At 72.4% G+C, this 50,451-nt stretch carries 47 protein-coding genes and 3 pseudogenes (1 of these 50 cut by a window edge); 33 read left to right on the top strand and 17 right to left on the bottom strand.

The genetic code is table 11. The annotated features are described in order from the left end of the window. The 5 genes and pseudogenes from ACFPM7_RS15950 to ACFPM7_RS15930 all read left to right on the top strand — a co-directional run. Positions 1–328: pseudogene (locus ACFPM7_RS15950) on the top strand (hypothetical protein); the annotation flags it as partial. A gap of 231 nt (positions 329–559) precedes the next feature. Then, complete coding sequence (locus ACFPM7_RS15945; protein ID WP_378248407.1) at positions 560–1,759, top strand: APC family permease; 1,200 nt, start codon at positions 560–562, stop codon at positions 1,757–1,759. Positions 1,760–2,533: 774 nt separating this feature from the next. Further along, the gene (locus ACFPM7_RS15940; protein ID WP_378248392.1) at positions 2,534–11,011 is read left to right on the top strand and encodes a SpvB/TcaC N-terminal domain-containing protein; all 8,478 of its coding nucleotides are present in this window, start codon (positions 2,534–2,536) and stop codon (positions 11,009–11,011) included. 65 nt (positions 11,012–11,076) lie between these two features. Next, positions 11,077–11,553, top strand: coding sequence for a hypothetical protein (locus tag ACFPM7_RS15935; RefSeq protein WP_378248391.1), 477 nt, complete (start codon positions 11,077–11,079; stop codon positions 11,551–11,553). Between the two features lie 1,663 nt (positions 11,554–13,216). Then, positions 13,217–13,801: a copper chaperone PCu(A)C domain-containing protein gene (locus ACFPM7_RS15930; protein WP_378248390.1), complete on the top strand. Its 585-nt coding sequence runs from the start codon at positions 13,217–13,219 to the stop codon at positions 13,799–13,801. A gap of 94 nt (positions 13,802–13,895) precedes the next feature. Here the strand turns inward: ACFPM7_RS15930 and ACFPM7_RS15925 are convergent, their stop codons facing one another. The 5 genes from ACFPM7_RS15925 to ACFPM7_RS15905 form a co-directional block, all read right to left on the bottom strand. Beyond that, positions 13,896–15,365 (bottom strand): glycoside hydrolase family 130 protein, encoded by a 1,470-nt coding sequence (locus tag ACFPM7_RS15925; protein WP_378248389.1) that lies wholly within the window; start codon positions 15,363–15,365, stop codon positions 13,896–13,898. Beyond that, positions 15,362–16,372 (bottom strand): hypothetical protein, encoded by a 1,011-nt coding sequence (locus tag ACFPM7_RS15920; protein ID WP_378248388.1) that lies wholly within the window; start codon positions 16,370–16,372, stop codon positions 15,362–15,364. Before ACFPM7_RS15920 ends, ACFPM7_RS15925 begins: the two co-directional genes overlap by 4 nt. Then, positions 16,369–17,505 carry a glycosyltransferase gene (locus ACFPM7_RS15915; RefSeq protein WP_378248387.1) on the bottom strand — a complete coding sequence of 379 codons (1,137 nt, stop codon included), beginning with the start codon at positions 17,503–17,505 and terminating at the stop codon, positions 16,369–16,371. The genes ACFPM7_RS15920 and ACFPM7_RS15915 overlap by 4 nt, the downstream gene beginning before the upstream one ends. Positions 17,506–17,602: 97 nt before the next feature. Continuing rightward, positions 17,603–18,181 (bottom strand): GNAT family N-acetyltransferase, encoded by a 579-nt coding sequence (locus tag ACFPM7_RS15910; protein ID WP_378248386.1) that lies wholly within the window; start codon positions 18,179–18,181, stop codon positions 17,603–17,605. A gap of 82 nt (positions 18,182–18,263) precedes the next feature. Beyond that, positions 18,264–18,710: a DUF5994 family protein gene (locus tag ACFPM7_RS15905; RefSeq protein ID WP_378248385.1), complete on the bottom strand. Its 447-nt coding sequence runs from the start codon at positions 18,708–18,710 to the stop codon at positions 18,264–18,266. A gap of 332 nt (positions 18,711–19,042) precedes the next feature. On the opposite strand from ACFPM7_RS15905, the gene ACFPM7_RS15900 reads away from it, so the two are divergent. Beyond that, complete coding sequence (locus ACFPM7_RS15900; RefSeq protein WP_378248384.1) at positions 19,043–19,387, top strand: RGCVC family protein; 345 nt, start codon at positions 19,043–19,045, stop codon at positions 19,385–19,387. Positions 19,388–19,398: 11 nt separating this feature from the next. Here ACFPM7_RS15900 and ACFPM7_RS15895 read toward each other — a convergent pair whose 3' ends face one another. The 7 genes from ACFPM7_RS15895 to ACFPM7_RS15865 form a co-directional block, all read right to left on the bottom strand. After that, positions 19,399–20,754, bottom strand: coding sequence for a GAF domain-containing protein (locus ACFPM7_RS15895; RefSeq protein ID WP_378248383.1), 1,356 nt, complete (start codon positions 20,752–20,754; stop codon positions 19,399–19,401). A gap of 121 nt (positions 20,755–20,875) precedes the next feature. Then, positions 20,876–21,445: an alkaline shock response membrane anchor protein AmaP gene (locus ACFPM7_RS15890; protein ID WP_378248382.1), complete on the bottom strand. Its 570-nt coding sequence runs from the start codon at positions 21,443–21,445 to the stop codon at positions 20,876–20,878. Between the two features lie 5 nt (positions 21,446–21,450). Then, positions 21,451–21,984, bottom strand: coding sequence for a DUF6286 domain-containing protein (locus ACFPM7_RS15885; RefSeq protein ID WP_378248381.1), 534 nt, complete (start codon positions 21,982–21,984; stop codon positions 21,451–21,453). Then, positions 21,981–22,295, bottom strand: coding sequence for an Asp23/Gls24 family envelope stress response protein (locus ACFPM7_RS15880; RefSeq protein WP_378248380.1), 315 nt, complete (start codon positions 22,293–22,295; stop codon positions 21,981–21,983). Before ACFPM7_RS15880 ends, ACFPM7_RS15885 begins: the two co-directional genes overlap by 4 nt. After that, complete coding sequence (locus ACFPM7_RS15875; protein ID WP_378248379.1) at positions 22,292–22,486, bottom strand: hypothetical protein; 195 nt, start codon at positions 22,484–22,486, stop codon at positions 22,292–22,294. Before ACFPM7_RS15875 ends, ACFPM7_RS15880 begins: the two co-directional genes overlap by 4 nt. Continuing rightward, entirely contained in the window at positions 22,483–22,848 is a 366-nt protein-coding gene (locus ACFPM7_RS15870; protein WP_378248378.1) for a hypothetical protein, read from the bottom strand. Before ACFPM7_RS15870 ends, ACFPM7_RS15875 begins: the two co-directional genes overlap by 4 nt. Beyond that, complete coding sequence (locus tag ACFPM7_RS15865) at positions 22,845–23,345, bottom strand: Asp23/Gls24 family envelope stress response protein (RefSeq protein ID WP_378248406.1); 501 nt, start codon at positions 23,343–23,345, stop codon at positions 22,845–22,847. The genes ACFPM7_RS15870 and ACFPM7_RS15865 overlap by 4 nt, the downstream gene beginning before the upstream one ends. A gap of 364 nt (positions 23,346–23,709) precedes the next feature. Between ACFPM7_RS15865 and ACFPM7_RS15860 the strand changes: the two genes are divergently transcribed. The 7 genes and pseudogenes from ACFPM7_RS15860 to ACFPM7_RS15830 all read left to right on the top strand — a co-directional run bounded on the left by ACFPM7_RS15860 (position 23,710) and on the right by ACFPM7_RS15830 (position 28,474). Next, complete coding sequence (locus ACFPM7_RS15860) at positions 23,710–24,429, top strand: GAF domain-containing protein (RefSeq protein WP_378248377.1); 720 nt, start codon at positions 23,710–23,712, stop codon at positions 24,427–24,429. Positions 24,430–24,494: 65 nt separating this feature from the next. Next, a complete protein-coding gene (locus ACFPM7_RS15855) occupies positions 24,495–25,259 on the top strand; it encodes a GAF and ANTAR domain-containing protein (protein WP_378248376.1) in 765 nt (254 codons plus the stop codon). 105 nt (positions 25,260–25,364) lie between these two features. After that, positions 25,365–26,386 (top strand): annotated as a pseudogene (locus tag ACFPM7_RS15850) (fatty acid desaturase family protein). 145 nt (positions 26,387–26,531) lie between these two features. Beyond that, on the top strand, positions 26,532–26,930 hold the full coding sequence (locus tag ACFPM7_RS15845) for a hypothetical protein (RefSeq protein ID WP_378248375.1): 399 nt from the start codon (positions 26,532–26,534) through the stop codon (positions 26,928–26,930). Beyond that, positions 26,921–27,010: pseudogene (locus ACFPM7_RS15840) on the top strand (hypothetical protein); the annotation flags it as partial. The gene ACFPM7_RS15845 and the pseudogene ACFPM7_RS15840, both read left to right, overlap by 10 nt. Positions 27,011–27,281: 271 nt before the next feature. Then, the gene (locus ACFPM7_RS15835) at positions 27,282–27,863 is read left to right on the top strand and encodes a PP2C family protein-serine/threonine phosphatase (RefSeq protein ID WP_378248374.1); all 582 of its coding nucleotides are present in this window, start codon (positions 27,282–27,284) and stop codon (positions 27,861–27,863) included. Between the two features lie 137 nt (positions 27,864–28,000). After that, positions 28,001–28,474 carry an ATP-binding protein gene (locus ACFPM7_RS15830; protein ID WP_378248405.1) on the top strand — a complete coding sequence of 158 codons (474 nt, stop codon included), beginning with the start codon at positions 28,001–28,003 and terminating at the stop codon, positions 28,472–28,474. Here the strand turns inward: ACFPM7_RS15830 and ACFPM7_RS15825 are convergent. Next, complete coding sequence (locus tag ACFPM7_RS15825) at positions 28,449–29,411, bottom strand: helix-turn-helix domain-containing protein (protein WP_378248373.1); 963 nt, start codon at positions 29,409–29,411, stop codon at positions 28,449–28,451. The genes ACFPM7_RS15830 and ACFPM7_RS15825 overlap by 26 nt on opposite strands. Positions 29,412–29,555: 144 nt before the next feature. Between ACFPM7_RS15825 and ACFPM7_RS15820 the strand changes: the two genes are divergently transcribed. From ACFPM7_RS15820 to ACFPM7_RS15795, 6 genes are read left to right on the top strand one after another with little or no spacing between them, the layout of a single operon-like run. Continuing rightward, positions 29,556–30,062 (top strand): RNA polymerase sigma factor, encoded by a 507-nt coding sequence (locus tag ACFPM7_RS15820; RefSeq protein ID WP_378248404.1) that lies wholly within the window; start codon positions 29,556–29,558, stop codon positions 30,060–30,062. Further along, positions 30,059–30,355 (top strand): zf-HC2 domain-containing protein, encoded by a 297-nt coding sequence (locus ACFPM7_RS15815; RefSeq protein WP_378248372.1) that lies wholly within the window; start codon positions 30,059–30,061, stop codon positions 30,353–30,355. The genes ACFPM7_RS15820 and ACFPM7_RS15815 overlap by 4 nt, the downstream gene beginning before the upstream one ends. Next, positions 30,355–30,894 carry a hypothetical protein gene (locus ACFPM7_RS15810; RefSeq protein WP_378248371.1) on the top strand — a complete coding sequence of 180 codons (540 nt, stop codon included), beginning with the start codon at positions 30,355–30,357 and terminating at the stop codon, positions 30,892–30,894. Before ACFPM7_RS15815 ends, ACFPM7_RS15810 begins: the two co-directional genes overlap by 1 nt. 18 nt (positions 30,895–30,912) lie before the next feature. Then, positions 30,913–31,698, top strand: a complete 786-nt coding sequence (locus ACFPM7_RS15805) for an ABC transporter ATP-binding protein (RefSeq protein ID WP_378248370.1) — start codon at positions 30,913–30,915, stop codon at positions 31,696–31,698. Next, entirely contained in the window at positions 31,695–33,026 is a 1,332-nt protein-coding gene (locus ACFPM7_RS15800) for a hypothetical protein (RefSeq protein ID WP_378248369.1), read from the top strand. The genes ACFPM7_RS15805 and ACFPM7_RS15800 overlap by 4 nt, the downstream gene beginning before the upstream one ends. Further along, positions 33,026–33,586 (top strand): hypothetical protein, encoded by a 561-nt coding sequence (locus ACFPM7_RS15795; protein ID WP_378248368.1) that lies wholly within the window; start codon positions 33,026–33,028, stop codon positions 33,584–33,586. The genes ACFPM7_RS15800 and ACFPM7_RS15795 overlap by 1 nt, the downstream gene beginning before the upstream one ends. A gap of 14 nt (positions 33,587–33,600) precedes the next feature. Here ACFPM7_RS15795 and ACFPM7_RS15790 read toward each other — a convergent pair whose 3' ends face one another. Further along, positions 33,601–34,425, bottom strand: a complete 825-nt coding sequence (locus ACFPM7_RS15790) for an STAS domain-containing protein (RefSeq protein ID WP_378248367.1) — start codon at positions 34,423–34,425, stop codon at positions 33,601–33,603. Between the two features lie 422 nt (positions 34,426–34,847). Between ACFPM7_RS15790 and ACFPM7_RS15785 the strand changes: the two genes are divergently transcribed. Continuing rightward, complete coding sequence (locus ACFPM7_RS15785) at positions 34,848–35,351, top strand: STAS domain-containing protein (protein WP_378248366.1); 504 nt, start codon at positions 34,848–34,850, stop codon at positions 35,349–35,351. A 23-nt stretch (positions 35,352–35,374) separates the two neighbouring features. On the opposite strand, the gene ACFPM7_RS15780 is transcribed toward ACFPM7_RS15785, so the two are convergent. Continuing rightward, positions 35,375–35,758 carry an STAS domain-containing protein gene (locus ACFPM7_RS15780; RefSeq protein WP_378248365.1) on the bottom strand — a complete coding sequence of 128 codons (384 nt, stop codon included), beginning with the start codon at positions 35,756–35,758 and terminating at the stop codon, positions 35,375–35,377. Positions 35,759–36,161: 403 nt separating this feature from the next. Here ACFPM7_RS15780 and tkt point away from each other — a divergent pair, with 403 nt between their 5' ends. The 12 genes from tkt (at position 36,162) to ACFPM7_RS15720 (ending at position 47,208) form a co-directional block, all read left to right on the top strand. After that, positions 36,162–38,306, top strand: a complete 2,145-nt coding sequence (gene tkt, locus ACFPM7_RS15775; protein WP_378248403.1) for a transketolase — start codon at positions 36,162–36,164, stop codon at positions 38,304–38,306. 39 nt (positions 38,307–38,345) lie between these two features. Beyond that, positions 38,346–38,531, top strand: a complete 186-nt coding sequence (locus ACFPM7_RS15770) for a hypothetical protein (RefSeq protein ID WP_378248364.1) — start codon at positions 38,346–38,348, stop codon at positions 38,529–38,531. A gap of 95 nt (positions 38,532–38,626) precedes the next feature. Further along, positions 38,627–39,193 (top strand): hypothetical protein, encoded by a 567-nt coding sequence (locus ACFPM7_RS15765; RefSeq protein ID WP_378248363.1) that lies wholly within the window; start codon positions 38,627–38,629, stop codon positions 39,191–39,193. Positions 39,194–39,236: 43 nt separating this feature from the next. Further along, entirely contained in the window at positions 39,237–40,019 is a 783-nt protein-coding gene (locus ACFPM7_RS15760) for a hypothetical protein (protein WP_378248362.1), read from the top strand. Between the two features lie 143 nt (positions 40,020–40,162). After that, positions 40,163–42,454, top strand: coding sequence for a hydrogen gas-evolving membrane-bound hydrogenase subunit E (mbhE, locus tag ACFPM7_RS15755; protein WP_378248361.1), 2,292 nt, complete (start codon positions 40,163–40,165; stop codon positions 42,452–42,454). Beyond that, positions 42,451–42,936 (top strand): MnhB domain-containing protein, encoded by a 486-nt coding sequence (locus tag ACFPM7_RS15750; RefSeq protein ID WP_378248360.1) that lies wholly within the window; start codon positions 42,451–42,453, stop codon positions 42,934–42,936. The genes mbhE and ACFPM7_RS15750 overlap by 4 nt, the downstream gene beginning before the upstream one ends. Beyond that, positions 42,933–43,463: a sodium:proton antiporter gene (locus tag ACFPM7_RS15745; RefSeq protein WP_378248359.1), complete on the top strand. Its 531-nt coding sequence runs from the start codon at positions 42,933–42,935 to the stop codon at positions 43,461–43,463. Before ACFPM7_RS15750 ends, ACFPM7_RS15745 begins: the two co-directional genes overlap by 4 nt. Continuing rightward, positions 43,460–44,842 (top strand): complex I subunit 5 family protein, encoded by a 1,383-nt coding sequence (locus tag ACFPM7_RS15740; protein WP_378248358.1) that lies wholly within the window; start codon positions 43,460–43,462, stop codon positions 44,840–44,842. The genes ACFPM7_RS15745 and ACFPM7_RS15740 overlap by 4 nt, the downstream gene beginning before the upstream one ends. Positions 44,843–44,858: 16 nt before the next feature. Further along, entirely contained in the window at positions 44,859–45,344 is a 486-nt protein-coding gene (locus ACFPM7_RS15735; protein WP_378248357.1) for a Na+/H+ antiporter subunit E, read from the top strand. A 5-nt stretch (positions 45,345–45,349) separates the two neighbouring features. Continuing rightward, positions 45,350–45,619: an MrpF/PhaF family protein gene (locus ACFPM7_RS15730; RefSeq protein ID WP_378248356.1), complete on the top strand. Its 270-nt coding sequence runs from the start codon at positions 45,350–45,352 to the stop codon at positions 45,617–45,619. After that, entirely contained in the window at positions 45,616–45,948 is a 333-nt protein-coding gene (locus ACFPM7_RS15725; protein WP_378248355.1) for a cation:proton antiporter, read from the top strand. The genes ACFPM7_RS15730 and ACFPM7_RS15725 overlap by 4 nt, the downstream gene beginning before the upstream one ends. Positions 45,949–46,077: 129 nt before the next feature. Further along, a complete protein-coding gene (locus ACFPM7_RS15720) occupies positions 46,078–47,208 on the top strand; it encodes a recombinase family protein (protein WP_378248354.1) in 1,131 nt (376 codons plus the stop codon). Positions 47,209–47,745: 537 nt separating this feature from the next. Here the strand turns inward: ACFPM7_RS15720 and ACFPM7_RS15715 are convergent. Then, positions 47,746–48,051: a hypothetical protein gene (locus ACFPM7_RS15715; RefSeq protein WP_378248353.1), complete on the bottom strand. Its 306-nt coding sequence runs from the start codon at positions 48,049–48,051 to the stop codon at positions 47,746–47,748. 140 nt (positions 48,052–48,191) lie between these two features. Here ACFPM7_RS15715 and merA point away from each other — a divergent pair, with 140 nt between their 5' ends. Further along, positions 48,192–49,598: a mercury(II) reductase gene (gene merA, locus ACFPM7_RS15710; RefSeq protein ID WP_378248352.1), complete on the top strand. Its 1,407-nt coding sequence runs from the start codon at positions 48,192–48,194 to the stop codon at positions 49,596–49,598. A 10-nt stretch (positions 49,599–49,608) separates the two neighbouring features. Here the strand turns inward: merA and ACFPM7_RS15705 are convergent, their stop codons facing one another. Continuing rightward, positions 49,609–50,451 carry the 3' portion of a Gfo/Idh/MocA family protein gene (locus ACFPM7_RS15705; RefSeq protein ID WP_378248351.1) on the bottom strand. The gene runs 135 nt beyond the window's last position, so only the last 843 of its 978 coding nucleotides appear in the window; its start codon lies beyond the right edge, outside the window; its stop codon occupies positions 49,609–49,611.

Here is a 50,451-nt window from a genome sequence, read left to right as displayed (position 1 = left end):
CCTCGCCGCCCGCACCGCCATCCCGCCGACACTGCACGAGGCGATCGCGCTCGAAGGCGGCTCCCCGTGGTTCGCGATGACCCGCGTGACCCTGCCCCTGATGACCCCGATCATCCTGGTCCTCGCGCAGTACCTCGGCCTTCACCTGATGCAGTTGCGCGACGATGTCCGGTTCCTGCCTGACCTCAAGGTGGAGCGCGCGAGCCTGCTCGCAGGTGTTCGTCGCCGCGACGTCGTGGTCGTGTTCGACTACCGGCGCTACGAACGCAGAGTGCGAACCTGGAGGCCGTGCCCGGCCATGTCGTGGATCCCGGCAGAAGTGCGGTGAGCTCACGCGCGAGCGCACCGCACGCCCTGATGAGCCCGAAGTCGGACAACGAAGATGCTGTGCGCCGGGTGTGCGGTAACGCACCCTCGGTTGCCCCCCTGCCAGGGGGCCTGGAGGATAGTTTCGGCTCAACGACAACGATCGAGCACTGGAACGGGGTCCGCAGTGGACGAGGCTCGGCTGGTGCGCAAGCTCGGTCGTGGCGACGCGGTGGTGATCGGGCTCAGCTCTATGGTCGGGGCGGGTGTCTTCGCCGTGTTCGGTCCCGCCGCCCGCGCCGCGGGCGCTGGTCTGCTGGTCGGGCTGGTGATCGCGGCCGTCATCGCCTACTGCAACGCCATCGCCTCGGCGAGCCTGGCCGCGGTCTACCCGACCTCGGGTGGCACTTACATCTACGGCCGCGAGCGGTTGGGTCCGTGGTGGGGGTTCGTCGCGGGGTGGGCGTTCGTCGTCGGGAAGACGGCGTCCTGCGCTGCGATGGCGCTCACCTTCGCCACCTACGCGGTGCCCGGGCCGGAGTGGCTGCGTCGGGCGGTGGCCGTCGCCGCGGTGATCGGGCTGGCCGCGGTGAACTACCGCGGGGTAACCAGGACAGCGGCGCTCGCCAAGGTCCTGGTCACCGCGAGTCTCGTCGCCTTGGCCGTGCTGGTCGTCGCCATCACCGTCACCGGCGCCACCACCGCGGACAATCTCCGGTGGGACGGGCACGATGGTGTCTACGGTGTCTTGCAGGCCGCTGGCCTGTTGTTCTTCGCTTTCGCCGGTTATGCGCGGGTGGCCACTTTGGGGGAGGAGGTCCGCGACCCGCGCAGGACCATCCCCCGCGCGATCCTCATCGCGCTGTCGATCACTGTCGTCGTCTACATCGCGGTCGGTGTCACCGCGCTACTGGCAGCGGGACCGCAGGACCTCGCCGCGGCGACCGCGCCGCTGGTCGCTGCGGCGGAGGCCGCCGGGGTCGGTGGTCTCGCCCCGGTCGTCGGGGTCGGCGCGGCGCTTGCCTCTCTCGGGGCGCTGCTGGCGCTGCTCACCGGTGTCGGGCGCACCTGCTTGGCCATGTCGCGTCATCGGGACCTGCCGGCTTGGCTCTCGGCCGTGCACCCGCGGTACGACGTGCCTCACCGGGCTGAGGTGGCGCTCGCCGTTGTCATCTGCGCCGCAGTCGCGGTCGGCGACCTGCGCGAGGTGATCGGGTTCTCGTCTTTCGGCGTCCTGCTGTACTACGCGATCGCCAACGCCGCCGCTTTCACCCTGCCATCCCCCGGCAAGAGGGGAGTGCGGGCCCTCAGCGTTCTCGGTCTGCTCGGCTGCCTGACCCTGGCAGCCACACTTCCCTGGCAATCCGCCCTGACCGGCGTCGCCGTGGTCGCGGCGGGCATTACCGGTCGACTCATCATTCTCAGGCGTCGAGGCACGGCAATGCGGCGGTGACCTGGATTGCTGGTGGCCTCTGGCGGGCGGCCACGGACACCTGCCGGCTTCCATCTCGACGATGAGGGCCCCCACCTGTCGTCGAGTGGTCAGCCGAGGTAGCGGATGCCGGGGTAGACCTAGCTGCCTTCGTTCACGAACTCGACAACTCGACGCCGGGGGGGCGGTAGTAGTCCTTGCCCCGACCACTGCTGACAAGCAAGCGGACGTGCTTCCGGCGCGTGTGTCAGAGCTGAGAACAGCTGACCATGTGCGCCCCGGCTCTCAGCAGTGGCTCGGACGGCCAGAAGGGAGTCCTCGAAGCTCCAGCAAGTAGATCAGGTGTTGCCACGTGGTGGCACTCGTGCGGCGCGACCGTTGCCAAGGCGGCCGACGAGGGGCAGCCAGGGCGTTGGTGCGGTCCTCCCTGCTGGCCTCGTCCAGTGGCGCCGCAACGAGCCCGTCCGGGTCGGATCGCGGACCTCGACCCTGCTTGATCCGTCACGGCGCGGCGCCCGGCGTAGGTCGGCCTATCCATAGACCGATCACCTGATCGGTGGCCGCCCGTTCGGTCCTGTCGCGACGGACCAATGTGAGCTGTCCGCTCCTTCGCCGCAGGTGACAACCCTGGGAACGGCATGGTCAGTCAGGAGGTGGCAGCAGCGTTCGGGCGGTGTCGGGTTCGGCGTGACGACTCTCGGTGGTTGTGTGCGCCTGCGGGTTGGGCCGATGGGTCGGTAACCGGCGGGCTCCGGGGTGCGATTGACGGTCTGGAGCCGACCACGAGGAGCGCCGATGTTCGCCTGGGTCCCACTTCGACGTTCGCCCGGGCGGGCCCGGCGCAGCGCGCTCGTCCTCGGGTTGATCTTCCTGCTGATCGCGACCGGGGTGACGACGCCGGGGATCGGGCTGGTGTCCGGGGCGGCGTCCGGCGGGTCCGGGGTGGAGGTGCCGGAGTACCCGGAGGGCCAGCTCTTCGACCCGAACCGGATCAAGGACCTCAAGGCGGGGGAGCCCGGGGCGGGGGTGGCGCTGATCGAGGCGCCCGCGGCGAACAACCAGGGGCAGGCCCGGTTGGGCTATCCGATCGAGGTGCCGCCCGGGCGGGCGGGTCTGCAGCCCGCGGTGGCGTTGGCCTACAACTCCGGGTCCGCGGGCAGCTGGACCGGTGTCGGCTGGGAACTGGCCGCGCCGATGATCTCGCTCGACACCCGGTGGGGTGTGCCGCGCTACGACCCGGCCCTGGAGACCGAGACCTACCTGCTCGACGGCGAGCAGCTGACGCCCGTCGCGCATCGCGGCGTGCCCAAACCGCGGGCGGCGGAGAAGGTGTTTCATACCCGCGTCGAGGGCAAGTTCCGCCGCATCGTCCGCCACGGCGACGCGCCCGCCAACTACTGGTGGGAGATCACCGAGAAGAACGGCACCCGACACGTCTACGGCCGCGACGACGCTTCGACGCTGGCTGACGTCGAGGGCAACCGGGCTGTGTGGGCGCTGGCCGAGACCCGCGACACCAATGACAACTTCATCCGGTACCAGCACGCCAAGGTCTCCGACCCGGGTGTGCCCGGCGGCGCCGTGCCGGGAGTCAACCTCTATCCCGACCGCATCACCTACACCGGCAACGGCACCACCGAGGGCCGGTACTCGGTCACCTTCCAGACCGACCGCGAGCGCGGCGAGTCCCGCAGGCCCGACGTGGCCATCGATGCGCGCTACGGCTTCAAGAAGGTCACCGCCGACCTGCTGCGCCGGGTCGAGGTCCGCCTCGACGACCAGCTGGTTCGCGCCTACGAGCTGGAGTACCGGATCGGCGCGTTCTCCAAGACACTGCTGGCGTCGGTGTCGCAGATCGGCGCGGACAACGCCCGCTTCACCACTCACACCTTCGACTACTTCGACGACATCCGAGACGAAGCGGGCGGCTACGACGCCTTCGGCACCACCACGGGCTGGAACATCCCGGACGACGGCCTCAGCCAGGGCCTGCGCGGCTACGGCGACGCCAGCGCGCTCGCCTCGACCACCTCGACCGGTGTGGGCGGGCACCTGTACGTCGGCTACAACCCGACCTCGCCCAGCAAGTCCAACTCCGCCGGTGTGAAGGTCGGCTACAACGCGGGTTCTGCGGACGGCCTGCTCGCCCTCGCCGATGTCAACGGCGACAACCTGCCGGACAAGGTTTTCCGCTCCGGCGGGGGCGTCTACTACCGCCCCAACCTGTCCGGCCCCGGCGGGCAGCCGCGCTTCGGCGACACCCCTGTGCGGCTGCCGTCGTTGCCCGCGATCTCCAGCGAGCGCACCCGTTCCACCACCGTCGGCGTGGAGTCCTACTTCGGTGTGGCCGCCCAGTTGGACTACGTTTCCACCACGACCACGTCCGACCGCTACCTCGCCGACGTCAACGGCGACGGCATCACCGACCTGGTGAACAACGGCGGTGTGCTGTTCGGTCGCCTCGACGCCCAGGGCAACCCGGTCTACACCGCCAACAGCGCCGAGACCCCCGCGCCGATCGGCTCCGGCGCGGTGTCCGGCCCCATCGTCGGCGACCAGACCGCGGAGTTCGAGCGGCAGGTGGACCAGTTCCCGCTGCTCGACGGCATCCGCAGGTGGATCGCGCCGCACGCGGGCACCGTCCGGGTCGGCGGCCGGGTCGCGCTCGTCGAGGACGCGAGCCCCGAGCGGGCGGCCTACACCAAGGCCGACGGCGTCCGCGTGGCGATCCAGCACGAGGGCGACGAGCTGTGGTCGCAGCGGATCGGACCCGACGACCACATCGAGTTCGCCCCGAGCGGGGTCGACTCGATCGCCGTCCAGCGCGGTGACGCCCTGTACTTCCGGGTGCAGTCCGTGCTCGACGGCAGGTACGACCAGGTCGCCTGGGACCCGGAGGTCACCTACACCGGCCTGCCCGCGACCCAGGACGTCAACGGCCTGGACAACCACCGCTACCTGGCCTCGCGCGACTTCACCCTGGCGGGCCGCCCGTCGGTGGTCGTCGCCCCGCTGACCGGCACCCTGCGCCTGACCGGTGACGTGGTCAAGACCGGCCCCACCACTGACGACGTCACCGTCGTCGTCAGCCGCAACGGCACCGACGCCCTCACCCGCGCGCTGCCGGCCGCGACCGGCGGCACAGCCGCGGTCGACCTGGAGATCCCGGTGACCGCGGGCGACCGGCTCACCTGGCGGCTGAAGGTCGACTCGCCCATCGACGCGGGCGCCGTGCGCTGGGTGCCGCGCGCGCACTACACCGCAGCGGAGGGCGTGGACTCCGTGGTGGACGAGAACGGCGACCCGACGCTGGCCATCGCCCCACCGTTCGAGATGGACATCTACCCGGCCTCGACGCTGACCGGCCCGCAGGGCCACCACACGGCGACCGCCACCGGCACCGTCAGCGCGCAGCCCGCGCTCGCCTTCGACTTCGGCGGTCGCCCGGTCGACGCGCGGGTGGTGTTCACCGCGAAGAAGCGGGGCGCGCTGCTGGCCAAGCGCGTGATCGATGTGGTCGACGGCGTGGTGCCCCCGATCGGGGCGGTGAACGTCCCCGCGACCGCGGGCGACGAGCTGTTCTTCGACTTCGCCACCACCGACCCGACCCTGCTGGGCGCGCTCACCGGCCAGTCGGTCGAGGTCGACGGGGCGCCCGTGCCGAGCGCGCTGCACGCGGCGGCGGAGCAGAGCGCGTTCGCCCAGCCGTACCGCGGGTGGGCGGCCATCGGCTACCAGGGCAACCGGGCGCGGGCGACCGCACCGGTCAACGAAGCGGACCTGGTCATCGACGAGGACTTCCGCGACTCGTTGCCCGAGGGCCCCACCGAGGACGACGTGCCCGGGTTCACCGAGAACCCGACCGTCGAGACGCCGAAGATCGTCGTCTTCGCCCCCATGCCCGCGCAGAACCGCTGGGCGGGCGCCGACGACAACACCTGGGTCGGGCCCGCGTCCGCGGCGAGTTCGCGGCTGGGCTCCGACACCATCGACGTGACCACCGACGCCGACCTCGCAGGCGCCACCGGGGTCGCCCGCCGGGCGCGCACCCAGCAGGTGTCGACGACCTTCGGCGCGAGCCTGCCCGGTGTTCCCATCGGCGCGGGCGGCAGCCTGGCCAAGGGGCGCAGCGAGGGCCAAGTCGACTTCCTCGACCTCAACGGCGATCGCTTCCCCGACGTCGTCGGCGCCGCCGGCGTGCAGTACTCCGACATGGTCGGCGGCCTCGGCAGCACCCGGGGCAGCGTCGGCGGCGAGGTCCGCCGCTCGGAGTCCCTGGCCTACAGCGTCTCCGCCAACGCGGGCAGCCCGGCGCGCACCAGCTCCAGCGCCCGCGGCCAGGACGCGCCCACCGGCGGCACCAACGCCAACTCGGCGAAGGCGGGCACCGAGATGCCCGCGCTGGGCGTCGGCGGCAGCCTCGGCGGCGGCGAGTCCGACGCCGCGCACGACCTCATCGACATCAACGGCGACGGCCTGCCCGACAAGGTCTACGACAACGGCGACGCCGCGTTGAACCTCGGCTACTCCTTCGCCGCGCGCGAGCCGTGGCCCGGCGGACCGCTGAACGCGGGCGAGACCGAGAACACCGGCGTCAACCTGGGCTTCAACACCGACTACTACGGCTTCGCCGGCGGCGTGTCGGCCTCGGTGGGGGAGTCCTCGACCGACGCCACGCTGATGGACCTCACCGGCGACGGCCTGATGGACCGGGTCTTCGCCGAGGGCGGCGGGCTCTCGGTGGCGGTCAACACCGGCAGCGGGTTCGCCCCGCGCACGCCGTTCCGCGGCGCGCTGCCCGGGGTCAACGCCGACGCCAACGCCTCCGTGGGCGGCGGGGCCTACTTCACCTTCGGGTTCTGCTTCGTGTTCGGCTGCATCGTGTTCAACCCCGGAGCCGACGTGTCCGCCGGGGTCGGGCGCACCGAGATCGCGCTGCGCGACGTCAACGGCGACGGCTACGCCGACCACGTCAAGTCCACGAAGGACGACCAGCTGCTGGTGGCGGAGAACCGCACCGGCCGCACCAACCTGCTCAAGACCGTGCGCCGCCCGATGGGCGGCAAGATCGACCTCGACTACACCCGCGACGGCAACACCGCCGACGCGCCGGAGTCGCGGTGGGTCCTGTCCCGCAGCGCCCTGCACGACGGGCACCCCGGCGACGGCCAGGACGTCCAGCTCACCACCTTCCGCTACTCCGAGGGCAAGCACGACCGCTTCGAGCGCGAGTTCCTCGGCTACGGCCGGGTCGTCGCCGAGCAGCGCGACCGGGGCGCGGACGACGCGGTCTACCGCACCGCGACCGACGAGTACCGCACCGACAGCGTCTACACCCGCGGCCTGCTCACCCGCTCGCTCACCGCCGACGGCGCGGGCCGCAAGTTCCTGGAAACGGTCAACACCTACCGCCTGCGCGATGTCGCCACCGGTGACGCGGCCGACGCGGCCAGCGCCACGGCAACGGTGTTCCCGATGCTGGTCAGGACCGACCGCAACTTCTACGAGGGCCAAACCGCGGTCGGCAAGACCTCGTTCGTGGAGAACGAGTACGACGGCTACGGCAACGCCATCCGCACGCTCGACGCGGCCGACAGCGGCACCGCCGACGACCAGGAGACGCGCGTCAGCTACAGCGGAACCGACCCGGCCTGCGCTGCCGCGCACATCGTCGGCCTGCCGGTGGCCAGCGAGGTCCGCGGCGCCGGGGCGCTCATGCGCCGCAGCGAGGCCCTCGTGGACTGCGCGAGCGCCAACACCACGAGGGTGCGCGAGTTCCTCGCCGACGGCAGCGCCGCGACCACCGACATGGCGTACTTCCCGAACGGGACCCTCGCCTCGGTGACCGAGCCCGCCAACAAGAACGGGCAGCGCTACAAGCTGGACTACACCTACGAGACCGTGGTCGCCACCCACGTGGAGACGATCACCGACAGCTTCGGCTACCGGTCGAGCACGATGTACGACCTGCGATTCGGCCTGCCCACCAGCGAGACCGACTTCGCCGGGCAGCGGGTGGTCAGCGCCTACGACGCCATCGGCCGCGTCGACGCGGTGACCGGTCCGTACGAGTTGCCGGAGGACCGGGTCACGATCGACTTCGAGTACCACCCGGAGGCGCCGGTCCCTTACGCGCTCACCCGGCACGCCGACCGCACCGCGGACGGCCCGATCGCCGACACCATCGACACGATCACCTACGCCGACGGTCTGAAGCGCACACTCCAGACCAAGAAGGACGCCTCGGTGGTCACCGCGCCCGGCGCGGACCCGGTGGAGGTCATGACCGTCTCCGGCCGCTCGGTGTACGACTTCGTCGGCCGCGGGGTGGAGCACTACTACCCGGTGACCGAGCCCAAGGGCGACAACCTGGCCTTCAACGGCTCCTTCGACACCGTGGCACCGACACGGCAGAGCTTCGACGTGCTCGACCGCGTCACCCGCACGGTGATCCCGGACGGCACCGCCTCGACCAGCGCGCACGGCTTCGGCGCCGACCGCGCGGGCCGCACCCAGTTCGAGGTCGTCGCCACCGACGCCAACGGCAAGCAGCGGCGGACCTACACCGACGTCCGCGGCCTCACGACCGCGGTGAAGGAGTTCAACGCCGTCGCGGGCCAGCCGGTCATCTGGACCAGCTACACCCACGACCCGCTGCGCCAGATCACCGCGGCGGTCGACGACCGCGGCAACACCACGGCCTCGGCCTACGACAACCTCGGTCGCAGGACCGTGGTGGACAGCCCCGACGCCGGGCGCACGGAGACGCGCTACGACCTCGCGGGCAACGTCATCGCCAAGGTGACGGCGGTGCTGCGGTCGGCGGGCAAGGCCGTCGAGTACGACTACGACTTCACCAGGGTCACCGCCATCCGGTACCCGACCTTCACCGGCAACAACATCGCCTACACCTACGGCGCCCCCGGCGCGGCCGACGGCACGGCCAACCGCATCGCGACCGTCCGCGACGCGGCGGGCACCGTCGCCCGGGCTTACGGCCCGCTGGGCGAGCTCGTCCGGGAGACCCGCACGGTCACCGCGATCAACGGACCCGCCCGGACCTACACCACCTCCTACGCCCACGACTCGTTCAACCGGGTCATGCGCATGACCTACCCGGACGGCGAAGTGCTCACCTACGAGTACGACACCGGCGGCCAGGTCCACCGCGCGACCGGGCGCAAGGGCGACTTCGACTACACCTACCTGCACCGGCTCGACTACGACAAGTTCGGCCAGCGCTCCTTCCAGGTGACCGGCACCGGGGTGCGGACCAGCTACGCCTACGACCCCGCCGACCGCCAACTGGCGACGCTCAAGTCGGCGCTGCCGGACGGGCACGAGTTCCAGAACCTGTCGTACACCTACGACAAGGTCGGCAACGTCCGGCAGGTCCGCAACGCCGTCGCGCTGCCGCACGGCAAGCCCATCGGCGGGCCGAGCGTGCAGTCCTTCACCTACGACGACCTCTACCAGCTGACGGCGGCTTCCGGCGAGTACCGCAACAAGCAGAACAAGCTGGACCGGCAGTCGCTGACCTTGCGGTACGACACCCTCCACAACGTCACGCTGAAGAACCAGCGACACGAGATCGTCAACAACGCGCAGACGGTCCCGCCCGCCGACACCTCCACCGGGACGGTCTACGCCGACCCGACCGCAGGCACCCTGGTCGACCCGGCGCTGGCCCCTGTCGGGCCGGTCGAGGAGCCAGCCGAGGAACCGCTGCAGGAAACGCTCGAAGCGGGCACCACGACGGGCAACGCCCAGGTGCAGAAGAAGACCACCTACGACTACGACTACACCTACGGCTCGGCCAAGCCGCACGCGGCGAGCAAGGTCGGCCCGGTCAACCAGGCGTTCGACGCCAACGGCAACCTCGTCGACACCGTCAACACCGAGCCGCCCGCGCCGGGCAAGCGCAGGCAGCTGGTCTGGGACGAGGAGAACCGCCTCGCCTGCAACCAGGACCACTCGCGCAACCGCACGGTGGCCCAAGACCCGAGCACCTGCGTCGCCCCGCAACAGCCCGCGACGGTCCGCTACGTCTACGACGACAAGGGCAATCGGGTCGTCAAGGACGCGGGCCCGAAGCACATCTACCCGAACCAGAACTTCAGCGAGCGCAACGGCACCGGCTTCAAGCACATCTGGATCGGCGACACCCGGCTGGCGACCAAGACGGTCAAGCCCGACACCAGCTACGAGAACCACCAGTTCTTCTTCCACGCCGACCACCTGGGCTCCTCGTCCTTCGTGACCGACGAGCGGGCGATCCTGACCGAGCACCTGGAGTACTTCGCCTTCGGCGAGACGTGGGTGGACGAGAACCCCGCCCAGCCGACACCGGTGCCCTACCAGTTCGGCGGCAAGGAACTCGACGAGGAGACCGGGCTCTACTACCACGGCGCCCGGTACTACAACCCGAAGACCGCCCAGTGGCAGAGCCCGGACCCGGCCCTGGACAGCTACCTCGACGGTGAACCGAACAACGGCGTGTTCCAGCCGTTCAACCTCGCCTCCTACACCTTCGCCAACAACAACCCGGTGCGCCTGACCGACCCGACCGGCGCCAGCACGTGGAACCGGGTGATGGGAGGGCTCAAGGTCGTCGGCGGCGTGCTGGAGATGGCGGCGGGCGCGGCGGGCGGCGCTGCCACCTCGTGGACCGGTGTCGGCGCGGTCGCGGGCGGCGTGGTCGTCGTGCACGGCGCCGACGTCACCGCCACCGGCCTGCGCCAGCTCTGGACCGGCGAGCAGGAGAGCTCGCTGACCAGCCAGGCGATCCAGGCGGCGGGGGTGAGCCGGGAGAACGCCGACCTGGTCGACGCGGGCATCTCGGTGGTGGGCTCGATGGGCACCTCGGCCATGGCCCAGGCGCCCAGGGCGGTCACCGCCACCGCGCCGCGGGTCGTCGCCCAGATGCCGTACTCCTCGCGCCTGCTCGGGCAGAACCTGGTCCGCGCCGGGTACTCCCGGCCCGCGCAGACCGCCGCCCACCACATCGTCGCGGGCGGTGACGCCCGGGCCTCGGCGGCACGAGCGGTGCTCCAGCGCTTCGGCATCGCCCTCGACGACGCGGCCAACGGCGTCTTCCTCCCGTCCAACCTGAGTTCGGCCAACGCGGGCGGGGCCGCGGTTCACTCCACCGTGCACACCGACCGGTACTACGCTGCGGTGAACGCCCTGATCGGCCGGGCGCAGAACCGCCAACAGGTGATCCAGTCCCTGGGCCACATCAGGCAGCGCCTGCTGTCCGGCGGTTTCCCGTGACCCGGAGGCAATGAGTGAGGCTCTTCCAACCGCAGGTCCACCCAGGCTCCGAATGGGCGATCCCGGTGCACGACACCGATCACGAGCTCATCAGGAGCCTGGGTGCGACCCCCCGGCTGCCGCACTGGCAGCCGGTGCGGGTCAACCTGCTGAGCACGCAGGACGACGGGCAGAAACGGACCCGTGCCGACCTCCCGTGGCTGGGCGAGCACGTCCTCGTGCTCCGCCCGGCCGCGGTGTCGACCCTGACCCCACTGCTAGAGGAGTGGGGCGAGTTCCTCCCCCTGTCCTGCCCCACCGCAGACCTGACCCTCTACCATGCCCTGACCGAAATCGACGCCCTCGACGAAGAGGCCTCCGAGATCATCCGCTTCGACGACGGCACCGTGCTGGCCGTGGACTCCTACGCCTTCCGCCCGGAGAAGATCACGGCCCCGGTCTTCACCGTCCCCCAACTTCCGCACGGCCCCCTCTTCGTCTCCGAGGACATCGCCGCCGCGGCAGCCGACCTGCACGGAACCGACTTCACTGCGGTGTTCTAGGGCGGGCTGGTCGTCTGCCCTTCCACCGGAGTCATCTCGCTCTCACTCGGAGCAACCCACCGGGGATGGTGACACTCCCGCTTCTCCGGTTCTTTGAGAGCAAGCCGGTCTTGTGGATCGCGCTTGGGCGAGTGGCGATGCTCGTAGCGGGTGAGGTGACCAACATCCACAGTGACGGCTCATACTGCGTTGAGCCGCGCCTGCTGGCTGCATGGCAGGCATCGCTGACCTGACCGACAACGCGTCATGGCTTGAGCGTGCTGGTTGGACGTCTACCTGCCCGAGGCCGCAGTGACCGAGCGGTTGAACGAGTGGATCGGAGGATTGTTGGCACCGGCGAACCGGGATGCCACTGTGCGCGCGCTACTGGCAACGGAAGAGACGACAGCGCAGGCCGAGAATCTCGATCCGGTGCGGCGGCGACTTGCTGACGTGACCACGCGCTTGCAAGCGGCGATCGAGGCAGGTGCCAACCCGGGGGAATCAACCGGGCCCAGGAAGAGAAGGACGCTGCAGAGGCGGAGTTGAGGCGTGCTCCGGTGGGCCGGTCATTCGGCCAGGCTGAGATCGATGCGATGGTCGACTATCTCGGGGATGTCGGTCGAAAGCTCCACCGGGCGGACCCGGCGACGCTACAGGAGATGTACGAGGAGATTGACCTTGAGATGGTCTACAACGCCGAAGGGCGGACGGTCGATGTGACCATCCGCCCTGTGCGTAGGGTTAGTGCCGGTGTCCGAGGCCCGAGTTGAACTCTCCGCCCAACCCCTCTACCAGCAGGTTTGCTTCGAGGTAGGCGCGTAGAACGTCCGTTGGGCCCGCACACGGTGCGGGCCCAACCTCTATCTGGGCGCAGTTGGGTGGCTCAAGTAGCGGCTTTCTCTTTCGCTACTTTGCTGGGTTGGTTTCCCTGTATCTGAATGATTTTTGCTGCTCGCGGCCGTGGAAGCTGCATAGGCGCAGCTACCCCGATCCGGCGGGCGACCCGCGTGTGACGTTCTCCCGGGTCCCTTTTCGGGGTTGCGGCATTCGCGAGCTACCGCTCACCATGTCGGTTGCCCCAGGCATTACGGATCCGGGGTCGCCGTGGGCAGAGGCCGTCATAGTGAAACAGGCACTCGTTGACATGGTCATGGTCCGCTGGCTCGGGCTGTTTGCTCCTGTCCGAGGTCTTGTTGCGGTCCCGGCCGGCCGATCGGGGCTCTCCGGCCCACCGCGGCCTACAGCGTGTTCCCACGCACGCAGAACTCGCTGAACGTCGTTCAACATCCGCTCTTGCCAAGTTGCGCGTCACTCGAACGTTCTCATCTGCCGACGAGCGGATGCCGCCGGTAGAGAGATCGCGGGCATCACCACCACGCTGCTGCGCAACGGCTACGACCTCTGCGCCTTCCGCATCACCGCCCAGGCGGGCGGCGAACCCCGACCGACCTCTGCGCACGCTGACGGTCGGCTCGTAGTCCAGAGGGCCGCCGTCGGACACATGGACGCGGACGGCGGCGTCGACCGCGAATCCCCGGCCGCTGACCCGCACTGGCCTGCCGGCGAGCATCGAAGTCACCGCGTCGTACTTTCATGGAGGTGGTGCGGCTGGTTCTTTGCGAAACCACTGCGACGTGCTCGCGTTCCGCAGTTGGCGGATAGAGCTGTCAACATGGAACGAGTGTTGAAGGGATTCGCCACGATAGGACTGCTGGCCGTCGCTGGGTGCGGTGACGGGCCGCGACCGAACGACGACCTGGGCACGCTCGGGGACAACGGCCGATCAGGGCAGGTGCAGGTGCTCAACGTTCACTTGCAGCCGCCCGCTGACGACCGCTACGCCTCTGGAGATGACGTCGTCGTCCGCTTCACCATGGTCAACAACGACGATGAGGTCGATCGACTGACCGGGGTGAGCGCTGTCGACGCGCAAGAGGCGGTTCTGCACTGGGACGTGGGCTGCGACGGCACTGCCGAGCCGGTCTCGGAGACCCCGCTGCCAGGCTGCACCACGGGCTTCGATGTCGGCCCGCCGGAAGAAGGACGTCACCAGCCCTGCTACGTCACCTTCCGCCACATTACCGAGCTCACCACCGCGGGCACGACGACCGACATGACCTTCACCTTCGCTGAGTCGGGCGAGATCAGCGTCGAGGCCATGGTCGCCATCGATCGCCCCCGCCCACGACCTTCGAGTACGCCTGCGACGTGCGACCGTGACAGGGCGAGCACCCAAGTGCCGCGGGTGCTCGCGACGTTGTGCTGACGGAGCAAGACGCGCATGTCTACGGAAACTTGGCCCGCCTGGGGGTCTGGTTCGCCTCGGGCCACCGCACGCTGTCCGCGTGGTGGCTCAGCCGTCACCGGCGTACCGGCAGCATGGCGTCCAGGAGTTCGGTCAGCGGCACCGAGAACACGCCGATGGACGCGTCAGCGATGCCGTGCGGGATCACGACGTTGCCCGCGTGCAGCAGGCCACCGCAGGAGTAGACGACGTTGGGCACGTAGCCGTCGCGTTCGGCCGGGTCGGAGGTGAGCAGCGGTCTGGGCAGCGCGGCCAGCACGCGGTCGGGGTGATCGATGTCGAGCAGCATGGCGCCCATCGAGTACACCCGCATCGGGCCGACACCGTGGGTCAGCACGAGCCAGCCCCGCGGGGTTTCCAACGGCGAGCCGCAGTTGCCGACTTGGACGAGCTCCCAGTCCGCGGCGGGGGCGTGCACCGGCACGGGCGACCCCCACACCCCGAGGTCCTCGGAGGTGGCGAGGAAGGTGCGCTCGCCGTCGCCGCGGGTCAGCGCCGCGTAGCGCCCGCCGATCCGCCGGGGGAACAGCGCCATGCCCTTGTTGCGCGCGGCCACTCCCGCGGTGGGGGAGAAGTGGAAGGTGCGAAAGTCATCGGTCTGCACCAGGTGCGGCGCGGCGTTGGAGCCGTCGTAGGCGGTGTAGGTCGCGTAGTAGGTGCTGGTGCCGCTGTCGGTGAAGCGGACGAACCGCGCGTCCTCGATGCCCTGCCGCTCAGCCGGTGCGCTCGGCCACAGGACCCGTTCGCCGAGCGCGGTGCCCTCGGCGAACTCCGAGGTGTAGGCGCAGGCGGCGATCCAGCGGATCAGCTCGACGGTGCGGTGGGTTTCCCGGCGGGCGAGCAGCCCGGGGTGCAGGCCCGCGAGCAGGCTCTCCAACTCGTCATCGGTGAAGCGCTCAGGCAGGTAGCGGTTCAGCACGGCCGAGACCTCGTCGTCGTCGCCCAGGTCGGTGAGCTTGCCGGTGAAGGTGCTCTTGTGGTGGACCGCCGGGCGCCGATCGCCGGTGACCGCCAGGGGCGGTGCCGGGTCCACCGCGACGGCGCCGTCCGCGTCGAGCGTCGCCGTGCGGAAGCCCACCGACGACTGGTGCCCCTCCCCGATCCCGCGCACGCTCATCACGGCGCGCAGGGAACCGGGCGGGACCCCGGACTGGTCGGGGGCCGGGACCATCGACGGGTTGCAGAGCGCGGCGCCCTCCACCGCGTACTCGTGGGTGAAGTAGGCGCCGATCAACTGCTCGCGGTCCTCGGAGAGCCCGGTCCCGTCCGCCACGCGGTGGCCGACGCTGGCGTAGTGCTCGGCGAAGACGCGGCGCAGGTTCCGGTGCCTGCCCGCGAAGCTCCGCACGGTGGCGGCCAGCGCGGTGCCGACGGTCGCCTCGTCGAGGGCCAAGACCCGATTGATCACCGCGGCCGAGCGGGAGTCGTGCTCCGGGCGCTCCTCTCCGGGGATGAACATCCTGGCGATGACCCGGCTCGGGTCGGGGCGCAACCGCGCCGCCGACCGCCGAAGTGCCGGGCTCACCGGCTGCTCCCCACCGGGAGGCGCGCGTGCTGCAAGGTGGAGATGAGCGCCAGCGTCGACTCCGCGCCCTGGTTGCGGCTGCACCCGTCGCGCTCCAGGCCGTCGCGCCCGCCTCCGGTCTCCGGGTCCAGCAGCGGGAGCCCGAGGTCGTTGTCGCCGTGGAACCACGCCACGGCGCGGTAGGTGTGCGTCGACCACTCCCGGTCGTCGGTGACCTGCTCGGCGCGGGTGCACGCGTCGGCCAGCGCCGCGACCTCGATGGGCTGCTGGGCGAACGCCGGGCGCGGCTCGCCGGGACCCCACCCGCCCGCCGCGGTCGGCGAGAGCCGCACGGCGCTGGTCTCGACGTCGAGCAGCCAGCGCAGCAGCCGCAGGCCGTCGTCGCGGACGCTCTCGTCGTGCAGCAGGTGACCCGCGGCGATGAGCACCTCGGGCAGGACGGCGTTGGCGTAGAAGAGCCGCTTCTCCGGCCACGGCCACCCCTGGTCTGGTCGCGGCCGTCCTACCGCCGCGGCGGCGTCGGCCAGCAGCGCGGCGGCCTGGCGGTGGCCGGGGACGGCCCGCACGACCTCGGCGGCGCCGAGCGCGGCGAAAGCCATCGCGCGGACCGACGTCGACCGCCTGAGCGCACCGGAGTCGAAGCAGGCCAGTGCCGCGGCCCGCAGCCACGGGCGGGGGCCGCGCGCCGCCGCGGTGCCCAACCCCCACAGGGCGCGGCCCCACCAGTCACCGGTGCCGGGCTCGTCGCGCCACCGGCGGTCGGCGCCTAGCCTGTTGTGGAAGCGACCGTCGGCGGCCTGGGCGTGCGCGGTGAAAGCCAGGTACCTCTCGGCCGCTTCGACCTTCCGCTCGTCCGGTGCGGGCTCGCGGCACAGCACGACCAGGCCGCGGGCGACGTCGTCCAGGCAGTAGCCGTGCTCGCGCAGCGGCAGCGGACCCCGGGCGTGTTCGAACAGCCCGGTGTCATCGCTGAGGCGGTACAGGTGGGCGAAACTCGGGCCGCTCATGCCGGGACCCCCGTCCGGGCGGCGACGACGTCGCAGGCCAGACTGTGGTAGCTCGCGGCCACCGCGGGCCAGCCGGTTCCCGCCGCCGCGGCGGTCGCGCGGTCGGCCAGCTCGCCCGCCAGCCCCGGCTCGGTCAGCACCCGGCGCAGTGCCGAGGCGATGGCCGCCGCGTCGTGCCGGGGCACCAGCAGCCCGACGCCGTCGGCCAGCAGCTCGGCCGCGTGCGGGAACGCCGTCGCCACGACCGGGCGGCCCGCCGCCAACGCCTCGGCCAAGACGCCGGAGGTCACCTGCTCGGTCGAGTCGTAGGGGAGCAGCACGACGTCCGCCCGTGACACCAACGAGGCCAGCGCACCGGCGCTCAGGTAGCCCGACGAGAACTCGACCAGGTTGGCCACGCCCTCGGCGGCGGCGCGCTCGCGCAGCCCCCTGCGGTACGCCTCGCCGTCGCGCGCCAGCACTTTGGGGTGCGTTTGCCCGGCGACCAGGTAGCGGGGTCGCAGGTCGCGGAGCTCGCGCAGCGCCGATATGCCCCACTCGATCCCCTTGCCGGGGCTCAACAGCCCCCAGGTGAGCACGAGAGGGCGCCTGCCGCCGCGGGCGATTCGATCGGAGCGGTCGGTGAGCACAGCGCCGTGCGGGATGACGACCACCGACTCCGGTCTGCGCACCGCGTAGCCCGCGAGGAGCCGCTGCTGAGCGGACAGGGACAGGGTGACGACGGCGGCGGCGCGGTCGACCACCTGTTCCAGCACCTCGCGCTGATGGGGGGTGGGTGCGGTCAGAACCGTGTGCAGCACCACGACCACCGGCACGCGTACGCGGTCGAGCACCGCGAGCACGTCGTCGCCGTCCTGTCCGGAGTAGATGCCGTACTCGTGCTGGACCACGATGACGTCGCAGCGGTCGAGCACCGCCGCGGCGGCCCTGGCCCCGCCGGGTTCCATCTCGTGGGCGACGCCGCGGCGTCCGCCCGCGCCCATCCGGGGCTCGGTGTCGCCGAGCACGCGCACGACGCGCGAGCGGCTGTCCGGCGCGCTCGCGGCGATGTGGTGGTTCAGCGCGGCCGCGAAGGTGGCCAGGCCGCATTGGGTGGGCGGGTAGGTGCTCAAGTGGCCGTAGGCCAGGGCCATCGGGGGCCTCTCGGGGAGTGTTCGGTGACGCGCGCCCGAGTCGGGCGGCGCGACGGGGAGTGCTCATCACCGGGCGTGGGCGGCCGGCGGAGCCGGATCAGATGTCGGCGTAGGTCGGGGGCTGGTGCCCCTCAGGCGCCGTCCTGTCGAAGTCGGCCTTGCGCAGTCGGAAGACCTGGAGGTCGATGCCGAAGTACTTGCTGGTCTCACCGACCCAGTGCATGCCGTTGCGTCGCACCGCCGCGGAGGAGGTGTTGCCGGGCCGCACGACGGCGAACACCTCGGAGTGGCCGCGCTCGAACGCCAGCGAGGCGAGGGTGAACGCGCAGTCTTCCTCGTGGCCCTGCCCCCACACCCCGGGGTGCAGCTGCCAGCCGATCTCCCAGTCCTCGTCGCCGGGGGGCAGCGGCAGCAGCACCGCGCCGCCGACGACCCGGCCGTCGGCGACGCGGTACACAGCCCACCGCCCGCCGTTCGCGGTGATCCGGGTGCTCTCGGCGATCCACTGCTGCAGCAGCAGCCGCATGGCGGCCACGCCGGGAACGCGGTCCATGTCCGGGATCAGCCACCGCACGACCTCGGGGTGGCTGTAGACCGAGAGCGCGGCCGCCGCGTCGTCCACATGCCACTCCCGCAGCGCGAGCCGGTCCGGGCGCGGGGTCATCTCGTGGTCCACTTGTCCACCGCGCGCCGCAGCGCGGAGACGATCTCCCGCAGCGCGCTCTCGTGTGGGAGCAGCACGGTGCGTCCGCGCCGCGTCATCTGACTGCGAGGCTTCCGCCGTCGGCTTCCCAGCGCTGCCTCGCCTGACTGGCGCGCGGGATCTGCAGGCCGTTGCCCGTGAGGATCTCCTCGGCGGAGTCGGTGGACTCCGGGCGCGCGGCGGAGCGCAGCAGCGCCCGGGCGACGCCGCCCGGGGTGCTGTGGGGCACCAGCAACAAGGTCACCCTCCGCGCGTCGGCACCGATCACCACGATCGTGTCCCGCGTCATGGAGTGAAAGCCCTCCAGGCGGATCAACCGCCCGTCCGAGGTGAGCTTGCGCCGCGTCGTCGGCCAACCGTCGAGGTGGTAAGAGATGCGGCTGACCGCACCGACCTGCTCCCGCAGCGATCCCGCCAGTGCGGGCGCCTCGGCTGCCAGGTCGTCGGAGGCGGGCCACCACCCGCCGTCCAGCTGCCCGCGGGTGGACCCGCGGGGCTTCATCGCCACTCGTGATCGTGCGGTGCTGGGCTGGTCCGAGGTCATCTCGGGCACTCCCGCCTCCGAACGCCCGCGGGCGCCGGGGTAGCCAACTCGCCGAGGGCGGCAACCGTGAATCGGGAATGCTCGATCGCCTCCGGTATCCGCAGTGTACGCTGCCGCGTCCGCCCGTGGTGGCGGTGAACGATGTTCATCCTCAGTGGACTCGGGTTGGGCGGGCGGTCCCGCCGCGGGGGCGTAGTGTCGAACCATGGATCCCGGTGGACAGTGCCGGGACAAGGACGTGGAGGCATCCTCCCGGTGACCTCTCCGCTCGACGACCGAGAGGCCGCACCATGTCGCAGAACCCGTTGCCGCAGAACCCGTTGCCGCAGAGCCCGTTGCCGCAGAGCCCGTTGCCACAGAACCCGTCGCCGCAGACCCCGCTGCCGCAGAACCCCTTGCCGCAGAACCCCTTGCCCGCCGGGGACATCCCGACGGCCGAGGACGTGGCGGACGGGTGCCGAGCCTGCCCCCACCCCCTCGCCGACCACGACGCCGTCGCGCTCCGCTTCTGCGCGGCGATGGCGGCGGGCGGCAGCACGCGGCGGTGCCTGTGCTCGGCGAGCACCGGCGGGATGACCTACTCCAACTCGACCAGGGGGCCGATCAGCGGCGGCGACGAGCGGCCGAGGAACTGAGCCCACCCCGCTCACCACGGGGATCGCGTGGTCCAGGTGAGGCGGTTGCGGCCCTCGGCGCACCGGTCCTGGCGCGCCGCGCGCGGGTTCTCGGCGCACTCGCGCAGCCGCGTCACCAGCCGGGAGCGGCCGAGCGTCGCCAGGCCGTCGTCCGCCACGACCACGGTGAACCCGCCTGCGCCGTAGTTCACGGTCAGGTTGACCGACTGGGCGTGGGAGACCGTCGCCAGCGCGTCGCGCACCACTGTGACCACCTCGTCCGCGAGGTGGCCGGGCGCGCTGTTGACGTTCCCCTCGATGGACGCGCGGATGTGCAGACCGGTGGTCAGCTCACCCGCGTCCACAGTGGAGAGCAGGCGCAGTGACAGCGGGACGGGGTGCGTGCGCGAGGCGGGGCCCGTCGAGAGGAGTTCCCGGACGCGCGTGATGATCGCCGAGGTCGAGTCGAGGTAGCGGGTCAGGCGCTCGCGCTGCACCGGCGACGCCGTCGTGGCGATGATCCCCTGCAGCCCGAGGCCGACGGTGAACAGGTCCCCGATCACGTGGTCGGCCGCCTCGGCGATCGCCTCCTCGGTCCCGCGCTCGGCGGTCCCCCGGCGGAGCGCGCCCGAGCCCACGGCTTCGAGGGCGGGCGCGGTGTGCGTCGCGAAGTGCCCCAGCTCGTCCAGGTCCGCCGGGGTGAACGGTCGTCCGCCCTCGGCCCGGCCGACCACGAGGGCGCCGATCACCCTGTCGTGGCGCAGCACCGGGACGGCGGCCACGGGCCCGAGCGTGCGGGCGTCCGGGTACTCGGCTGCCAGCAGCGGTTTCCCGGAGCCGATCACCCGGCCCGCGACGCTGCCTGCCGTGTCCGGACAGGTGCCGACCAGGGTGGGTTCCACGGCCCCCCACGCCGCCCGCACCGCCAGCAGCCCGGGGGCGACGAGCAGGGTCAGCGTGCCGTAGTCCGCGCAGGCGGCCCGAGCGGCGTGGCGCGCCACGTGCTCCAGCGGGCGCTGCCCGTTGCCGCTCAGCACACCGGTGCTCGCGGAGGCCGCCGCCAGCGCCCAGCGCTCGCGCCGCGCGGACTCCCTCGCCATCCCGACCGCCAGTGCCAGCGCGTCGGCGAGCACGGACTCCGTCGTCACCGCCGCCGCGCCGCCCTCGGCGCGGAACCGGACCGCCCGGTGCAGCAGCGCCTCGGCGTCGGGCTCGGAGCCGTGCCCGGCCTCGGGCAGCGGTGTCGCGGTCTCGCCGAGCAGCCCGCCCTCGGCGGTCGAGTCGCGGTACCTGCTCGCGGCGTCGGCGAGCACGGAGCGCCAGAGGGCGCCACCGGTGTCGGAATCGTAGCCGTCGGCCGCGTCTGCGGACCGGAACGCGTCCGGCATGGAGGACTCCCGTCGATCGTGCGTCGGCGGGGTCCGGGCCAACGTCAGCAGAGCTGAATCTGAGGTATGACTGTAGCGCGTCCCGGCGCGGGCAGTACCGCGAAACGGGTGTCCTGCCCGGTCACACGACGCGCCCGCGGCGACCGCGGCCGGGCGTGCTCGTGGCGAAGCGGAACTCCACCGCGGTGGGCAGGTCGTCCAGCTCTAGGGCGCCGCGCAGGCGGGGCAGCGCCCGGGAGACGAGCATTCCCCTGACCTCGCCGGGGTCGCAGGTCCGCTCGACGACGAGCGACAGGACCAGCAGGACGCCGGGCGGGTCGCCGCGCAGATCCCCGCCCGCGGACCGGACACCGGGGAAGCCGCGGAGCTCCTCGAGCAGCGGGGCCAGAGCCGTCGCGGTCGTCAGGTGCGTGCGCCCGTGCTCCGACCACGAGCCGACCGGCCACGTCCGGCTCCTCGGCCCGCGCGGCACCTGCGCTGCCAGCCACCCCAGCGCCAGCAGCCCCACGACCACCGCGGCCGCCGCCACGACCGACCACACCCAGGTCGGCGGCAGCCCCGTTCCCGCGACCAGCCCTTCGCCGGCCCGCGGCCGCGGAAGCACGCCGAAGCGGGCGCAGACGACGAATGCCCCCGCGGCCAGGAGGAGGAACCCGAGCAGGCCGAGGACGGTGCGGTTGAGCACACCCACGGGGTTCACCGCGCGGCCCTGTCGCGGCGAACGCGGACGCGCACAGCGGGCTCGATCGCCAGTCCCCAGCGGCCGAGGCGGCCTTCGACCGCGGCGTGCACAGCCGTGCCCAGCTCGCCCGAGCCGCTCCGGCGGGTGCGCACCGAGGCCAGCACGTCGCCAGTCCCGGCGCGGACCCTGGCCTTCGACACCCCGTCGACCCCGCGCGCTGCGTCGCGCAGATCAGCTCGGTAGCCGCGGCGGCGAATCCAGCACCGCACCCCGTCTCCGCTGTCGCGCAGCGGCACGACGGGAGAGGAACCGGGCAGCGCCGCCGCCGCCAAGAGCACCACGCCGAGAACCGCGGCCACCGCACCCACCAGGGTGGGCACCGCGCTGTCCCACGCGGTCGCGCGCAGAGTCGAGGCGATGTCGCGGTAGGCGTCCGCGGGTACGTCGCCGAGCGCCGCGCGCAGAGCGACCACGGCGGTAAGAACGCAGACGACGAGCACGACCAGCGCCGTGAGCGCCGCGGCGAGTCGTCTGCGGGAGCGGGTCACCCGGCGCTCCGCGTGCGCAGCGCGGACACCGTGATGTCAACCTGGGTCACCGTCAGCCCGGTGAGGTCTCCCACGCGGCGGATGAGGTGGCTCCGCACGGCGTCCACCGTCGCCCGCACCGGCAGCGGGTAGTCGATCGAGGCGCGCACCCGCAGCGCCGCGGCCGGTCCGCGGACCGTGGCCGCGGCGCCGGAGCCGCGGCCGGGCGGCTCCCCGGCGCCGTGGACCTCGGTGGCCGCGCGGGCGGCGATGCGCGCCACGGCGGTCTCGCTGATCGCGAGGGTCCCGCGCTCGGCGGGGTCGAGGCTCACAGCCCGCCGCCGCGGGCGCGGCGGGCGCGACCGGTGAGCGCGGCGAGGTCGAGCCTGCCGTCCACGGCGGCTCCGACGAGGAGCCCGAGCGCGCCGAGCACGAGCACGATGGCGAAGGCGCCGAACCCGCCGAACGCGGCGGCGAACCCGAGCGCGAGACCGGTGACGAGGCCTCCGCCGGAGGCCGTCACGACGTCCTCGCCGGGAACCGGATGCGCAAGGCGTCCACCGCGCGGTTCTGCCCGGTCTCCCCGATCGGGGTCTCGCCGACCACCAGGCCGCTCTGGGTCGGGTCCAGGCAGACGTCGCCGACCCAGACGTCCACCGCCACCGGGGCCACCGCGGCGCGCACGGCGGCCGCCACCTCGGCGACCGGCACGGGATAGCGGGCCACGACGCCGATGGTGACGTCGTCGTCGCGGACCCGCACGCCGAGAACACGGCGGCCGGGCAGCAGGGTGGTGATCTCGCCGTACCTGCCGCTGTGCAGGCCCGCCACCTGCGGAAGCGCGGCCACCAGGGCGGCCAAGGCGACCGGGTCTGCCACCGTCATCGGACGCGGCCCGATTCGGCGGTGCCGTCGTCGGCGTCGTCGGCGCCGGGGATGTGCACGTCCGTGACGGCGATGTTCACCTCGACGACCTCCAGCCCGGTCATCCGCTCGACCGCGCCGACGACGTTGCGCCGCACGGACCGGGCCAGGTCGGCGATCGGCACCCCGTACTCGACGAGGATCTGCAGATCGATGGCCGTCTGCCGCTCGCCGACCTCGACCGACACGCCTTGGCCCGCCGAGGCCGTGGCGCCGGGGATGCGCTCGCGGAGCGCGCCGAAGGCCCGCGACGCGCCGCCGCCGAGGGCGTGCACTCCCGCCACCTCACGCGTCGCCAGACCCGCCACCTTCTGCACGACGGTGTCGGCGATCGTCGTGGCGCCCAGAGACCCGCCGTGCGCCGACGCTCCCCGGGAGTCGGCCGCCGACGTGCCCGCGCTCCTCTCGATCCCCGTCCTGTCGGCTCGGGGGTTGTCGGTCATGGCGCTACCGGTCATGGCGCTGTCGGGCTTGGCGTTGTCCGGCTTGGCATTGTCGATGTGACTGGTCACTCGGGTCTCCTCAGGTGTCGGGCCCGCGCGGGAATCCCGCGCGCGGCGCCGACGACATCGGTGGATGACGGCAGAGCGCGTGCCCGGCCCGCGGGTTCTCGCGCGCACCGGGGTCTCGGGCGACCGTCTTGTCGGGGATTCCCGCGGCCGGGTGGGTCAAACCGCCTGAGGCGTGGGGATGCGGTGTCGGGGGTGCGGTACAGTTCGCGGTGATCGACCTTGTGCGTGGGCCTTGTCCCCGCTGCGTTCAGGGATTACTTGCGTGGCGCGGCGGAGGTGTTGTGCGGTCCATGTCGTCAGCCCCCAGTCGGTGACCGACCCCCGCGGTGACGCCGTCGAGCAGGTCAGGGCATCCGTGGTCGGCGGGATGTCGGCGGGCGGCACCGGGGTCGAGGCCCTGGAGCGGATCTGCCGGGCCTGCGTCGACCTGCTGCCCATCGATGGCGTGTCCGTGTCGGTGATGACCGGGACCTCGGGGCGGGAGAGCCTCTACGCCAGCGACGAGGTGGCCGCCCGGATCGAGGCGCTGCAGTTCAGCCTCGGCGAGGGGCCCTGCTTCCAGGCGTTCGACGCGCGGCGGCCGGTCCTGGTCCCCGACCTGCGGCACTCCAGCACGGCGGCGTGGCCGGTGTTCGCCGCGGAGATCGCCGCGGAACCGGTCGGCGCCCTGTTCGGTTTCCCGTTGCTCAGCGGTGCCATCAGCATCGGCGCGCTGGACATGTACCGTCGCACGTCCGGTTGGCTGACCGCCACGGAGGTGGGCATCGCCCTGCGGTTGGTCGACATCGCCACGGTGGTGCTGCTCGGTCTGCGCCTCGGGGACAAGGACGGGCCGTGGTCCGACACGCCGATGCGCAGCGCCACGGTGCACCAGGCGACGGGCATGCTGATCGCCGAGTTCGGGGTGCCCGCCGAGCACGCGCTAGCCCGGCTGCGCGGGTACGCCTATTCCGTGGGACGCCTGGTCGACGACGTGGCCGACGACGTGGTGAACCGCAGGCTCAGCCCCGCCGACCTCGGCCCGCCGTGACCGGTCGTCCGGTCCGCGTGCCCTGAGAGTTCTACGCTGAGACGAGCAAAGAGAGGAACGCGTCCGTGGAGGAGATACTGGCGTCCGAGCGCGAGGCGCGGCTGGTGGGCGCGTTCGTCCAGATGGCCGACACCTTGGTCGACGACTACGACGTCGTCGACCTTCTGCACCAGCTCGTCGGCTACTGCGTCAGCCTGCTCGACGCCGTCGCGGCCGGGTTGCTGCTCTCCGACCAGCGCGGTGGGCTCCAGGTGATCGCGTCCTCGACCGAGGAGACCCGGCTGCTGGAGCTGTTCCAGATCCAGACCAACGAAGGCCCCTGCCTGGACTGCCTCGCCACCGGCGAGCCGGTGTCCGTCCCGGACCTGGCCGCCTCCGCCGACCGCTGGCCGCGGTTCGCCGAGCGGGCGCTCGACCACGGCTTCGCCGCCGTGCACGCCATCCCGCTGAGGCTGCGGCGGGACACCATCGGCGCCCTCAACCTGTTCAACAGCGAGCCGAGGCCCATGCGCGAGCAGGACACCCAGGTCGTGCGCGCGCTGGCCGACACCGCCACGATCGGCATCCTCCAAGAGCGCGCCATCCACCGCGGCGAGGTCCTCACCGAGCAGCTGCAGACCGCGCTCAACAGCCGCGTGCTCATCGAGCAGGCCAAGGGCGTGCTCGCCCACGCGGGCGGGGTCGACATGGACCAGGCGTTCCAAGCGCTGCGCGCGCACGGGCGCAGTCACAACGCCCGACTCGCCGATGTCGCCCGCCAGATCGTCGACCTCACCCTGGACCCCCACCTGATCCTCACCCCCGGGCGCACACCACCGCGGGTGAGGTGAACCGCTCCCGCCGAGCGGTGGGTTTGCCGCGGCCGCGCCGCGGGAATCGCTTGTCGTGACGCCCATGACCCCGGCGCGACAACCCATCAGCTGCCGGGAGGCCGAATGTCGACGCTCTCCTCTCCTGCCGAGACCGGTCGGACTGGGGATTTCACCGAGCTGGTCCGGCTCGTCCGGGGCTCGGGTCTGCTGGCCCGCCGCCACCGCTACTACGCGGTGCGGATCGGGCTGAACCTGGCGGCGTTCGCCGCGGGCTGGGTGGCGTTCGCGCTGATCGGGGATTCGTGGTGGCAGTTGGCGGTGGCGGCGTTCCTGGCGGTGATGGGCGCGCAGTTGGCGTTCATCGGCCATGACGCCGGTCACCGCCAGATCTTCCGGTCGCACCGGGCGAACGACGCGGTGGGCTATCTGCACGGTGGTCTGGTGGGTATCAGCTACCAGTGGTGGATGGGCAAGCATGTTCGTCACCACGCGAACCCCAACCACGAAGAGGATGACCCCGACGTGGACATCCCGCTGCTGGCCTTCTTCGCCGCGCAGGCGGGCACGAAGAGCGGGTTCGTGCGGTGGACGACCAAGCACCAGGCGTTCCTGTTCTTCCCGCTGCTGCTCCTGGAGGGCTGAACCTGCACTGGGCGGGTATCGCGGCGGCGAGGAACGGGGAGGTCAAGTCCCCGCGCCGGGAGGTGGCGGTGATCGCCCTGCACATCGCCGTGTACCTGGCGGCGGTGTTCCTCGTGCTCTCGCCCGCGGTCGCCGTCGCGTTCATCGCCGTGCACCAAGGTTTGTGGGGTGTCTACATGGGATGTTCGTTCGCGCCGAACCACAAGGGGATGCCGACGGTGGCGGCGGGCACCAAGCTCGACTTCTTCGCCAAGCAGGTGATGACGAGCCGCAACGTGCGCGGCGGGCGGGTGGTGGACTTCGCGCTGGGCGGGTTGAACTACCAGATCGAGCACCACCTGTTCCCCAGCATGCCGCGCCCGAACCTGCGCCGCGCCCAGTCCATCGTGCAGGAGTTCTGCGCCAGGAACGGTGTCGACTACGCGCAGAGCGGCTTCTTCGCGTCCATGGCCGCGGTGCTGCGCCACCTGCACGCGGTCGGGGCGCCACTGCGCAACAGCTGATCAACAGCTGACCGGCGCCCGCGGGCAGCGACCGCCGGCTGTGTTCGCGGCGAAACCGCCTCGGTGACGTAGGCTGGCCCCTGATGAGCGCAAACCGCTCGTGACTGCACGTCCGCTGTCTTCCTGCGGGCCGACGAGGGGCGGAATGGCCGAAGCGATCGTCTACCCCGGCGGGGTGATGGCCGACGGGCTCCCCACGGCGCTCGTCGGTCCCGCCCGGCTCGCGGCGGTGCACGCGACCGGCCTGCTCGACACCGGACCGGAGGAGGCGTTCGACGACCTGGCGCAGCTGGCCTCCGTCGTGACCGGGTGCGGGCGGGCGTTCATCACGCTGGTGGACGGCAGGCGCTCGTTCTGGAAGTCCTGCGTCGGCATCGACTTCGGTGACGCCGCCGACCCGGCTGACCCGGCCAACCGCCAGGGCCCGGTGCGGGAGAGCTTCTGCTACTTCATCGTCGGGCTGGAAGGCCAGCCCTTCGTCGTGGAGGACGCCGTGCGCGACCCGCGCACCCGGGAGCACCCTCGGTGGAGCCGATGGCGATAGGGGCGTGGGCGGGCTACCCCGTGCTCGGCCCCGGCGGCGAGGTGCTGGGCAGCATGTGCGTGGTCGACGACCGGCCGCGCCGCTGGGAGCCCGCTGAGCTCAAAGCCCTGGAGACCCTCGCCAGGGCGGTCGGCAACGAGGTGAACCTGCGGCACTCGCTGTCGGTCTCCCGCAAAGCGCAGGCGGCGTCGGCCGACCTCGCCCGCAGCCTCCAGGAGAGCCTGCTGCCACCCCGGCTGACCCCGCTGCCGGGGCTGGAGGCCGCGGCCTCCTACCTGCCCGCGGGCGGCGACACCGTCGTCGGCGACTTCTTCGACCTGTTTCCGCGCGTCGGGCCAGTGGTGGGCCACCGTGATCGGCGACGTGTGCGGGCACGGCATCGAGGCGGCGAAGATCACCGCGCTGGCCCGCTACACCGCCCGCGCCGAGGGCACCCAGCACAGCTCACCGGCCACCGTGCTCGGCAGGCTGAACGGAGCGCTGCTCGACCAGCACCCCGGGAGCACCCGCTTCCTCACGGCCGCCTACGCCACCTTCCGGGCGACGAACCGGGGCGTCGCGGGCAGGCTGTGCCTGGCGGGCCACCCGCACCAGCTGATCCTGCGCGCCGATGGCGGCGTCGAGCCCGCGGGCCGCCCCGGCAGCCTCCTCGGGGTCTTCCCCGACGTGACCCTGGTCGACGTGCGGTTCCGCCTCGCCCCCGGCGACGCCCTGCTCCTCTTCACCGACGGCGCCACCGAGGCCCGCCCGCCCGAGCCCGTCGACGGCCACCGCCCCATGCTGGGCGAGGACGGCCTGGCCCGCGTCCTCGCCGCCTGCGCGGGCATGACGGCCGAGGAGATCGTCGTCCGCCTCGCCGAGCACAACCACAAGCAGCCCACCGACGACACCGCCCTGCTCGTCCTGCGCGTTCCCGCCGCACCCACCACCTGAGGCGATCCGACCGGACGGTTCACCGGCCGCCGCGCGCCCGGACGCCGCGCGTGACGGGAGTGGACGCCTGTGTGACTTTCGCACGAGTTCGCCGCCGGTGGGTTGGCCTCGGGCGCGGTGGGTATCCCGGCAGCACGATGGACAACCCGGACCTCGGGCGCGGTGGCAGGAGCGAGGCCACGCCGCCGCGCCCCCTCTTCCCGCCGCCTGGTGCGCCGGGTCCGCCAGATCAGCAGGAGCTGACAGTGCGGCTGCTCGCCGACCGCGACGCCCCCACGCGAGGGCGGCACGCGCTTCGCGGGTGGCTGAGCGCGCGGCACGTACCTGGTCAGACGGTGGAAGACGTGGTGCTGGTCGGAACCGAACTCGTCGCCAACGCCGTGGACCACGCCTACGGTGACGGTGGACCAGGCCCGGTCGCGCTGACCGCCCGCGCGTGGGACGGCTGGCTGTCGCTGACCGTCTCCGACGTCGGGAGGTGGCGACCGCCGCCCGCCGACCGCGGAGCGCGCGGGCACGGGCTGCGCATGGTGGACGCCCTGGCCAAGTACGTCGTCATCGACCACTCCGGCATCGGAACCCAGGTCACAGCTCTCTTCCACTCTCCCTGAGCGGGTCCGACCCGGGGGCGCGGCGGTGGTCGTGACCGCCCGGGACGGTCCGGCGCAGGGCGTCGGCGAGCCATTCGAGGTCGGCGGTGGCGTCGGGGGCCGAGCGGCCGCCGCGGACGCGGGCGACCAGGACGCGGTAGTGCTCGGCGCGCGCGGCCAGTCCCGCCTCCAGACCGGCGAGCACGGCCGCGCGGTCGTGCTGCCCGAAGAGGTCGGTCAGCAGGTCGGCCGCCGCGGGGCTGTCCGGCCCGGCGCCGCGTCGCCGCGCGTCGGCGACCTGGGTGACGATGTGGCGGGCCCACCAGATCGACGCCGCCGGGTGCGCTGGTTCCCCGGGGCGGGGGGCGGTGAGCTCCAGCATGGCGCGCATCCGCGTGCGGAAGTCCTCGTCCTGGACGAGGTCCGCCAGCTCGATCCAGGCGTCGACCTGGTCCGGGGTGGGGTCCTCGGGCAGGTCGATGGCGAGGTCGCGCAGGCGGTCGCGCACCCGGGGTTGGAGGTCCAGCGGGCCGAACACCTCCTCCTTGAACTCCTCGATCACGCGGGCGCGCTCGGTGGCCGAAAGCCTGGCGAGCCGGTTCATCACGGTTGTCTCCTCAGCGGTCGAACCTCGTCGGGATACCGTGGACAGCACCGCGCGGCTCACCTTGAGCGCTCTGATCCTGGCGTCGAGCGCGGCCACATGCGCGTCGGCGACCTGGGCGAGCGTGGTGCGCCCGGCGAGCACGTGGCCCACCTCGTCCAGGCCGAACCCGAGTTCCCGCAGCGCGCGGATCAGCTCGACGCGCGCGACGGCGTCCACGCCGTAGCGCCGGTAGCCCGCGGGGGAGCGGTCGGCGGGGGTCAGCGTGCCGTCGTCGGACCAGAAGCGCAGCGTGCGCACCGGCACGCCGGTCCGCCGCGCGAGCTGGCCGATGGTGAGCAGTTCGTCGTCCACGCACCCCATCCTGAACTCTCCAGCGGGTGGAGACTCAACCCCGATCGATCCGGACAAGCGCCCGTTCGGATATGACGCACGGCACACGGTGTTGCGAACCTTTCGCGGGCGCCGGTCGTCTTGCCGGTTGTGAACGAGGAACAGATGGTGCGCGCGATCGCCCGAGGCGACCGCGGCGCTTTCGAGGACCTCTACCGGTGCACGTCGCCGTGGCTGGCCGTGCGACTGCGCAGGCGGTGCTCCGACGACGAGATCGTCGCCGAGGTCATGCAGGAGACCTACCTGGCCGTCTGGCGTGCCGCGGGCTCCTTCGCCGGAGCCGCCGTGGACGGCAGCGCCGTCGGGTGGCTGTGGACGATCGCGGCCCGGCGGCTCGTCGACGCCTTCCGGCGGAGGGCGAGGTCCCAGCAGCCGCTTCCCCGGGCCGGGACCTGGCCCGCCGCCGAGGAGGAGGTGCTCTCGGGCACCTTCGACGACGAGGTGGGCGGGGCGTTGCGCACCCTCGCGCCGGAGTTGCGCGCGGTGCTGCAGGCGATGGTCCTGGACGGGCTGAGCGTCCGCGAGACCTCCGTCCTGCTCGGTGTGCCGGAGGGGACGGTCAAGACCCGCGCCAGGCGGGCGAGGATCGCGATGCGGGAGGCACTGTCATGACCGAACACGTCCCGGCCGACCTGGTCGGCCGCTACGCCCGGGGCGCGGATCTGCCCGCTGACCTGCTGTGGGCGCTCGAAGCGCACCTGGAGTCCTGCGCGGCCTGCAGGGTCCACCTGAGCGGCGCCGTGCCCGCGCCGCTGTCCACTGTGATCGATTCGGTGTGGACCGCCCTGGACCAGGCCACCGTCGGCGGAGCCGTTCTCGGCGCGGCCGACCCCGAGCGGCGGCCGACCCCGAGCGGCGTCCGGCCGTGGCGGGTCGCGGGCGGCGGCGCTTCACCAGCCGGGTGATGCCCTCGCTGCTGCCCTGGGCGGCGATGATGTCGCTCGTGGTGCTCGCGGCGCTGCTGCTGGACCTGCTCGCCCCCGACGGCTCCGCCCCCTCAGCGTTGCTGCTCCTCGCGCCGATCGTTCCGGTGCTCGGTGTGGGGATCGCGTGGTCGCGCCTCATGGACCCGGCGCACGACCTGGTCGCCTCGACGCCGCGGGCGGGCCTGGAGATGGTGTTGCGGCGGACCCTGGCCGTGCTGTCGGTGGTCATGCCCGCCCTGTTCGCCTGCGGCTGGGTGATCGGCGCGTCACCGGCGTACTGGCTCCTGCCCTGCCTGGCCGTGACCGCCGTGGCACTCGCCCTGTCCAGTGTGGTGGGTGTGCGCCCGGCGGCCCTCGCCACCGTCCTGGCGTGGGCGGGGCTGGTGATCGGTCCCGCCGCGCTGACCGGGGTGTCGCCGGCGGTCCTGACCCCGGCGGCGGCACCGGTGTGGGCGGCGACCCTGGCCGCGGGCGTCGCGGCCGTGCTGCTGCGGTCCGCGCGGTACGCGCGAAGCTGAACAAACTCTGGAGGACATGTGCGAGTGGTGCAGGCGGCCGAGGTCGCCCCGACGAAGTACGCCTGGCAGGTGCACGCCCGGGGGCTGCGCGTGCGGGCGGGCAGGCGGATGGCGGTGGACGGCCTGGACCTGCGGCTCGGCCGCGGCGTTCACGGCCTGCTCGGGCCCAACGGCGCGGGCAAGACCAGCCTGATCCGCTGCCTGGCCAGCGTCCTGCGCCCGGCGGGCGGTGAACTGGAGATCCTCGGCCAGGACGTGGTCGGCCGGTCCGACCTGCGCGCGATGCGCCGCGGTCTCGGCTACCTGCCGCAGGATTTCGGCTACTACAAGCGGTTCACCGTCCGCGAGTTCGTCGAGTACATGGCCTGGCTCAAGGAGATGCCCGGCCGCGACATCCCCGGTGCGGTGCAACGCGCGGTCGAGCGCGTCGGCCTCGCCGACCGCGCCGACGACCGCCTCAAGACCCTCTCCGGCGGGATGGTCCGCCGCGCGGGCATCGCGCAGGCGATCGTCAACGACCCCGAGCTGCTCCTGCTCGACGAGCCCACCACCGGGCTCGACCCCGGGCAGCGGGTCCGCTTCCGCGAACTGCTGCAGGACCTCGGCTCCGACGCCTGCGTGGTCGTCTCCACGCACCTGGTCGAGGACGTCGCCGCGGCGTGCGCCGACGTGACGCTGGTCGCCGCGGGTGCGCTGGTCTTCCAGGGCACGCCTGCGGAGCTGGCCGCGGCGGGCGGTTCCGGGCACGTCGGGGACAGCCCGATCGAGCGCGGGTACTCGGCGCTGCTCGGGGGTGCGTGGTGAGGGTGCTCGGCATCGAACTGCGCCGCACGTCGGCGCTGGTGGTGGGTGTGCTGGTCGCGCTCGTCATGCTGGGGCTGCTTTGGTGGCTGCCCCCGGCGAACAAGAACAGCACCGGGTGGACGCGCCAGTTCTCGACCATGGCCGAGTGGACGCGCTACCTGCTGATCTTCACCTGGCCGCTCACGTTCGGCGCGGGCGCGGTGCTGGGGCTGCGGGACCGGCGCTCGGGCGTGCTGGAGCTGTTCTCCTCGACGCCCCTGCCCCGCGGGCGGCGCGTGGCGCGGACGTTGCTGGCGCTGGGGGCGCCGCTGGTCCTCGCCTACGCGGCCGTGGTGGCCGTCGGCGTGGTCGGGGTGTCCTCGCGCACGGACTACCTGAGCTGGGGGTGGGTGCCCGTCGTCCTGGTCGGCGCGCTCTCGCTGGTCGCCGCGGCCTGGCTCGGGATGGGGATCGGCAGGCTGCTGCCCTCGCCGCTGACACCGCCGCTGGTCGCTGTGGGCGCGATGGCGCTGATGGTGTTCGCCGAGCTCGCCGGGACCGGTGGTCACCCCTTCGCGCTGCTGCGTCCGGTCACCGCGGCCCCGGAGAGCGTGTTCACGCGCGTGTCCGATTCGGTGACAGCGGGCCAGGCCGCGTGGTTCGTCGGGCTGGCCGCCACGGGGGTCCTGCTGGTCGCGGCCCGCCGCTGGTGGCTGGCCGGGCTGCCCCTGGTGCTCGGCGCCGCGGTGGCCCTGTCGCTGCTGCCGGCGACCGCGGCGGGCGCGAGGGCCCCGGACCCGGCGGCGGCCGAGGTCGTGTGCGTGGACGCGCTATGCCTGACCAGGGCGCACGAGCACGAGCGCGCCGCGCTGAGCGCTCCCGCGCGCCAAGCGCTGCGCCTGCTGTCGGCGCTGCCGTCCCCGCCGACCGCGGTCCGCGAGATCCCGAACCCCTCCCGGTCCGAACCGCGGGGGCCCGAACCGGTCCACACCGTCTGGCTGGACCTCGACGACATCATCTACTTCCGGAGCGAGCCACTGCCGCCCGAGCGCCTCACCGCGCTCATGGTCGACGGCGCGGGAACCCGCGACTGCGACCTCGTCGCCGGACCCAGCGGCGAGGAGAGCGCCGCCCGAGCAGTGGTGTCGGCCTGGCTGACCGGCACCTTGGAGCCCTCCCGCTACCACGGTGACTTCGGCGCGGAGGTCAACACGCTGGCGGCGTCGGCGTGGGACGCCCTGCGCGCTCTCCCGCCCGCCGACCAGACCGCGCGGGTCAACGCGACCCGCGAGGCGCTCGCGGGCTGCACCGGGTCGTCGTGGCAGGCCCTGACCGGAGGCTCGCTGTGATGCGCTGGCCGCTGCTGTACGCGCGCTCCCACCGGGTCCCCGCCGCCGCGCTCACCGCCGTCGCCGGGATCGGACTGCTGGGGCTGCTCGCGCGGGCGGGCGAGAACCCCCAGATCGCGGCGCTGGCCGCCGCCGTGGGCGCCGCCGCCCTCACCACCGGCCTGAGCGGCACGGACCCGGCTCTGGACCGGACCGCGGCGTTCTCCTGGCCGCCCCGGCGGGCGCTGCACCTGCTCCTGGGGACGGTGTTCGTGGCGGGCGCGGTGCTGCTGCTCGCGCCCGTGGCGTCCGGGCCGCTGCTGCTGCGCGACGTCGTGGGCCTGGTCGGGGCGGGGGCGCTCGGCGCTGTCGTGTTCGGCGCCGAGTACGCCTGGCTGCTCCCGATCACCTGGGCGGCGTCGACGCTGCTGCTGCCCGCGGACGACTCGGGTGTCGGTCAGGTGCTGACCTGGCCGGTGCAGCCGGCAGGCACGCCGGTCGCCACCGTCACCGCGGCCGTGCTGGGGTGCGCCGGGCTGCTGGCGCAGAGCGCCCTCGGCGCACGGCGCCACCGGCGTTGAGCGGGCGGCCCGCATCAGAGCAGCGTGTGCTCCAGCCGCGCGATGCGGATCAGGCGCAGGACCTGCGGCGGGATCGCGGTGAGCCGCAGGGTCGAGCCGTGGGCCTGGAGGTGGGTGTCGAGGTCGGTGAGGACGGCCAGGCCCGCGACCCCGAAGAAGGTCACGCCCGACAGGTCGATGACCAGGTCCTCGGTCAGGCGCAGCACCACCGCGCGGAGCCGGACCGCCGTGGTGGCGTCGACCTCGCCGGACACGGCGATGGTGGTGGGCCCGTCGTGGTGGTCCTGGGAGGCCGCGATCCGCAGCGGGCCCGCCACCGCGGGGACGACCTCCTTCGGGGCGCTGTCCGGGGCCGCGGTGAGCAGCGTGCGGGCGGCGCGCGCGGCGAAGATCCCGGCGATGGTCGTGTCGGCGGGGGTGAAGGGCGGGCGTGCCTGCGCGTAGGCGGTGAGCACACCCAGCCTGCGGCGCGCGCGGATCAGCGGCAGGCACAGCACGCCGCGCACGCCCATCTGGCGCGCGCGGTGGGCGAGCACCGGCCACCGGTGGTCCAGCTCGGTGGCGACGACGATCGGGCGCTCCTCGCTCAGAGCGGTCCGGCACGGGCACTGCGACAGCGCGACCTGCAGCCGGTCGAGCGTGGCGGCGGTGCTGTGCGAGGACACCGCGGGCCGCAGGGTGGTGTCGTCGTACCAGAGCACCCCGGTGAACACGGTGGCCGGGAGGGACGCGCGCAGCGCCGAGGTGATCTCCTCCAGCTGGGCCCGCTCCGCGGACGGTATGCGCGTCCCCAGCCGCGGGTCGGGTGACAGGTGGTCCGGTGACAGGGGGCCTGCCACACGTGGGGGTGGGCCATGCTGTCCGGTGTCTGAGCGGCTGCCCCGCGAGTCCACGGCTGCTCCCTCGGTCGTCGCGTGAACGTGACGACTGCCGGGGTCAGGGGCAGCGGGGCGGGACGCGTGCGGCACGCCCCGACCGCACGGTTATACCACGCGACCGGGCGCGCTCGGGGTTTCCGATCGGTCCAACCATCCGATCGTCGCAACGCACTGCGGTCCCCGGCCCCGCCGAAGGGCGTCGATCGTCCTTAGTAGACTGTGACTGGCGTTCTCGGCACGTCGAGTCGGCTCGCGGGTGCTGCGCCTCTCGTGGTCACGTGCTATAACTGCTGTGTCACGCTCACGCTGCACGGCGCGTTCGTGACCAACTGGCCCTTGACCCTGGCCGTCGTTCCTTCACACGACGTCCGGGGCAGGTGCACATGATCCGTCACATCACCAGTCGAGCGGTGTTCTCCGCGAGGCGAGCAGCCCCACAACGCGACCCCGCGACCAGGGGCGATGGCCGGCCGCTCTCCGTCACGGCCCCCGTGCCCGTGTTGTCCGGGCACTTCGCGGTCACGATGTCCACGAGCGGGCCCGGCGCGCCCGCTGTCATGGCGATCTCCGGCGAGGTGGACGGGTGCACGGTCGCGAGGCTGCGGCAGGTCTCGTCGCGCGCCGGTGACATCACCGTCGACCTGTCGCGGGTGTCGTTCCTGGGCTGCGCCGGACTGACCGTCCTCCTCGAACTGCGAAGCCGTCTGCTCGACTCCGGTTCCACCCTGCGCCTGGTCGGCCTCACGCCACTGGTCAACCGGGTGATCGGACTCGCGGGTCTGGGCGAGCTCCTCTTCGAGAGCGCCGAGGACGGGCGCGCCGCAACGCCCATTGAGGACGATGACCGGCCCCGAGCGGCGTGGCGGAAGCGGGTTCTGGGGGCGTGAGCGCCCGGGAGCGGGCTGGGGCGTCACCGCGAGGGGGCGTCTCGTCGCCGGACTTCCCTGTGGAAGACGTGGTCCACGCTGATCCGCACGGTGAGGACCGAGATCGCGCCGGTGAGGATGAGGACGTCCTCGACCGTGCCGCACTCCTCGGCGACGACGACGAACTCCACGCCCCGCTCCCGCGCCTGGCGCCGCCCGGCCATCAGGGCCGTCACTCCGGTCGACCCGCGGAGCCGGGCCGCGCTCAGGTCCACCACGAGCAGCCGCGCGCCGACCTGCTCGGCGGTGTCGGCCGCCGCGGTGAGCCCGGCGGCGAACTCGCCCACGCTCTCGTCGGAGATCTCGAAGTGGAAGCCGACCACGACGGCTCGTTCGGAAGGGACGCGGCCGACAACTGTTCTCCCCACGGAACAACTGAACCACGCTGAACCCCGACTTTCCTAGTCATTCAGGGAAGTTGACGAGATTCGTCTACTGAGGACGAGTCTCCTACAGGCGCGTTCCGGGACTGTCCGGTGGCGCTTCGGTTGCCGCGTGGTGCTTGCGGTTGTTTGCCGCCCCGCGCCCGGGGTAGCCAGCCCGCGGAAGCGATTCGCCCCGGACCCCGGCGGCCTTCGTCGAGCTCGGCCAGACGGGGTTCCCGCGAGCCTGCATCCGCCGCCCGGTGAGCGGACGCCGGTCTGCCGCGGGCGCCACCACCACAGCAGAGGAGCGGTACCGCATGAGAGGCAGTCCCGCACCGGTGACCACCCCGGCACGGCGCGACCCGTCGCTGCGGGCCCCCGCGCCGAGCGCGCGGGCTGGAGCGATCTGGACGTCCGCGCCGTCGACACGGCCCGGCTGCTCGCCGCCGACGCCGTGCAGCGGGCGGGCAACGGCCACCCTGGCACGGCGATGAGCCTGGCGCCCTTGGCCTACCTGCTGTTCCAGCGGGTGATGCGCCACGACCCCGCCGACGACCAGTGGCTCGGCCGAGACCGCTTCGTGCTGTCCTGCGGTCACTCCAGCCTCACCCTCTACATCCAGCTCTACCTGTCGGGATACGGGCTGTCCCTCGACGACCTGCGCGCGCTGCGCACCTGGGGCTCGGCGACGCCGGGACACCCCGAGCACCGGCACACCCGCGGCGTGGAGATCACCACCGGGCCCCTCGGCCAAGGCCTGGCCAGCGCGGTCGGGATGGCGATGGCGGCCCGCCGCGAGCGCGGCCTGCTCGACCCCGACGCCGCGCCGGGCACGAGCCCGTTCGACCACCACGTGTTCGTCGTGGCCTCCGACGGCGACCTGATGGAAGGCGTCTCCGCCGAGGCGGGCTCCCTCGCAGGCCACCAGGAGCTCGGGGCCCTGGTCGTCTTCTACGACGACAACCGCATCAGCATCGAGGACGACACCGACGTCGCCTTCAGCGAAGACGTCGCCGCCCGCTACGCCGCCTACGGCTGGCACGTGCAGTCGGTCGACTGGGCCCGCGGCGAGGGCGGCGGGGGCGGCGAGGGATACGTCGAGGACGTCGACGCGCTGCTCGCCGCCACCGACCGCGCCCGCGCGGAGACCGGGCGGCCATCGATCATCGTGCTGCGCACCGTCATCGGCTGGCCCGCGCCGACCGCGCGGAACACCGGCGCGGCCCACGGGTCGGCGCTGGGCGAGGACGAGATCGCCGCCACCAAGCGGCTGCTCGGCTTCGACCCCGACCGCCGGTTCACCGTCGAGGACGACGTCCTCGCGCACGCGCGCGGCGTCGTCGGGCGCTCCGCTCGGCGGCGCGCGCGGTGGCAGCCGGAGTACGACCGGTGGCGGGCGGCCAACGTGGACCGGGCCGCGCTGCTGGACCGGCTGCTGGCCGGTGAGCTGCCCGACGGCTGGACCGAGGCGCTGCCCCTGTTCCCCGCCGACCCCGCCGGGATGTCCACCCGGGAGGCCTCCGGCCGGGTGCTCACCGCCCTGGCACCGGTGCTGCCGGAGCTGTGGGGCGGCTCCGCCGACCTGGCGGGCAGCAACAACACCACCATGACCGGGGAACCGTCGTTCCTCCCCTCGGCCCGCCAGACCGCGATGTGGCGGGGCGGTCCGCACGGCCGCACGCTGCACTTCGGGGTCCGCGAGCACGCGATGGGCGCGATCCTCAACGGCATCGCGCTGCAGAGCCTGACCCGCCCCTACGGCGGCACCTTCCTGGTCTTCAGCGACTACATGAGGCCCGCCGTCCGCCTCGCCGCGCTGATGCGGCTGCCCGCGACGTTCGTGTGGACGCACGACTCCATCGGCCTGGGGGAGGACGGTCCCACCCACCAGCCCGTCGAGCACCTCGCGGCCCTGCGCGCCATCCCCGGGCTGGATGTCGTGCGCCCCGCCGACGCCAACGAGACCGTCGCCTGCTGGCGGGCGATCCTGGAGCACGGCGACCGGCCCGCGGGCTTGGTCCTGTCCCGGCAGGATCTGCCGGTGCTGGACCGGGGCAGCGGTGCGTGCGCTCCCGCCGCGGGCGCCGTGCGCGGCGGCTACGTCCTCGCGGGCGGCGAGGACCCCGACGTCATCATCGTGGCCACCGGCTCCGAGGTGCGCATCGCACTCGACGCCCGGACCGCGCTCGTCGAGGAGGGCCTGTCCGTCCGCGTCGTGTCGATGCCCTGCCTGGAGTGGTTCGCCGAGCAGTCCCCGGCTTATCAGGACGAGGTCCTGCCCCCGGCCGTGCGAGCCCGGGTGAGCGTCGAGGCGGCCGTCGGCCAGGGCTGGCGCGACGTCGTCGGCGACGCCGGGCGGATCGTCGGCGTGGACCGCTTCGGCGCCTCCGCCGACCACCGGCGCCTGTACCGGGAGTTCGGGCTCACCGCCGAGGCCGTCGCCGCCGCCGCGCGCGCGAGCATCGCCACCGCCGCGGGTGTGGCCCGCCCCGGCGGCGCGCCGCCCACCGCCGCGGCCACCGAGGGCGGCGCCGCCGACCGCCCGGCCTAGCGGCCCCCACCACATCCGATCGACCAGGAGGCACAGCACATGCAGATCCCCAAGGACACCGTCCTGGAGATGATCAAGGGACAGGGCGATCCCGACAAGGCCGCGCGGGCCGAGGCCGAGCTGCCCGACCAGATCGACACCGTGGAGCACCGGGACGTGCTGGCCGAGTACGGGGTCGAGCCGAGCGACCTCGCCGGAGACCCCGGCAACACCCTCGGCATCTGAGCCCGGCGGCGGTGCGGCCGACACGCACCCAGATCCCGGCACCCCAGGTCCCGGCACCCAGATCCGGCACTACGACCGCCACAGAAAGGACGCTCATGACAGAGCGCAACACCCTCGTCCGATCGATGCACGACCTCGGCCTCTCCGCCTGGTTCGGCGGTTCCCTCGCCGGAGCCGTCGCCGTCAACGGCGGCGCGGCCGACCTGCCCGACCCGACCCAGCGACTGGGAGCGGCCACCGCGGGCTGGGCCCGCTGGGCCCCGGTCAACGCCGTCGCCATCGGCGCGCACCTCCTCGGTGGCGCGGCGATCCTGCGCGCCAACCGGGGCAGAGTCGCCGGCCAGCGCGGGGTCGCCGCCCAGACCGTCGCCAAGCTCGTGCTGACCGGCGCGGCGCTGGCGGTGACCGCCTACAGCGGGGTTCTGGGCAAGAAGCTCACCGGCGTCAGCGCCCCGGTGGAGGGCGGCACCACCCCGGCGGAGGCCACCCCGCCCGACATCGCCCACATGCAGCGGCAGCTGGCCGCCTGCCAGTGGCTGATCCCGGCCCTCACCGGCGGCATCTCGGTCCTCACCGCGCTGGCGGGGGAGCAGCAGCGGCCCGGCCAGCAGCTGGTGGGGATCATCGCCAAGCCGGCGCGCTGGTTGCGCGCGGTGACGTGAGCGTTCCCCGCAGGCACCGTCCCCGACACCCGAGAGAGGCACCATGAGCACCACACCCGCGGGTGGCCCCCGCCACGACCCGGCGCCCGAGCACGCGAACCCGGACCTCGGTCGGGCGCCCGCGCGGAGCGGCCCCGACCAGAGCACCGACACCATCCCCACCCGCCCGCGCGGGCCCGCCCGCTCGCGGGGGGACCTCCTCCAGCGGCAGCAGGACCGCTTCGGCGGCATCAAGTGGGGTGCGGCGTTCTTCGGCTGGCTCACCGCGATCGGCACGGCCGTCCTGCTCTCCGCGCTGGTGACCGCCGTGGGCGCGCTGATCGGCGTGGCCCTCACCGGCGGCACCGACCTCATGGCCGAGCAAGCCGCGCAGGACACCGACCTGGCCCAGCCCGCCGCCATCGTCAGCGCCATCGTCGCCGCGGTCATCCTGCTGCTCGCCTACTACTGCGGTGGCTACGTCGCCGGGCGCATGGCCCGGTTCAACGGCGTCAAGCAGGGCATCGCCGTGTGGCTGTGGACCATCATCACCACCACCGCCGTCGTCATCCTCGCCGCCATCGCCGGCGACCAGTTCGACGTCCTCAGCCGCGTCGACGGGCTGCCGCAGCTGCCGGTCGGCGACGACACCGTCGTCCTGACCGCGATCCTCACCGTCGCCGCGGCACTCGCGATCACCCTCATCGGCGCCATCCTCGGCGGCCTGGCGGGCATGCGCTTCCACCGCAAGGTCGACCACGCCGACCTCGGCCGGCCCGACGGCAACAGGACAGACGGCGACCGGCCGGACGGCGACCGGGCGAACGTCAACCCGGCCAAGCGGTAGCCGACTCGCGGTCGGCCGCACGGCCGTGATGTGTCCCCACGGGACGCACACGGCCCCGGCGATCGCCCGCCAGCGGACTGCCGCGGCATCCCGTAGGTTGCGAAACATCCGCCCGCCCACCGCCCGCGAGAGGGAGTCGCCCCGTGATCGTTGTTCGCCGACGTCGGGCGGCCGACGTCGAGCGGACACGGTGGACGGACCGGGGCGCGGACTGGCCGGGATGGCTGGCGTGCGCCGCGGCGACAACGGGTTTCGCGCTGTGCCTGGCGGGGTGGCTCGCGGGCGGGGGCGGGTTCTCCGTGCCGTGGGCCCCGACCCTGGACCTGCGGCTGAGCTTCGAGCTCGACGGCCTCGCCGCGCTGTACGCGCTGCTGGCCACCGGCGTGGGTGCCCTCGTCTTCGCCTACGGGACCGCCTACCTGACCCTGCACCTGGCCCACCACGGGCGTTCGACGTCGGAGCGGTGGCGGTTCTGGCCGTGGATGGCGCTGTTCGCCGTGGCGATGGTGGGACTGGCCACCGCGCAGGACCTCGTCCTGATGTTCGTGTTCTTCGACCTGACCGCGGTGTGCTCCTACTTCCTCATCGGGTTCGACCGCGCCGAGCGCCCCGCCAGGACCGCGGCGCTGATGTCCTTGGTGGTCACCGGCGTCGCCGCGATGGCGATGCTGGTCGGGGCGGTGATGCTCTACTCCGAGTACGGCACGTTCTCCATCCCGGAGCTGGTGCGGCGGGCGGAGCCGTCCACGAACACCACCGTGGCCGCCGCGGCGCTGGCCGTGGCGGCGCTGGCCAAGAGCGCCCAGGTCCCGCTGCACTTCTGGCTGCCGAGGGCGATGGCCGCGCCCACCCCGGTGTCGGCCTACCTGCACTCCGCGGCGATGGTCGCGGCGGGCATGCTGGTCATCGGCCGGACGCACCCGCTGCTGGCCGGCAGCGCGGCGGTGCTGACCGGGCTGGTGGTGGTGGGCACCGCGTCGGTCGTGGTGGGCGGCGTGCTCGCGCTGCGCCGGGACGTGCTCAAGCAGGTGCTCGCCTACTCCACGATCTCCCAGTACGGCTACGTCGTGATGCTGTACGGGATGGGCGGGGCCGAGGCCAACGGGGCGGCGTCGTTCTACGTGCTGGCGCACGCGGTGGCCAAGAGCGCGCTGTTCATGACCGCGGGCACGGTGACGACAGCCACCGGCGAGGACCGGCTGTCCCGGCTCGGCGGACTCGGCAGACGCGCTCCGCTGCTGGCCGCGGCGGCGCTGGTGGCGTCGGCGACCCTGGCCGCGCTGCCGTTGACGGTCGGGTTCTTCAAGGACGAGCTGCTGTTCGCCGCCGCGCTCCGGCACGGCCCGCTGACGGCGGCGCTGGCCGTGATCGCGGCCGCCCTGACCTTCGCCTACGTGACGCGGCTCTGGGTCCGGCTGTTCCTGGGGCCCGCGCGCGGGGATCTGCGTCCCGTCCCGCTGCCGCTGGTCGTCCCCATCGTGGTGCTGGCCGTGATCGCGCTGCTCGGCGGGGTGGTCGTCGAGCCGTTCGCGCGGCTCGCCGAGGACGCCGCGTCGGTGTCGTCGCGGGGACCGGTCGCCCTGGCCCCGGCCTACCACCTCGACCTGCGCGCGGAGAACCTGATGGCGGTCGGGGCGTGGTGCCTCGGCGGGCTCACCCTGCTCACGCCGGCGCTGACGGACCGGGTCTCGCGCGCGGTGGCCGCGGCGGGGGAGCGGTTCGGCCCGCACCGCGCCTACGAGCTGGTGATGCGGACGCTGGCGCGGGTCTCGGCGGCCCAGCACGATCGCGAGGTGCGCGACCTGCGCACCAGCATCGCCGCCGTGCTCGTCCCCGCGGGCGTGCTGACGGGCCTGGCCTTCGCGACGACCCCCACGATCGGCGCCTTCGTCGTCGGCACCGTCGCGGGCGCCGACTGGCTGATCCTTCCCCTGCTGGCACTGGTGGTGGTCTCCGCGGTGGTGATCGCCAGGGCGCGGGTGCGGCTGGTCACCGCGCTGGGCCTCTCGGTGGTCGGTTTCGCCCTGGCCACGACGTACGCGCTCATCGGCGCCCCCGACGTCGCGCTGGTGGCGGTGGTCGTGGAGACCATGCTCACCCTGGTGTTCCTCGCCGCGATGGCCGGAATCCCCCCGGAGCGCAAGCTCGACGAGCAGGTCGAGCCTCCCCGACCCGTCCAGCGCTGGCGCGACCCGCTCGCCGCGGGGGTGGCCGGACTGGCGGCCTTCGGCGCGGTGTGGGGCTTCCTGTCCCAACCCGCCGAGAACTCCGTCTCCGCCGAGCACATCCGGCTCACACCCGAGGCGCACGGCGGCGATGTCGTCACGGTGATCGTCGCCGACTTCCGCGGGCTGGACACCCTTGTCGAGATCACGGTGCTGCTGGCCGCGGTGGTCGGCGTGGCCACGCTCCTGCGGCGGGGGCGGCTGTGGTGAGGCGCGGGGACGGCCCCGACCCGGGCGCTCCCGTCACCGACGCGGGCGACCCGGTGGTGCGGGGCGTGGCGAGGATGCTGCCCGGCCCGAGCGTGATGGTGGCGGCCGCGCTGATCGCCAAGGGGTACGCCGAGGTCGGCGACGGGTTCGCCGCCGGGGTGATCGTCTCCCTCTCCGTGGCGCTGCTCTACATCGCCTTCGGCTCCGAGGAAGCCGTGCGGATGCTGCCCGTGCTGCGGGCGGCGCCCGCGGTCGCGGTCGGCGGCGTGCTGCTCGCCCTGGCCAGCGGCTTCTTCCCGCTGCTGCTCGGCGAGGCCCCCGTCACCCACCGGCCCGGCCCCGGCGAGGACGTCACCAAGGTCGGGGCGCTGGAGCTGTTCACCCCGCTGCTGTTCGACATCGGCGTCTTCTTCCTGGTCGTCGGGGTGCTCACCGTGCTGCTGCACCAGTTCGCCCGAGCGGACCGGACGGGGGCGCGGTGAACCTCGCCTTCGCCATCGTCATCGCCCTGCTGTTCGGGTCGGGGGCCTACCTGCTGCTCAAGCGGGACCTGGTGCGCATGGTCGCCGGCATCATGCTGATCTCGCAGAGCGCCGTCCTCACGCTGCTCGCGTCGAGTCTGACCAGGGGCAAAGCCGCGATCGCGGTGCGGCCGGGCGAGGTGGTCAGCGACCCGCTGCCCCAAGCGCTGGCGCTGACGGCGCTGGTCATCGGCCTGGCCACCGCCGCCCTGCTCCTCGCGCTGGTGCACCGGGCCGTGGTGGTGTTCCGCACCGCGGAGCAGGACGAGCTGGCCGCCTCGGAGGCCCAGGACGACGCCAGGCTCGAACGCAGGCGCGACGCGGACCGCGACGAGATCGAGGCGCACCTGGAGGACGACCCCGGCGACGACCCCGATGGTGATCCCGGCGGCGACCCCGGCGGCGGGGATTCCGCGAGGAACGACCGGGACCTCGGCGGCGAGGCCCCGGACGGGCCGTGGGCGTGGGACGGGCGGGTGCGGCCATGACGCTGTCGATCGCGCTGCTGGTCCCGTGGCTGGCGGGGGTGCTCCTGATCGCCTTCGACGGCCGCAAACCCGTCGTCGCCTGGCTCGGCGTGCTCGCCTTGGCCGCGGGCGCCGCCGCTCAGGTGGTGCTCGCCGTGGAGGTCTTCTCCTCGGGGACAAGCCGGGTCGTCACCGGCGGCTGGCCCTCCGGGGTGGGCATCGACCTGCGGGCCGACGCGCTCGGGGTGACCTTCGCGCTGCTGTCGAGCCTGGTGCTGCTCGCCGCGGCGACCCACGAGACGATCGGCCGGGTGCGCTCGCGCACCTTCCCCGGCCTCGTGCTGCTCGTCGCGACCGGGCTGACCGGGCTGTTCCTCACCGCCGACATCTTCTCCTTCTACGTGTTCTTCGAGCTCGCCATGACCGCCTCCTACGCGCTGAGCGCCTATGGCGGCAGACGCCGCCAGCTCCGCGGGGCGGTGATCTTCACCGCGGTCAACCTGCTGGGCTCGTTCATCTTCCTGCTGTCGGTGGCGGGCGCCTACCGGGTCACCGGCGCGCTGGCGATGGACCAGGTGGCCGAGCGCATGGGCGAGGCCAACCCCAACGCGGCGACGATGATCGCCGTCGGGTTCTTCGTCGCGTTCTGCGTGAAGCTCGGCCTGTTCCCGTTCCACTTCTGGCTGCCGACGGTCTACGCGGGCTCGCGGCGCGCCGTCGCGGCGATCCTCAGCGGGGCGGTGGCCAACATCGGCGCGTACGGCCTGCTGCGCTTCGGCACCGGGATGTTCGCCGAGCAGCTGCGGGCCGCGGGCGTCGCGCTGATCATCCTGGGCGTCGCGTCCGTGCTCTACGGCGGTGTGCTGGCCATCGCCCGCGGCGACGTGGCCGAGATGCTCGCCTACTCCGCCATCGGCCAAGTCGGCTACGTGCTCGTGGCGCTCGGGGTGGGCGGCCCGGTCGGCCTCGCGGCGGCCGTGCTCTACAGCGTGATCAACTCGATGAACAAGACGCTGCTGTTCCTCACCGCGGGCGCGCGCGGCGCGCTGGTGGCCGCCGCGTTCGCCGTCGGCGCGCTCAGCGTGGCGGGCCTGCCGCCCGCGGCCGGGTTCGTCGGGAAGCTGGAGCTGTTCCGCACCGGGGTCTCCGCGGGCAGCGTCCTGCTCCTGGTCCTGATGCTGTTCGGCAGCGCGCTCTCGGTGATCTACATGTTCCAGGTCTACCAGCGCAGCTTCTGGCGCCCGGACACCGTGGCGGTGGGGCGGCCGAGCCCGCTGCCGCAGCGGCTGCTCACCGCGCTGCTCGCCGTGGTGGTCCTGGCCGCGGGACTCTGGCCGGAACCGCTGCTGGCCGTCAGCGGCCACGCCGTCGACGTCCTGCTCGCCGGGCGGTCGACATGACCAACGGGAGGCCGCCATGACGGCGCTGCTGCGCGTCCTCGTGCTCACCGGGACATACCTGCTGGTGCTGACCAGCGCGCACCCGGCGGACATCCTCACCGGCCTCGTCCTGGCGACCGTGCTCGTCCTGGCCCGCGGCCGGGTCCGCGGGTCCGAGCCGCTGCCCGCCAGAGCGGTCCTGAGCAGGCTTGCCGGGGTGCCCGCCCTCCTCGGCGGCACCCTGGTCGACCTGGTGCGCGGCACGTGGCGCACCGCGGTGTGCCTCATCGGCCCCGGGTCGGGCAACGCCGGGCTCGTCGAGGTCCCGATCCCCGGCGGCGAGCGCGGGTCGGCGGTGGCGTGGGGCGTGCGGGTGGGCTTCGTGCCGGACACCGTTGTGGTCGAAGTGGACAAGGAGCGGGGCCGAATGCTGCTGCACGTGCTCGACGCGAGCGACCCGGAGGCCGTGATCGCCGAACAACACGACTCCTACCGCAGGCGCCAGCGCCGCGTCTTCCCCTGACCGCCATGCCCACCTGGGTCGTCATCCCCGCGCTGTTCTGGGTCACCCTGCTGCTGGTGGGGGGAGGCCTGGCGCTGATCCGCGCCCGCGACGCCTACCAGCGGATCATCGCGCTCGACCTGCTCGCGGTCATCGTCATCGCCCTGCTCGCCCTGCTGTCGCACCTGCGCGGCGAGGCGTACTACTTCGACGCCGCGGTCGCCCTGGCCCTGCTGTCCTTCGTCGCGACCGTCGCGGCGGCGCGCTACCTGGAACGAGGAGGACCGTTCGGATGATCCCGGTCGTGCTCGACGTGGTGGGCGGCATCCTGCTGCTCGTCGGCCTGACCCTGCTCACGATCAGCCTGGTCGGCGTCCTGCGCCTGCCCGACACCTACAGCCAACTGCACGCCCAGGGCCTGGCCACCGGCCCCGGCGTGGTCGCGGTCCTGGCCTCCTCCATCGCCACCGAGAACACCGCGATCATCACCTTCGCCGCCCTCGCGATCCTCTTCATCACCCTCACCTCCCCGGTCTCCAGCTACTCCATCGCCCGCGCCGCCCGCCGCCGCACCACCCCGGAGCAGGACCGCCCCGGTGGACCGGAGACCGGCGACAGTCCCTGACACCTCGAGGCCGGCACGGCAGCACACGCCGAGCCGGCCGGGATCAGTGGTGTGACCGCTCCGACCCGCCGGGCGCGGCAACCATCCGCAACCGCGGAGACCCCGGAGGAACAACCGCACCATCCCATCGTGGTCGGCGTGGGCCACCCGGTGATGGCGCACAGATGGGCGAAACTGTTCCCCGTCGTGCGCCGCATCTTCGATGACTACCTGGACGGCAACGGAGACCGGGCAATCGCGCCGGGCCTGAACCGAGACGGTGTTCCGTGTCCGTCACGGCGTCACCAGGACCAGAACAAGCATCGCCTTGCGGACGGATGGCAGGGGAGCACGGTTCGGGCGATTCTGGAGAACCCGCGGTACACCGGCTACGCGGTCTTCGGCCGGTGGACCAAACATGAGATGCTGGCCGATCCGGACGACGTGGCCGCGGGGCACGTGACCCGATTCCGGCGGTCGAGCCCGGACCGCATTGTCCGGTCGCGCAAGCCCGCGCATCCGGCCATCGTGTCGGTTGAGGACTTCACGCAGGTTCAGCTACTTCGGAAGTCCCGTAGCGTCGGGTCAATGCGCGGGATCACGAAGTTGGAGAGGAAGCAGACGACCACGAAGCACACCTACCTTCTGCGGGGTCACGTCCGGTGTGAGATCTGCACCCGGAAGATGCAAGGCGGAATGGTTCGGTCATCGGTCTACTGCCGGTGCCTGGCTCGTACGCTCGCTCCTGGCGCGGCGGCATTGGCCAGTCACCCGAAGACGGTGAACCTGCGTGAAGACGTCCTGGTGCCCGCTATCAATGAGTGGATCGGCCGGGTGTTCGCGCCGGAGAACAGGGACGCGACGGTAGCGGCACTGGTGGGTTCACAGGGAGGCGTACAGCGATCGAGCGGGCAAGGAGGCTGCGGCTCATCGTCTGGCGGATGCGGAAGCCCGGTTGAAGCGCTATCAGCGGCGATCGCGGCCGGTGTGGACCCGTCCGCGCTAGTCGAGGTCATCAATCAGGCACAAGCCGAATGCGAGACGGCTCGCGCGGAGATCGGGAACTTTCCAACGTCCGGGAGCCTGGATCAAGCCGAGGTCTACGCGATGATCGATGCGCTCGGAGATGTCGGAGCGGTGTTGAAGGATGCGCGGCCTCAACGGCTGATGGATCTGTACCGTGACCTGCGGTTGAAGGTTTCGTACCGAAACGACAGAGAGGCTGTCGTGACGACAGCCTCTCTGCGTGTGTCTAACGAGTGTGTCCGAGGCCCGAGTTGAACTTTCCGCCCACCCCCTCTGCCAGCAGGTTTGTTTCGAGGCTGGCACATAAGCGTGCGTTGGGCTCGCAGACCATGCGGGCCCAACCTTTATTGAGGCCCTATCTAGCCGTCCTGAAGCGGTTACTCTGCTGGTCTTACTGCTAATTCCGTGTGGAATCCGTAGTTGTGTGAATTGGTCTGATCGAGCCTTCGGGCATTCCGTATGGGCTACGGATTGAGAGTGATCACTGCGGTCTCGCTGGCTGCCATCTTCGGCGGGGTACCTCTGCTGTGATCGAGCCCGCGACGATCGCGACCGTGGTGCGGATGTGGCAACGCACCGGTCGATCATCCGGGGCCGGGCTTCCTGGAGAACGATCGGACGGTCGGCGGCGCCGTGCGAGCGTGCGTGCTCACAAGAACAACGGGTAGATCGCTGAGCCGTCGGAGCACGGTGGTGTTCATGTGCTTGTCGAGCTTGTTTACGGTGAGCTGGTGGAACCTTCCCTTCTCGGTGACCGCGATGTCGCAGTAGGGAACTGCGAGGCCCAGGGCGTCAATGTCGAAGATGTCGTTCGAGGACCAAGGGCGTGACGGGTTTCTGTGCTGTTCGGTCTTGAGGGTGGTCGAGACCAGAGCCGTGGGCATGGCGGGGGCCAATGGCCGGATCGCTTGCCGCGGCGAGGTCGCGGCGTTGAGCGGGGTTCTTGATCTTGGTCATCTGCATGTAGTGGCTCGCGGAGAGGACGAAGGCGGCGTCACCGGCGTTGTGGGCGGCTCGGCAGGCCGTCAGCGCGGGGGCGTACTGGCTGCCGCTGGTTAGGCCCTTGGCCGCCTTGGCCAGGTAGATCCAGTGGTTCATGGGCACGGTGTGAGGGTGCGCTGCCTGAGGTCGGAAGTCGAGCGCATTCGCCGGGATGTCGGCAAGCCGCGGGCGGGTGGAGAGGGTGTACCGTAGATATCCGGTTAAACGGATGTTCGCCCGGTGAGGGAGTCGCCGAGATGGATTGTGATCTTGCCATCGTGGGGTCGGGAGCCGCGGGGTTCGCTGCGGCGATTGCGGCTCGGCGGCGTGGGTTGGTGGTGGTGATGGTCGAGCAGGGGGTTCCGGGTGGGACGTGCGTGAACGTCGGGTGTGTTCCGTCGAAGGCGTTGTTGGCGGCGGTCGGGAGCTTGACCGCGGGGCCCGCGCGTGGGCGGTTTCCTGGCGTCGGGGGAGCAATCGGGTCGGTGGACTTTGCGGAGTTGGTCGCGGGGAAGGATCTTCTTGTGGGAGAACTGCGAGCTGAGAAGTACATCGGGCTGGTGGCCGAACTGGGATGGGAGATCATCGAGGGGCGTGCCCGGTTCGAGTCCGGTCCGCGGTTGTGGGTGGAGGGTGCCGATGTCCGGGTGCGGGCGGAGCACTACCTGGTGGCGACGGGCTCGGTGCCGCGGATACCGGCCGTCGTTGGGGTGGACGAGGTCGCGTCGTTGACTTCGGCGACTGCGATGGAGCTTGGTGAGTTGCCGGGGTCGTTGCTGGTTGTCGGCGGCGGGTACGTCGGGCTGGAGCAGGCGCAGCTGTTCGCTCGGCTGGGGGTCGAGGTGACGGTGGTCGAGGCGCGGGATCGGGTGGTGGCGGGGGAGGAGCCGGAGGTCTCGGCGGCTATCGAGCGTGTGCTGGTGGAGGAAGGTGTCGCTGTCCGCACGGGGGTCGAGGTGCGGCGGATGTGGTCGGATGCGGGACACGTCGTGGCGGTGGTCGATGACGGATCGGGTGTCGAAGGGGAGGTGCGGGCGCAGCGGGTTCTGTTCGCGGCTGGCAGGCGTCCGGCTTCCGGGGCGATGGGGTTGGCGGAGATCGGGGTCGCACTGGGTCCGGCGGGTGAGGTGGTGGTGGACGGGTATCTGCGGACGAGCGCTCCTCGGGTGTGGGCGGCGGGGGACGTCACGGGGCATCCGGCGTTTGTGTACGTGGCCGCGTCCGAGGGGGCGCTGGCCGTTGACAACGCGTTCGGACCGGATCAGAAGGAGGTGGACTTCTGGGGGCTGCCGCGGGTGATGTTCACCAGCCCGTCGGTGGCCTCGGCCGGGCTCACCGAGGAGCAGGCGGCGGCGCAGGGGGTGGAATGCGAGAGCCGAGTGCTCCCGCTGGACATGGTTCCCCGGGCGATCGTCAACCGGGACACCCGGGGACTGGTCAAGCTGGTCGCCGAGCGCGGAAGCGGCAGGCTCGTCGGGGCGCACGTGGTCGCGGAGGGAGCCGGTGAGGTCGTCGCGGCGGCGGGGTACGCGCTGCGGAGCGGGATGACGGTGGCCGATGTCGCCGGGATGTGGTGTCCGTACCTGACGATGGCCGAAGGGCTCAAGTTGGCGGCGCAGATGTTCGACCGCGACGTCTCCCGGCTCTCCTGCTGCTCGCCCTAGCGGCGGCCGCTCACAGCTCGACGGGGGCGCCGCTTCGGCGTGACCGGTCGCAGGCCAGGGCAAGCCGCAGGCTGATGAGGCTGTCGCGGACTGGGGAGGGGTTCTGCGCGGCTCCGGTGATCACGTCGAGGAACACGCGCATCTCATTGAGGTATGCGGCGTGGAAACGCTCGGGGAACCCCGGGTAGGCGTCCGGCCCGGCGGTGGCACCGCCGGGGTCGAGTGAGGTCAGGGGGGTGAGCGGGTTCAGCCCGACGGCCAGGGAGTCGCGGCTGCCGTGCACCTCGATGCGGTGGTCGTAGCCGAGGGGATTGTGCCTGCCCGCCGACAGCAGGGCATGCGCGCCGCCCGCGAAGTGAAGCACCACGACGGCGGTGTCCACGTCGTCGGCGTCGGCGAAGGCGTCGTGCACCAGGACCGAGCCGGAGGCGAAGACCCGCACGACCGGTTCCCCGACGAGCCAGGGCACGGCGTCGAGGTCGTGGATCAGCAGGTCGCGGAAGATGCCGCCGCTGGCGGGCAGGTAGGCGAAGTCCGGGGGTGTGGCGTCCAGCCCGACCGCGCGGACCTGGTAGACCGTGCCGACGTCACCTGATCTGACGCGCCGGTGCAACTCGACCATCGCGGGGTCGAAGCGGCGCTGGAACCCGACCAGGACCGGCACCGCCGCCGACTCGACCTCGGTGACGAGCGCTTCCATCTCCGCCTCGTCGGCGGCGACCGGCTTCTCGCACAGCGCGGGCACCCCGGCCGCGACGCATCGCCGCACCAGCTCGGGGTGGGTGTCGGTGGGCGTGGCCAGCACGATGCCGTCGCAGGACGCCAAGAGATCATCGAGGGCGTCCGCCCGGGA

The sequence above is a fragment of the Actinokineospora guangxiensis genome (genome assembly GCF_042657845.1).
Lineage (GTDB): Bacteria > Actinomycetota > Actinomycetes > Mycobacteriales > Pseudonocardiaceae > Actinokineospora > Actinokineospora guangxiensis.
This window is presented reverse-complemented; position numbering and strand designations above follow the sequence as displayed.

What these genes read in the sequence shown, in the direction of transcription:
- ACFPM7_RS15785 (WP_378248366.1), top strand. Translation starts at nt 34,848, where the DNA reads ATGATCCGTCACATCACCAGTCGAGCGGTGTTCTCCGCGAGGCGAGCA.
- ACFPM7_RS15870 (WP_378248378.1), bottom strand. Translation starts at nt 22,848, where the DNA reads ATGACGGTGGCAGACCCGGTCGCCTTGGCCGCCCTGGTGGCCGCGCTT.
- ACFPM7_RS15760 (WP_378248362.1), top strand. Translation starts at nt 39,237, where the DNA reads ATGAGCACCACACCCGCGGGTGGCCCCCGCCACGACCCGGCGCCCGAG.
- ACFPM7_RS15900 (WP_378248384.1), top strand. Translation starts at nt 19,043, where the DNA reads ATGTCGCAGAACCCGTTGCCGCAGAACCCGTTGCCGCAGAGCCCGTTG.
- merA (WP_378248352.1), top strand. Translation starts at nt 48,192, where the DNA reads ATGGATTGTGATCTTGCCATCGTGGGGTCGGGAGCCGCGGGGTTCGCT.
- ACFPM7_RS15830 (WP_378248405.1), top strand. Translation starts at nt 28,001, where the DNA reads ATGGACAACCCGGACCTCGGGCGCGGTGGCAGGAGCGAGGCCACGCCG.
- ACFPM7_RS15865 (WP_378248406.1), bottom strand. Translation starts at nt 23,345, where the DNA reads ATGACCGGTAGCGCCATGACCGACAACCCCCGAGCCGACAGGACGGGG.
- ACFPM7_RS15770 (WP_378248364.1), top strand. Translation starts at nt 38,346, where the DNA reads ATGCAGATCCCCAAGGACACCGTCCTGGAGATGATCAAGGGACAGGGC.
- ACFPM7_RS15920 (WP_378248388.1), bottom strand. Translation starts at nt 16,372, where the DNA reads ATGAGCGGCCCGAGTTTCGCCCACCTGTACCGCCTCAGCGATGACACC.
- ACFPM7_RS15815 (WP_378248372.1), top strand. Translation starts at nt 30,059, where the DNA reads ATGACCGAACACGTCCCGGCCGACCTGGTCGGCCGCTACGCCCGGGGC.
- ACFPM7_RS15725 (WP_378248355.1), top strand. Translation starts at nt 45,616, where the DNA reads ATGATCCCGGTCGTGCTCGACGTGGTGGGCGGCATCCTGCTGCTCGTC.
- ACFPM7_RS15715 (WP_378248353.1), bottom strand. Translation starts at nt 48,051, where the DNA reads ATGAACCACTGGATCTACCTGGCCAAGGCGGCCAAGGGCCTAACCAGC.
- ACFPM7_RS15740 (WP_378248358.1), top strand. Translation starts at nt 43,460, where the DNA reads ATGACGCTGTCGATCGCGCTGCTGGTCCCGTGGCTGGCGGGGGTGCTC.
- ACFPM7_RS15945 (WP_378248407.1), top strand. Translation starts at nt 560, where the DNA reads ATGGTCGGGGCGGGTGTCTTCGCCGTGTTCGGTCCCGCCGCCCGCGCC.
- ACFPM7_RS15765 (WP_378248363.1), top strand. Translation starts at nt 38,627, where the DNA reads ATGACAGAGCGCAACACCCTCGTCCGATCGATGCACGACCTCGGCCTC.
- ACFPM7_RS15895 (WP_378248383.1), bottom strand. Translation starts at nt 20,754, where the DNA reads ATGCCGGACGCGTTCCGGTCCGCAGACGCGGCCGACGGCTACGATTCC.
- ACFPM7_RS15915 (WP_378248387.1), bottom strand. Translation starts at nt 17,505, where the DNA reads ATGGCCCTGGCCTACGGCCACTTGAGCACCTACCCGCCCACCCAATGC.
- ACFPM7_RS15905 (WP_378248385.1), bottom strand. Translation starts at nt 18,710, where the DNA reads ATGAAGCCCCGCGGGTCCACCCGCGGGCAGCTGGACGGCGGGTGGTGG.
- ACFPM7_RS15810 (WP_378248371.1), top strand. Translation starts at nt 30,355, where the DNA reads ATGCCCTCGCTGCTGCCCTGGGCGGCGATGATGTCGCTCGTGGTGCTC.
- ACFPM7_RS15730 (WP_378248356.1), top strand. Translation starts at nt 45,350, where the DNA reads ATGCCCACCTGGGTCGTCATCCCCGCGCTGTTCTGGGTCACCCTGCTG.
- ACFPM7_RS15845 (WP_378248375.1), top strand. Translation starts at nt 26,532, where the DNA reads ATGGCCGAAGCGATCGTCTACCCCGGCGGGGTGATGGCCGACGGGCTC.
- ACFPM7_RS15940 (WP_378248392.1), top strand. Translation starts at nt 2,534, where the DNA reads ATGTTCGCCTGGGTCCCACTTCGACGTTCGCCCGGGCGGGCCCGGCGC.
- ACFPM7_RS15735 (WP_378248357.1), top strand. Translation starts at nt 44,859, where the DNA reads ATGACGGCGCTGCTGCGCGTCCTCGTGCTCACCGGGACATACCTGCTG.
- ACFPM7_RS15795 (WP_378248368.1), top strand. Translation starts at nt 33,026, where the DNA reads ATGCGCTGGCCGCTGCTGTACGCGCGCTCCCACCGGGTCCCCGCCGCC.
- ACFPM7_RS15820 (WP_378248404.1), top strand. Translation starts at nt 29,556, where the DNA reads ATGGTGCGCGCGATCGCCCGAGGCGACCGCGGCGCTTTCGAGGACCTC.